Genomic DNA, 56,247 nt, shown 5'->3' on the forward strand with positions numbered 1-56,247 from the left:
AGCCCTTGCGAGGAGGGTGTCGACCACCGTTCGCGTGTCGGCCAGGGCCGTCTGCGATTCCAGCAGGGCCACCGCCGTGTTGCTGCCTTCCAGTACCAGAAAGAGTCGTCGTGCCAGGCCGGCGTGGTGGTCGAGCCCGTCGCGCACCAGAGCGGCTTCCAGTCGTCCCAGCAGGTCGATCTTGGCGGTCGCTGCCAGGGCATGGAGTGAAGGGCTGTGCTCAGCGAACTCCCCCATCGCCTTGGCCATGATGCAGCCGTGCTGGCTGAAGCGTTCCAGCCAGTCACCATGCGCATCGACAAGCGCAAGCGTCGCCTGGCCCGGCGAGGCGGAAGCCACCGCCGCATCCAGGCTGGCGATGAAGCGTTCATGGCGAGCCCCCAACACGGCGGCCACCAGGGCTTCCTTGGAGGCAAAATGGTTGTAAAGCGTCATGCGCACTACCCCGGCTGCCGCCACGATGCGGTCGATCCCGGTGGCGTGGAACCCCTGCTCATGGAAGAGCTGCTCGGCGGTGGCTAGCAGCTGGTCGCGCTTGGACGCTGGCATCGACGGTGGCTCCTGTATAGACCGATCTATCTAGATGTCAGCGCATTTAAATTCAGGGCGCCCGGTAGTGTCAACAGAGAGTGCGAATTCGCCGGCACCTTGCTGTCGGCCGGTCTGAATGGCTGGCCAAGCGCTGCTTTTAGGCGTTTCCAGCGGGGGAGGGCACAGCGCCCGCTATCGGATAGGCTAAGAGGACGTTTCTCGCAACCACCGAGTCAACCGAACACTCATGTCACGAATGATAGAAGATCCCGACCTGGCCTTGCGCTTGCGTGGATGGCTGATCAGCCTTTCCGGAAAGACTGTGCCAATCACCTACCAGCAAGCCGCCGAGGCGCTGGGGCTTACGCCGCCGCGCACCATCCAGCGGGTCGCCCTTGCCCTGGAGGCACTGATGCGCGAGGACGTTGCCGCCGGCCGCCCGATGATTGCCGCCCTGGTGGTCAGCCGCCGTGGTGATCTTCCCCGACAGGGCTTTTTCGAACTGGCGGTGGCGCTGGGGCGCTTTCCGGCGGACCCGACCCTGCACGAGGCGGCCTATCGGCAGGAGCTGACAAGGGTCATGGAACAGCGTTGATGGCCCAGCGCTCATGAAAACATCCTGCGGCCGCCCCGGGCCGCCGCTAGGGTCACTCGTACTTGTGCTTCCAGTCCTTGACCGCGATCTGTTCCTTGAGCAGTTCCAGCATATCCACGATCACCTGCTCGCTGACCTTTTCGGTATGGGGATCGGTTCGCAGCCAGGCGTCGAAGCCGCTCTCGGTCAGGTGCTCCACCAGGGCTGAGAACTCCGGGGACTGCAACCCCTCCAGGGCCTCGTTGACCAGCCGGCAGGCCAGGTCGGAGAGCGAGGCCTCGAGACCCTTGGTCAGCTGGCCGCCCATGGGAAGCCGCGAAAGGCGGCGAATCTCCGGGCTCTCCGAGAGGGTACGGCCGACCAGTCCACGCACATAGCGCAGAGTGTCGTCTCGGTTGTGGTCGTAGGCGTTGCCGGCCATGGCCTCGAGCCGCTGGGTAATCTCGTGGATCAGGGCTTGCTGGCGGGGTCGCAATACCTGTTCCACCATCCGGCCGGAGAGCCCGTCGCTTGAGCGCAGATGTGACTGGACACTGTCGAGCATGCGAATGGAGATACGGTCGGTGAGCTCCTCCATCAGGATGTCGTAATACTTGATGATGACGCCATAGAGGTACCAGCGGCGAACGTCGATCAGGCCCAGCCGCTGTAGCCGCTGCAGCAGCGTGATGACGCGCAGGATGCGCAGCAGGCGAAAGCCGCCGACGGGGATGCAGCCGAGCACGTCGTACCAGTGAACGAAGGGGTAGAAGAACCAGCGGTGATAGCGCCGCTCGGCGATGGCCACCGCCCAGCCCAGCAGGACGTCGAACAGAAACACGGTCACGAACGCCAGGTCGATGGCGATGAAGTTGGCGTGGATGTGCCGGTCATAGGCGTCATGCAGGCCGGGGGCTATGACCTCGAAGGCGGTGTTCAGAGGAGTTAGTAGGAATAGACTATCAAACAGCAGCAGGGTCAGGTTGGCGACCACCAGCGCGATGACCAGGAAATCCCATGTCAGATGAACGCGTTCCAGTGCGAGATTGAGCGATGTCATTTGGTTCTCAGGCATGGCGCCTCCTTGAGTTCACTGCCGAAATGCCAGTGTCCTGCCTTGAACGCTGATGCATTGAGGGTCCCCTGATCTGGCAGTGCGGCCGCTTAGACGTCATCGCCGTTGGGTGCCCCCAGGGACTGGCTGATAGGCCACAGTGAGTGTGTTAATGTCTGTCTTCCTTGAATACCGACAATCATTGATCCAGGAGCCGACATGGGCCACACGCCACACCAACTTGCTGAAGAGTTTCCCGAGCACGCTGAGCGCATCCATGATCTCAAACAGTCCGACGCCCATTTCGCGAAACTGGCCGAGGATTACCATGAGCTCAATCGCGAAATCCATCGAATGGAGACAGAAATCGAGCCGGTTGCCACTCACATCGAGGAAGACGCCCGCAAGAAGCGCGTCGCGCTGAAGGACAAGATCGCGGTCTATCTCACGCGCCCCGCCTCGGCCTGAGTACACTCGACGAGGTTGCCAAGGGCGCTGATACGAACTGCTGAGACGACCCCTCAGATCAAGCGCGTCATGTGCGGTAATCCCCCGAGACGCCCCCCGCCAGCAGCTGTCCGATCTCCTGTTCCTGAACACTGGGCAGCCGCTGGCGGGCAAGCTGAAACACCCCGCGCAGCAGTGTATCGCTGCCGACCGAGAGATTGCTCGTAGCGACAATCAGGCGCAGGTGCCGGCGCGAGATCTTGACCTGATCGCCGGCGGTGTAGCCAGGATGGTGGGCAATCTTGCGCAGTGTCGAGAGCGCCATGCCGATTGACCAGCTGCAGAACCGCCGAATGCCCACTTCGGAAGCCGGAATGCGCAGCGTATATTCCTGCGCCAGCCTCAGATGATGATGAGCGACGGCCACCAGGAAGCGGATGCCGTCGCGATAGCCCGGATGATCCTGCCAGTCATGGGTCTGCACCAGATCGACCCCGCGCGCCTCGAAGACGTCACGCGGGAGCCAGCAGATGCCGCGCTGGCGATCGTCCCAGACATCCTTGAGGATGTTGGTCATCTGTAACCCCTGGCCGAAGGCCACCGACAGGCGCCGTAGCTCTTCTTGCTGCTCGCTGATACGCGGATGCGTGCCGGCGAACAAGCGAGTCAGCATTTCGCCGACGCAGCCGGCCACCGCGTAACAGTAGTCCCGCAGGTAGCCGCTGTCTGGAAGGCCATGGGGGTTTTTCAGGCGTTCGAAATCGGCCATGCCATGGCACATGGTGGTGACGCAGTCGCGGAGCGCCGCCTGCTGATCGACCGGCAGTTCACCGAACGCGCCCAGCACACCGGGTGTCTGGGCGACCAGCTCTTGTTCCAGCGGGTCTTGCACCAGGCCGGTGTCGAGTAACGTCTCGGAGAAATCCCTGGCGGCGGTGGCGTTCTTCAATCCTGCCAGCAGGCGATGATAGTGGGCGTCCTTCTCGTCGGGCGCCATCTCAGTGCTGTCTTCCACCGTGTCAGCGATACGGCACAGCAGGTAGGCATTGGTGATCGCCGGGCGCAGGGTCTCCGGCAACTGCGGAATAGTCAGGGCAAACGTCCGGGAAACACCGGGCAGAAGCCGATCCTGTAGGGCGAGCGAGGCGGGAGTCATACCGATAGTATCGCCGATGTGGGGAGCAGGTGAGGAGGCTCGCCGCTGGATAGATGCACCATCAACTACTTCCTGATGCGCTGTCAGTCGTCGGTCTCATTGCCGATCGTCTGGATGACCTCGAAGCCCTCGAACGCCGGCGGGCCCAGATACAGTCCTTCCCGCCGGCTTTGTCCGGCATTGGCGTGCGCCGCGCGAAATGCCTCGGAGTGCGTCCAGGCATCGAAGTCGTCTCGCGAGCGCCAGACGGTATGGGAGGCGTAGAGCACATGATCCTCCTTCTCGGGGCCGCGAAGCATATGAAACTCGACGAAACCGGGCAGGCCCTGAAGATGCGTTTCCCGCTCCAGCCACATCAGTTCGAACTCTTCTGCTCTTTCGGGATTGACTTGAAAACGGTTCATGGCAATAAACAAGGCGCACTCTCCCTCTGCCAGGCGAATAATCCGGTGGACGATGACATCTTGCCCCCCGAGAGGCAAGGCGACCGAACGTTCTCGTCGAGCAGAGAGGGGGTATACAAACCATCGGGCTGACCGGCGGCATGAGTTGGGAATCGACCCAGACCTGATGCCGCTTGATCGATCAGCATGCGATAACGCAGCTGGCCGGCCTGCACTCGGCCAGGCCCTACAGCATAGCGACGTCTGGCGCCCAAGGGGTGATTCTGCTCTGATCCGACGAAGAGTGATCTACCCGCGGCTGGACAACAGCCGTGGCAGGCGCCTCCGGCAGGGTCATTTCTTGAAGCGAGAACGTGCCTTATCGAGGGATTCGGTCAGTGAGTTCCACGCGCTTTCTGCACCGGTCTTGATATCGTCCCAGGCATCGTCGCTGGAATTGCGAATCTCTTCGAGCTTCTCGCGCATCTCTTCTCGCTTCGCCTCCAGCCGGTCGATCTCTTTCTCCCGCTCGATACGCGCATCGGCCTCGGCTTCATCCGCCTTGGCCTTCAACTTGTCGACCTCGGCTTGCATCTCGTCCAGCTTGGCCTGCAGCTTCTGCTCGTAGGCTTCCTTGTTGCTCATGGGGCCGTTCCTTTCCGTTTTTCGGTTCGTTGAACCTTGAAGACAACCCGCTAGCGAGCCGGCAGGTAGCGCTTCCGTCAGAATGGCATATTCCTCGGGGACCAGTATATCCCATGCGAGGATGTGCGGATGGACGAGCTGATCTCCCCGAGACCGGGACTCGCTGGCCGTTCCGGGGCGATGCATCGTGAGCCTTATTTTTTGGGTGTAAAGCTATAACGTGGAGTTATAAGCGGCCTCCCGTTCTTGACGCATTAGGTGATGGCGTATACGTTTAAGATTCGCTAAAAATAAAAAAATGAACCATTTCCTCGTATGCTTCGACTCAGTAAGTGCGCTCGTTGTAAAAGGCCAGCTAACGCTACCGCCACAGGTATAGTGATAAATGCCTGCTTGGCTATTATATGAATAGCGAGGTACGTCCCATGAAAATAAGAATCAAGTCAAGCCTGCTGATTGCTCTGAGTTTGACCGTCAGTTCTGCAATGGCGATTCCGCCGCCAGATGACACAATCGTTTGCGAATCGAACCCAAGGTATTATTTTCACTTATGGGGAAATCTGAACAATCAAGTTCAGCGCCAATATTATAAGTGCTCTCAACCCTACGACCCACAGGTCTGCTATCAGAGTCAAGTGCAGTCCATTACAGCCATGCAATACAGGAGAGCCTGTCCAATCGCAGCGGTTGAGCAAAGATTTCGCCGGGATTTGTCGGTGCCTAGCCCTGACCCTAGACCTGGCGCGACATTCGAGTATGAGTCTGTTAATCCGAACCTAAGCCGCGAATAATGTAACGTCACTCTATTCTGACGACGAGATATAAATTTGACGAGTCGTCCTGTGGTGTAATGCCAACGCATTGGCAGAACCAATGAGTCATCAGGACGACTCGCTCATATCAGATCGCGGGTTACCGCAGTCTCTCCAACTCTCTCGCCTGCAACACGCGCCCCTTCACCGCACCCAGAAACTGGCCGCTACTTAGGCGGCCCACGCCGACATCGTATAACCCTTGGGCATGGCCCGAGACCCCCAGCCGTTTACTCTGATTCTGCCAGCGCTTAACGCTCCAACAGGCCGTCGGCGAGCGCCTCGCCGAGCCGGTCGACGGCGCTGGCGAGCTTTTCGTCGATAACATGAAGGTATTCGGTCCAATGGCCGACGTGGCGCAGTTCCGTCTTGCCGTCCGAAATGCCGCGCAGCACCACCAGCGGCACCCGGAAGCGCATGCAGGCGCGCAGGCAAGCGTAGCTTTCCATATCCACCATCTCGGCGGCGATGGCGTCATAGGCCGCGCCGGAGACGATATTGGCACCGGTCGACAGCGAAGCCTCACGAATGCCGGGAATGCGCAACGGCAGAGCAACGGTTGCCGGCAGGTCGAGAAAGGGTGTGGCACCCTTTTCACAGCCCAATGGAGTGGCATCCATGTCGCGGTAGGCGACGGAAATCGCCTGATAGATCTCCGTCTGCTCGAGAACCCGGCTGCCGGCCGATCCCAGCGACACCACGAGATCAGGCAGGCGCTCACGCTGGGCGAGGGTAGCAAGAGCCACGGTGAGTTCGACGGCCGCCTCGACGGGCCCAACGCCGGATATCAAAGGGGTGAAACGCTGCTTGAGATGCGGGCCGTATTCGACGTCGACGGCCATCACGAAGAGGATGTTATGGCCGCCCAGAACCGTCAGCTCGGCCTCGCCGAATTCATCGGCCCGGGAGTCGAGAGGTCGGGTTTTCTTCATCGATGTTGCTTTTCTTGCCATCAGTTGCCTCGTCTCCGTGTGGGTTGATGCAGTGGCTACATCCGTAGTGCTTTTCCGCCGATCAGATAAACCACCCGCCCCATCCGCCTCACGCCGAGATAGATAGCGATCGACAGGCCGTAGACGCTAACGGCGAGCAGCAGGAACTTGACGGGCCATGGCCAGGCCAGTTCCGCGATCAGTGCCAGCCCGACCAGGGTGATCGGGAAGTGCAGCACGTAGACCGGGAAGACGGCTGGACCCAGGAAGCGCAGCGCCGGGCGGTCGAACTGGAGATAGCGTGCCGCCAGTCCCAGGAAGGCGAGGCACCACAGCCAGGTGTTGATGCCGCTGATGGCAGTGAACAGCACGTGCCCGGGGTGAAACGCGGGGGCGAAGCCATCACTCGCCCAGCCTCCCTGCGCCATCGCCAGGCCGCCTGCCGGCGAGGCGTCGATCTCCATGGCCAGCATGACCACTTCCGCGGCGAAGCAGACGACACCCGCGGCCATCAGCCAGTAGGCTCGCTTGGCCAGCCAGGCAAGAATGTTGTGATGATGGGCGCCGATCACGTAGCCGGATGCGAAGATCCACAGGTACCAGGCGAACTGATATCCATCCCCGGCGATCGCCGACAGGTAAGGCTTGAGCACCAACGTGATGAGCGTGGCACCGACCGCCATGGTACCCAGCACCCGAGGGACCGATGACGGAGCCGGCTGCCACCGGTCCAGGAGAAAGCGGAAGGGCCAGAGTATCAGCGTGTAGAGCGTCAGGTTGTACAGAAACCAGAGATGGCCGACCTGCCTCGGCTCAGGGTCCAGGAGCCACGCTGCCCAGAAGGTAAGAAACGACCCCGGCGCGTCGCCGGTGGCCGATGCGAGGGTGTAGCCATAGGTCACGTTCAACACGAAGGTGCCAAACAGCGCCGGCACCATCAGGCGTGCCACTCGGCCAGCCAGAGGGCGAATACCAACCACATGCCGTGTGGCAAACCAGGTGCCGATGCCGGAGATCAGGAAGAGCAGCGGCAAGCGCCAGCTCTGGCTGAAATAGACGAAGAGGTTGAGCAGCGGCCCGCCCAAATCGTTGTTGACGACGCCGTAAATGTCGGCGCCGATGTCGATAAAGCCGACGGCGACATGGTGCAGTACCAGCAGCGCAAAGAGCAGAACGCGCAGCCAGTCCAGGTCTACCCTTCGTTCCATGGTGGCTCCGGGAAGAACATGCTCAACACGCCTGCTCGATCTGCGGGCTGCCACTCCTTATCGGCAGCCCTCGTCCGATGTTCTATGGCTTCGAGGGGCGTGCTCGGTCACTTGAAGCGAGAACGCGCCTTCTCGAGGGATTGGCTCAGCGAATCCCAGGCGCGCTCAGCGCCGGCCTTGATATCGTCCCAGGCATCGTCGCTTGAGTCGCGCAGCTCCTTGAGCTTCGCGCGCATCTCCTCGCGCTTCGCCTCGAGCCGGTCGATCTCTTCCTCCCTGTCGATACGCGCATCGGCCTCGGCGCTCTTGGCCCTGGCCTTCAGCTTGTCCACTTCAGCCTGCAGTTCATCCAGCTTGGCCTGCAGCTTCTGCTCGTAGGCTTCCTTGTTGCTCATGGGGCCCCTCCTTTCCGTTTTCCGGTTCATGGAACCTTGAAGATAGCCCGCCGCGGAGCCGACAGGTAGCGTACTTATCAGGATGACATACTCCTCGGGGGCCGACGCAAGCCGCGGCGCGCGCCCCTTGCCAAGCCTGATCCATGTCACAGACGACCTTTCGATACTCACCCTTAGACCAACGCTGTAAGTGATATGCCAACGCCGCCGCGTTCGCGGGCTGCTAACCTGTCAAAAATACGAGAAAACGCACAGGGAACGATCATGGACGATGCCCACGAGCCGAGTATCACGCTCCACCCACATTCTCACCGGGTGCAGGCCGTCATCGACGGCACTCGGCTCGCCAACACCACCCGCGCCATCGAACTCCGCGAACGCGGCTACCCGCCGCGGCAGTACCTCCCCCGCGATGATGTTCGCATGGACCTGCTGACCCCCTCCGAGACCGTGACCCACTGCCCGTTGAAGGGTGATGCTTCGTACTTCTCGTTTGGCGAGCGTAAGGATGTGGCGTGGAGTTATGAACGGCCTTTGGAGGAGTTGAAGGGCATCGCGATGAGGGTGGTGTTTTATGGGGCGGAGTGCGAATGACGGCTATCGACCCAAAGCAGCCATGCCGGTAAAGACAGCAGGCACGTTCATCGGGGATATGCAGCATGCGTGATAATTGGTGTTGAATTCTCGGATACAGTTGTACTGTAATAAATTTTCAAACCAATTAGATTTTTGGAAGGGATATGGGAATGGAATCAAGAATATTTTCGGTAGCAAAACATATTCGTCCATCTGACGGCGAACCAATTCGTTCAGTAGTTCTGGAAACCAAAGACTCAGCAGTTGTTGTTTGGCATGCCCATCCTGGGCAAGAAATAGCCGCTCATATTCACCCCCACGGCCAAGATACTTGGACAGTTATCTCTGGAGAAGCTGAATATTACCAAGGAGGCGGCATAGTCGCTCATCTAAAGGCTGGAGATATTGCCATAGCAAAACCTGGGCAAGTACATGGCGCTTTAAATTCTGGTTCAGAGCCGTTTATATTTGTCTCAGTGGTTGCATCTGGCAACGCGGGTTTTGCGTTGGCCGAAAAATAGTCTTTCTTAAATGTGCGTCCAAGAGAGTTCTAACTCATTGTTCAACCCAGACACGCGCCAACAAGCTTGCCGCATCGCGGCAGATGGTGCGCGCTGGTTAACGCGGCGTTATAGGTCTGGCCAATTTCCGTACTGAGCCTCGTCCAATGTGGTTTGAGCGAAAATTCACACCTTTCAGGAGGGTATGGCTATGGTCGATATAGTTTTGGAATCAACAATCAAATGTCCAAGCTGTGGCCACGAGAAAACAGAAACCATGCCTACCGACTCATGCCAGTATTTTTACGAGTGTGAGTCTTGTCATGTTTTACTGAAGCCAAAGCATGGAGACTGCTGTGTCTTTTGTTCATACGGCACGGTACCGTGCCCGCCAATTCAACAAGGGTCAGGGTGTTGTGCTCCTGGCCTATAACAAATTGCTGCACGCGGAAAAAATTCTCGCTACGCTCCCCATTTTCCGGTGAGAAAAGCGTTATACATCAGGAAAACTCAATGGCTGTTTTTGGCCGAAAGGCGCCATTGCCTCTCCCAGCGACTACCCCTTTCCCAACCCACTTACCCGCATCACTCTTCTCTCCACGGCATCCATTAGCTGTCCTCGCCCTGTTTCGACCAGGGTGAGCCAGTGGCGGGCGCGGGTGATGCCGGTGTAGACCAGTTCGCGGGTGAGAATCGGGTTGGGGGCGTCGGGGAGCAGCAGGGCGGTGTGAGTGAACTCCGAGCCCTGGGACTTGTGCACCGTCATCGCATAGACCGTCTCTACCGCCTGCAGGCGGCTGGGCAGAACCCACTTGATCTGGCCGCTGCCATCAGTGGCGGGGAAGGCGACACGCAGCGCCGGGGCGCGGTTGGCGCCTTCGGCTGACGCTCCAGCTTGCGGCAGCGCCAGGGTGATGCCGATATCGCCGTTCATCAGCCCCAGGCCGTAGTCGTTGCGGGTGACCAGCACCGGGCGGCCGGGATAGCAGAGTCGGCGGCCGTCGCCGGTGTCGATCAATTCTTCCTTCTCCAGCGCAGCGCGGATGCGCTCGTTCAACCCCTCCACGCCCCAGGGGCCGCGGCGCAGAGCGCAGAGCAGCTGGAACTGGCCGTGGGCGGCCAGCACCGCACGGGCCCAGTCGTCCAGGGCCTCGCGGTCGATCTCGCCGTCTGCTCCAGTGGTGGGCGCGGCGGCCTTCATGATCTCGAGATAGTGGCGATAGCCTACCGGCGGCGGAAGGGCGTGGCCGTTCACCACGCGGCCCTCGCCTCCGCTCTTTCCTCGATCAGGGAAGCCCGCGGCGTGGCCCGAAACCACCAGGCGTTCCAGGTTGCGGTCGCCGTCGGTGTCGAGCTTCAGATGGGAGAGGTCGGCGTAGCCGTGGCCAAGAACGCTGCGGATCGCGGCGCGCTTCCCCCTGATCGGGGTGTTGCGGCCTGACGCTTGTTCTTCATGGTTCACCGCGCTGGCCAGCTGGCCGATGCCGCTCTCGGCGTCGAAGCGGTGGCTGACCCGCAGCATGGCGATGGCCTGGTCCAGCGGGGCGCCTGCTGCGTCGAGCATCTCGGGCGGCAGCGCCTGGCCGGTGGCTTCGGCGAGCCAGTCGGCGGTTTCTGGCGTGTAGTGGCCGCCTTCGGCCCGGGCGCACAGGTCGCCCAGCACGGAGCCGGCTTCCACCGAGGCGAGCTGGTCCTTGTCGCCCAGCAGCACCAGGCGGGCCCGGTGCGGTAGGGCGTCGAGCAGGGCGGCCATCATCTCCACGTCGACCATGGAGGCCTCGTCCACCACCAGCACGTCCAGCGGCAGGGGGTTGCGGGCGTTATGGCGGAAGTGGCGGGTATCGGGGCGCGAGCCCAGCAGGCGGTGCAGGGTGGTGACCTCGGTGGGGATGGCTTTTCGAAGGGTGTCGACACCGCCTTCGCCGAAGTGTCGGACCATCACTGAACTGCGCTCCCACAGGGGGACACTGCCTTCCGTTGCCTCGGGGGCATCCAGCAGATGGGTCAGGTCCTCCAGCTGCAGGGAACTGACCTGCCCGGCGATGGATTCGTTGAGGCGTGCGGCGGCCTTGCCGGTGGGGGCGGCCAGGCGGATGCGCAGCGCGCGGCGGCCTTCGCCCAGGGCCAGGGTCTGCAGCAGGGCGAGCAGCTTGACCACGGTGGTGGTCTTGCCGGTGCCGGGGCCGCCGGTGATCACGGCGAAGGGCGAGCGGGCGGCCAGGGCGCAGGCGGCCTTCTGCCAGTCCAGGGTGGTGCTGGCAGGGAAGAGTGCGTCGAGAGCTGAGGCCAGGGTGGCGGTGCTGGCTGTGTGGGTGGACTCCGCCGGGCGCCTGTCGGCGCCATTCGTCGAGGCGTCGAACCGGCAATGAATTGCGCTCCCACAGGTTTCCTTCCCCAGCGTCTCGACAGTTTCCTTTTCCAGCCTGGCGGCGATGTGGTACTGGATGGAGCGCTCGTGGTGCCAGTAGCGGCGCAGGTAGAGCCGGGTGCCGTCGAGCACCAGCGGGGTGTTGCCGGGGCCGTGGCCGATGATCAGCGGGTGGTCGAGGCTGGCCTGCCAGTCGGCGAGGGTGAGCTCGCCGAGCAGCTGGCTGGGCCGGGGCGACGGGTCCTCCAGGCTGTCGCCCTCCGGCGGCAGGGAGAGGGCCAGGTCCGGTTCGGCCAGGGTCTGTGCCAGGTCCAGGCAGACATGGCCGCGGCCGAGCTGGTGGCTGGCCAGCGCCGCGGCCAGCAGCAGCGGGGCGGAGGCATCGGGCACCTCGCGGGCGAGGAAGGCGGCGAAGGCGCGGTCCAGGGCGCGCAACCAGCCGCGGGTTACCCAGCGGTCAAGCAGGGCGAACAGCGCCTGCGGGTTGCGCAGGGCATCGGCGGTGGCGGCATCGGCGGTGGGTGAGTGGTCACTCATGGCTGTGCCTCCACGGCGGTGGCGGTCTCGGGGGCGCGGAACAGGGCGTCCAGCGCCTCGATCAGCTCGCGGGATGGGCGCTCGCGGTGCACGCCGCGGGAGGGGGCGTGCTGGCCGCGCAGGAACACATAGAGCGCCCCGCCCAGGTGGCGGTCGATGTCGTAGTCCGGCAGCCGCGAGCGGAGCAGGCGGTGCAGGGCCAGCAGGTAGAGGCAGTACTGCAGGTCGTAGCGCTTCTCGCGCACCGCCTCGGCCATGGCCGCCTCGGAGTAGGCCTCGTCGTCGCGGCCCAGGTGGTTGGACTTCCAGTCCAGCACGTAGAAGCGCCCCTCGTGCTCCACCACCATGTCGATGAAGCCCTTGAGCATGCCGTTGAGCCGGTCGCTTTCCAGCGCCGGCCGGGCGGCACCGCCCAGTGTGTGAGCGCTCACGAGGGCGTCCAGACGGGCGGTATCGACCCTGTGGGCGGCGAACCAGAACTCCAGCTCCACCTGATAGTGAGCGCTCTCCAACCGCTCCAGGCGCAGTGGCGAAACCGATCCCTCGGGGGCGTTCGGCACCGGCAGCTCGCAGGCCAGCAGCCCGCGCAGCCAGGCCTGCAGCGCCGGGATGCGCTCGCGCCAGCCGCGCAGGTTGGCGCGCCGCGCCAGGGTGTCGTCCAGGCGCTCGGGCTCCGCGGCCAGCCGGGCGAAGCCTTCCCGGCCGGCCCACTCCAGCAGGCCGTGCAGGAAGGTGCCCGCTGCTGGCCCTCTCGGGAACACGTGAAGCGAAGACTGACTTGCCGTCGTGGGCGAATGGGTCGAGTCCTGGGGCTCGTCGCTCATCTCCCGGGCGGTGGCTTCCAGAGCCGTCTCGGGTTCTTCCAGAAGAGTGGGCGCTTCCTCTCCCCCGCCGATGCGCTCGCCGCCAATTCTTTCGCCGCCCATTCTTTCGCCGCCCCGGCGCAGCGCGGAGTAGCTGGAAATCCACCAGTGCTCCCGGGCGCGTCGGGTCGGCGTGAGTGCTTCGCGCAGGGCCTCGCCGTTCGTCTCCACGGGCACCATGAGGTCGCCGGGTTCGGGCGCCGGCGCCACGTGCAGCTCCGTCTCTGGCGCTCCCTGGGCGAGGGGGAAGAGGGCATCTAGCAGGCCGTCTGGCGAGAGCGGCGCGCCGGCGGTGAGCACCTGGCCGATGGCGCTGCGCTCCAGCCCCTTGAGCGGGGCGATGCCCAGCCAGGTGGCATGGCGGGCGCGGGTCAGGGCCACGTAGAGCTTTCGCAGGTCTTCTCCCAGCCGCTCGTCGTCGGCCCGGGTCAGCACCGTCTCGTCGGGCGCCAGGGAGAGGTGGCGCCGGCCCTGGTCGTCGTGCCAGGTGAGCGGCAGGTCGCCGGCCTTTTTCTCGCGGAAGGCGCAGATAAAGGGCAGGAAGACCAGCGGGTACTCGAGCCCCTTGGACTTGTGAATGGTGATGACCTGCACCAGGTCGGCGTCGCTCTCCAGTCGCAGGCGGTGGGTGTCGGCCTGCGGGGGCGGGTGGGTGCGAGCCTCGCTGAGGTGGCGCAGCAGGGCGTGCTCGCCGTCGAGCTCGGCGCTGGCCTGCTGCAACAGCTCGCCCAGGTGCAGCAGGTCGGTCAGGTGCCGCTCGCCGCTGGCGCTCTTCAGCAGCCGGGTGGGGACGGCGAAGTCCGCCAGCAGCCGGTGCAGCATGGGCAGCACGCCCTGGCGCTGCCACTGGCGGTGATAGGCCCGGAACTGCAGCACCCGCTCTTCCCAGGCCAGCTCGTCATGCTGCAGGGCATCGAGGTCGTGATTTACCATGCCCAGGCTGGGCATGGCCAGGGCGGCATGCAGGCGACGCTCGCTGTCGGGCTCGGCGCAGGCGGCCAGCCACACCTCCAGTTCCAGGGCCGCCGGGGTCTCGAAGACACCCTCCTTGTCGGAGAGATAGACGCTGCGGATGCCGCGCTGGAGCAGTGCGCCGCGGATCGCCCTGGCCTCGCCCGCGTTGTTGACCAGCACGGCGAGATCCGAGGGCTTGAGCGCGCGGAAGGGCTTGTCGGTTTCGCTGAAGCCGGTGCGGCCCTGCTGGCCCTCGCAGAGCAGCTCGGCCATTCGGGTGGCGCAGCGCGCGGCCATCTCCTTGAAATAGGCGCCCTTGCTGAGCTCTTCGCTTGGCCCCTCGGCCTGGCCGCTCGCTGAATGCCCGCTTTTTAAATGCCAGAGCGTCATGGCGGGCAGTGGCTCGCCGTCGCGGGTCAGGGAATCCTTTCTGCCCTTTGCCCCCACGGGTAAAAAAGGCACCGGGTTGTCGCCCTGGGGCGAGCGGAAGAGGAAGGCGCCGCGGCCGGCGGGGTGGGATTCGGCGAAGCGGAACACCCGGTTGACCGCCTCCACCATGGCGGTGGACGAGCGGAAGTTGGTGCCCAGGGTAACGTGACGACCGGCGGTGTCGCGCCGCGCCTGCAGGTAGGTGTGGATATCCGCACCGCGGAAGGCGTAGATCGCCTGCTTGGGGTCGCCGATCAGCAGAATGCCGCTGGGGGCGTCGGGATCGGGGGCCTCGGCCAGCCGATAGACATGGTCGAAAAGCCGGTACTGCACCGGGTCGGTATCCTGGAACTCGTCCACCAGGGCCACCGGGAACTGACGGCGCACGTGCGCCGCCAGCGCCTCGCCGGAGGGGCCGGCGAAGGCGCGATCGAGGCGTTCGAGCAGGTCGTCGGGGCCCAGCTCGGCACGGCGCTGCTGCATGCGCTCTCGCCGCTCACTCATCCAGCGCACGGCGTGGGCCAGCAGGTCGGCGTGGGCGTCGGGCAGGGCCTCGAGTTGGCTCGGCAGCTCGGCCAGGGCGTGCAGCGCGGGATGGTCCAGGGGCTCGCCCTGCTTCCAGATCTCGGCGATGCCCTCCGGGGTCAGGCGCTTCCAGGCGGTGTCGGTCAGCGCCGGGGTGGCGAGCTCGGGATCAAAGGCCCAGTCGCGCAGCTTCGCCAGCCAGTCCGCGCGACTCTTGCTGTTGAGCTTGCGCTGGTCGAAGGCCTTGGCGGCGGCGCCGGTCTCCAGCGCTTCCGAGAGCGCATCCACCCAGGCGGGCCAGGGCGCCTTGAGCGAAGCCAGCACGCGGGTGCGTTCGGCCTGCATGGCGGCCAGGGCGCCGGCGGGGGGCAGGGCGTCGGGCAGCAGGTCGGCGTCGCCCTGCAGGCGGCGCACGTCTTCGGCCAGGGCGTCCGGGGTCTCCCAGTAGCGGGTAACTACCGCCAGGGCCTCGGCGTCCAGGGCGTAGTAGAAGCTGCGCCAGTAGTCCCGGGCGACCTCCAGCTCGAGCTCGGACTGGTCGAGGTTCATCTCCAGGGAGAAGAGGCTGCCGCTCTCGAAGGCGTGCTCGCGCAGCATGCGGTGGCACCAGGAGTGGATGGTGGAGACCGCGGCCTCGTCCATCCACTCGGCGGCCAGCTGCAGTCGGCGGGCGCAAGCCGACCAACGCTCCTCCGGGTAGCTGTCGCGCAGGGCCAGCAAGGGGTCAGACCCTTCAGTGGACTTTGGGGTCTGACCCCAATGAGGGCTTAGGAAGGCATCGGCGGCTTCTACCAGCCGGGCGCGGATGCGGTCGCGCAGCTCTCGGGTGGCGGCGTTGGTGAAGGTCACCACCAGGATCTCCGGCGGGGTGAGGGCGCGGGGGAAGCTCTCGGCGTCCGTGTCGTCCCGCGGGCCCAGCACCAGGCGCACATAGAGCAGGGCGATGGTGAAGGTCTTGCCGGTGCCGGCGCTGGCCTCGATCAGCCGGCTGCCTGTAAGCGGCAGGCGGATCGGGTCGAGGATCGGGGGAGTGCCGCTCATCTCTTCTCCTTCGGCTTGCGTACCGCGTGTAATAGCGGGGCGTAGAGCCGTTCGGCCAGCTCGGCGAAGCCACCGCTCTCCGTTGAGCGAAGCATGGCCTCAAGCTCGGACCACTGGCGCAGCAGGTAGGGGTCGCGGCCGCGCTCGCCGTGGTCGTTGTTGAAGCCGCTGCCGTAGAAAACGGTGTTGGCGGCCTTCCAGGCCTTGTCGTCCTCTTCGGTGGCCTCGCCGGCGAGGCAGCGGGCCATGGCCTGGGGCGTGCCGCCCTTCTCCAGCCAGGCGAAGGCGGTGTCCCGGGCCAGCGGCAGCGGCGTGGCCATGCCGCGCTGCCAGGCCGCGGCGATGACGGCGAGGTGGTCGCGGGCCTCGTCGGCGGGCAGCGGGGTGAGGGTGCCGCCACCGGCCCGGGAGAGCAGCCGTGTGGTCATGGGCCCCTCGAGCTGGCCGGCCAGGTGGGCGACCCAGGGGGTGAGCCAGTGCTTCCAGTGGTACTTGCCCTTGTTGATCAGGCTGCTGGTGGTGAGCAGCACTCGGCAGCGCTCCGTGGCGTCATTGACGCGCAGCTCGCCCAGCCAGTCCTCCAACTGGAGGCCATCGCCCAGGGCATCTCGAAGATCGAGCGATACGTCCAGTGGCTCGTCCATGGCGTGGGGCCATTCATCGAGCACCTTTCGGTAATCGGCGAATAAGGAGTCCATGGGCTCGACGAGGCTGTCGCGCATGCGCTCGGCGAAGCCTCCCATGGCCAGGCGCCCCTGGCGCTCGAGGCGCTCCAGGGCGACCAGCATGGCGGGCTCATGGGGCTCGCCGGCCTCCACCGCCTCGCGGCTCGCCTCGATCAGCGCGTGCTGCAGCTGCCAGTGGTCGAGGCCGCCGAGGGCGAAGGGCTCGTGGTCGAGCCGCTCCATGGCTTCCGTTTCGAGAAAGACCTTGAGCCGAGTGTTGGTGAAGGCCTGCACCGGTGCCTTGAGGAAGTTGCCGAGCTGGATCAGGGTCAGCGGGCTGTCCTGCTGGAAGGGAGCCAGCGCCGGTTCCGCGGCCGGCGCTGGCTCTGCGTCGGGGCGGTGCAGCTCTCGCCACTCGTGGGCGAAGGTGGCCAATGAAGAGCCTTTCCGGAAATACTCGATGCTGAAGGGCTGCAGCGGATGCTCGGTGGTCAGGGCGGCAAGCAGCGCCTTGCCTGCGTCCTGCTCGTTGTCGTTATTGACCTCGACATCCGCCAGCGTCCAACCGCGGGCGAGGTGGTCGCGCAGCTGGCCGAGCAGCACAGAGGGCGGCTGCTCGCTGTTGTCGATGATGCTGCGACCCACCCAGCTGATGCTCAGCCGGTCGCGCGCTGAGAGCAGCGCCTCCAGGAAGAGATAGCGGTCGTCCTCGCGGCGCGAGCGGTCGCCGGGGCGGTAGTCCTGGGCCATCAGGTCGATGTCCAGCGGGCGCTGGGTGCGCGGGTAGTCGGCATCGTTCATGCCCAGCAGGCAGACGTGGCGGAAGGGGATGGCGCGCATCGGCATCAGGGTGGCGATGTTCACCGCCCCGGCCAGGAAACGCTGGGAGAGGCTCGCCTCGTCCACCTGGGCGAGCCAGTGCTCGCGCACCACCGAGAGCGGCAGAGGCTCGCTGAGCTCGGCCTCCTCGGCGCTCTCCTGCCAGGCGTCCAGCGCCTGTTCCAGGCGTGTCAGCGCCATCAGGTCCTGGTCGGAATCCGCCAGAAAGCAGGCCTCCAGCAGGCCGCGAAGCCGCTCGCCCCAGGTGGTCACATCACAGGGGTCGGCAAGCGTGCGCCATTGGGCTTTCAGGGTGTCGATCAACGTGACCAGCGGGCCGGCCAGCGCGGCTTCGAGACCGCCGATGTCATCAAAGGGTTCCACCCCCTGCCAGGGCCCGTCGGCGGCGTTGCCCACCGCATAGCCCAGCAGCAGCCGGCGCAGGCCGAAGGCCCAGGTGTTGGCGGTGAGGCCTTCCGGCAGGTCGAGGCTCTGGCGCTGGCGGGCGTCGAGCCCCCAGCGGATACCGGCGCCCTCGATCCAGCGGCGCAGGGTGGGCAGGCCGCTCTCGGGGATGGCGAAGCGCGCGCGGATGGCCGGCACCTCCAGGAGGTCGAGCAGGTCGCTCACCGAGAGGCGCAGCTCCGGCAGGCGCAGCAGCTGTTCGAGGGCGATCAGCAGCGGCAGGCGGTGACGGCTGGCCTGGTCGGAGAGGGTGAAGGGGATATGGCGCGGGTCGTCGGGGTCCAGCCGGCCTAACACCGCCTGCACCGCGGCGGCGTACTGATCGACATCCGGCACCATCACCAGGATGTCGCGGGGCTTGAGAGTAGGATCCTCGCTGAAGGCGGCGAGCAGCTGGTCGTGGAGGATCTCCACCTCGCGCAGGGCGCTGTGGGCGACCTGGAAGCGCAGCGAATGGTCGCGGGCCGGGTCCACGGCGGGCCAGGTCTCGCGGGTCTCTGCCAGCGGGCGCAGCTCGAGGATGTCGTCCTGCAGCTGGCGCAGCAGGCTGGGCTCGGCCTTTTCTGGTGCCTCACCCAGCGGCGAATCGAAGAGGTCGATGCGCAGGGCCTCGCCCTCGAAGAGGCCGCGGTAGGCCTGCTGCTCGTCGAACTCGTCCAGCAGGCGCAGGTAGTCGCGGCCCTGCTTGCCCCAGGCGGCGAGCAGCGGCTGGGCGTGCAGGTGCAGCTCGGTCTCGGCGAGCTCTGCCGGCATGCCGGGGCGGCGCTGCTGGCGGCGTCCCGCCGCTCTCAAAAGGTCCTTGTGCTCGATGATGTCGGCCCAGTAGTGGCGGCAGGGGTTGTGCACGCAGAGCAGCACCTGGCTGACCCGCGCCATTGCGGCGAGCGCCTCCAGGGTCTGAGCGGGCAGCGAGGAGATGCCGAAGACGATGACCCGGCGCGGTAGCCCCGGTGGAGGGCTGGCTGAGTCGAGCCTCTGGCACGCCTCGAGGAAGCGGGCATGCACCGTCGCGCGGCTGGAGGAGATGCCCGCTTCTCCCTGGGTGTGTGAAATGTCATCACGCAGTGCCCGCCACAGCTCGGCCTGCCAGCGCTGCGCCTCGTCCAGGGGGCGCTTCTCGCCCCGGGCGGTGATGATCACGTCGTCGCCCGCCGCCCAGGCGGTCAGCCAGTCGGCCCGGTAGACCTGGTACTGGTCGAAGAGGTCGGCCAGGCGCTCGGCCAGCTGGTGGCGCTTGCGCAGGTCGTCGTCCTGGGCCAGGAAGCGCGCCAGGGGGGCGAAGACGGGGGAGTCCAGCAGGGCGGGCAGCAGGCGCATCAGCCGCCACTGCAGCCGCGGCTTGTCGAAGGGGGAGACCGGCGGTACCTCACTCTCACCGAGCGCGGCCCGGTAGGCCTGCCACAGGAAGCGCGCCGGCAGGGTCACGTCCAAGGCGGCGGCGATGCCGGCACCGCCGTTGACCTCGTCCTCAGCCAGGGCCAGCTTGAGCCACTGGCTGATGCCGTTGCTCTGCACCAGGATCGTCTCGTTCTCCAGCGGCCCCAGCGGGTGGCGGCGCATCCACGCCACCGCCAGGCCGCGCAGGGCCTCCAGGCGGTTGCCGTGGATCACCATAAAGCCGGGTTCGAGTTCAGGGCCCTGGAGAGCGGTGAGGGGCATGGCGCGGTTCCTTCGCTGGGTGCCGGAAACAACAGACCCCTTATGTTGCCACAGCGGGGGGTGAGATGGGCCACCCCCTCGTCATGTCAGCGGGTCGATGGATGTCCGGTGGCTAGGGGCTATGCGAAGGGCTATGCGAAGGGCTTTGCGAGGGGTTTTGCGAAAGGCTTTGCGAGGGGCTGTGCGAGGTGACAGGGGGCGACCACAGTGCCACCAGCAAGGCATGCGGAACGGTGAGGACGGCCAGCCCCCAGAACATGACCCTTACCCCTTCTGACAACCAGGCCATTTCCCGGTCTGGCTGCATCTCCAGCAGAAACCACCAGGCGCCGAGGCTCAGCGCTATCGCCCCGAGCGTTGCGGGTGTCGCGAGTCTCGCCAGTTTCTTGATATCGACATCTACCTGCCTGGCCCGCAGCGAGGTCATCAGCATGATGAAATGCCGGATGCTGTGGATGGCGCAGAAATAGAACGCGAACGCCAGGAGCGGTGGAAGCAGCACCGATACGGCAGCCAGCGTGCTCAACTCCATCAGCACGGCTAGCCGGCCGCGTTTCCGGGTGGTGACGACTGCCACGGCAAACAGCACGATCCATACGGCCATCAGCGCGTATCCGGTCACCTGGACGACCGTCACCAGCGCGCCGGGGTCGTACTGCAGCAACCAGGCAAACATCACCGCCACCTGCTCGGCATGGCCCGCCATGGGACCCACGATTGGCAGGCTGCCGCTCAACCAGGCGGCCAGGCGTGGCGCTCCCGGCGGAAGGAACGGGATATCCGTCGTGGCGAAGTGCGCCACCGACATCAGCAGGAATCCCGCCAGTGCCAGCTCGGGCTGCCACCAGATAAAGGCGACGGCCAGCAGCATGAGGAGACAATAGCTTCCCAGCCACAGTACATTGCCCCGGCCCAGCGTCCGCTTGAGGTCGGCCATGATGATCGGATCGGCTCCCCCGTGGGACATGCCGAAGGCCATCACGGGCAGCAGTGCGATCCAGAACTGCTGGCCCAGGGTCATCTCCGGCAGCCACGCCGCCATCACTGCCAGCAAGATGGCCGCCACGATGATCCCATGGCGATGGCGCTTGCCGCTGTGGACTGCCCAGCCGGGCAGGGAGAATGGCGTGTCGGCTGGCATGGCAACCTCCGGTGAGTCGAACGGTTATCTGACGTCAGCGCCCGGTCGGCAATATCGCCATGGCCAGGGCGGCCTTGAGGAAGGGCGCGGACGGCAAGGCTCGCATCATGGCCAGCATGTCGAGCCAGCCCGGCGTATCACCCAGAAAGCGTCGCTGCTGTGCCGCCTGGGTGGAAGCAAACATCTGCATGAACCACTCTGGGGCTCGCTCGGGTTGCCTGCGCAGCGCATGCAGAAACACCTTGTCCATCCAGTGCAGTACGGGTCCGCGCAAGCGGGGTGCCGACAGCTGCCAACGACCGGTGGCGGCAGCCTGAAGCAGCTGTCCCGATACCGCTCTAGCGCCCCGCTGGCAGGTCTCGAAGGAGTAGCCCGTCGATGGCCGCATCCATCCTCCTCGCACCCCGGCTGCCAGGTAGCGGCTGTCCAGAGTGGGGGGGCGGACCGGCATCATGGGCAGACACCCTGTTTCGTGTCGGATCACCGTCCAGCCTGTCAGACGCTGGTGTAGCCAATGCGCAAGCCGGTTGGGCAGGCCTTCCGGTGTCAGCAGGTCTCTGCACGTCGGTGCCCCGCGGTCGACGTGAAAGCATGTCCATTCCACCAGTAGCCGAGTGGATGAGAGGGGCAGCAGATAGATGAAGTCGATGCTGTCGGTCGAGGGCTGGAAGTCCATCAAGGTGGCCGTCGTGACATCGAAGCCATGGCCCGGGACCTCCAGTTCCAGGCCATGAAAGACCTGCCACATCCCCTGCTGTCGAGACAGCGATGACAGGGAAGGGGGGCGTGTATCGATGACCAACCGGGCTTCCAATGTGCCCAGCGTCGTGTTCACGTCCAGAAAGTCTCGGCCGGGTGAAATCGACCGGACATAAGTGCCACGCTTGACGTCGAATTCGTTGACGTCTTGCAGTTTGCGGGAGGCCGTCGTGCTTAGCGCATCCTCGGAGATCATGGCGTAGCACGCCTCTTGATCCTCGCGCTCCACCACCTGGCCTTTATGGTGCAGGCGCCAACGCGGCCACCGGTGACAGATGGCTTCCCGGAATGGGTGAGGCTGCTGATCCCAGAAGCACCAGGTATGGTCATTGGCGTCTTCCAGGCGAGGCTCGATCAGGGTCACCCGCGGCAGCGTTGCCCCGTCGCCGCTTTCGGCCAGCCAGGTGGCGATGCTGAGGCCCGCCAGTCCGGCCCCGATGATGGCGACATCGGTATCCGGCATCCGCGTCATGGTGGCGCGTCTCTCGAGGAGTAGAAAGGCGCAAGCCGCCTGTGCAGGGGCTCGTGAAGCCGACTGTCGTGGCTCGGGGAGGTTTCCCGCCAGGGCACTTGTGCCAGGGCAAGCAGGCTCTGATGGGCCTTTCCCATCTTCGGCACCGTTACTCGGCTCGCCCAGTATCGATCCTCTTCCATTCTCAGAATGCGGCGACCGATATCGCGATACACGCGACCGGCCACGGCGATGGCGAGGCGCGGACGCGGCGGTAGGTAGGCCAGGCCTTCCCAACCGCTGGCGTAGTAGTGCTCTGCCCGCGCCACCAGTTTTTTCACTGCCATCCATGCGGTGTGCCGGGCGCCGGTGTCACCCCGGCAAATGGCTTCGGCGCTGACTTCCCGAGTCATCCAGGTGCGTGGCAGATAGATTCTGTCGCGCTGGGCATCTTCCAGGACATCGCGCGCGATATTCGTCATCTGCATGGCCATGCCCATGTCGATGGCAAAGGCACGGGCGGCGTCAATCTCTCGCGCCTCGAGGCAGTGACACATCATGACGCCTACGGTGCCAGCCGCACCGTAGGCGTAGCTCAGCAGTTCCGCGTCATCGTCGATCCTGACGAGCGAAAGATCACCCATCATGGTGAGCAGCAGGTCGCGCATTGCCTGGATCGAGACGGAGTCATGGCCGAAGAGATCCCTGATGTGCGCCTGCAGGTCGACAACGTGGCGGGCCTCGTCAACCGATAGCGACGACAGGGCTGTATCGCCGTGACTGCCCGACAGGCTGTCGTGCAGGGCGACCAATCGGCGATGCGCCTGTCGGATTTCCTCGCGGGAGTGAGCGTCGTCGGCCCAGTCGTCAACCTGGCGGCAGATACGGTAAAGGCGGGCGCCCTTGTCCAGCTCCTCACGGGAAAGGAACCTGCCGGCCCAGTAAAAACTCTTGCTGTGTTTTCGCAGCGTTGCCTGCGCGTGGGCGTCTGTCGTCATGATGCCAACGACTTATCGGCTGTCTGCTGCGGCCGGGCTATCGGGTTCTGTTTCACCAGCCGATCCACGACGGCGGCGGAGCTCACCACGCCGGGTACGCCGGCCCCCGGGTGTGTTCCCGCGCCGACAAAGTAGAGATTGCTGAAATGAGGTGACTGATTGTGGAAGCGCAACCCGGCGGATTGCGTCAGCGTGGGGGCAATGGAAAAGCCACTGCCGAACGGACTCGAGAGCTCCTGGTGGAAGTATCGAGGGGAAACCGCATGCGTCTCGCCCAGCTGTTCGAACAGGTCGGGCATCACCCGCTCTGCCAGCATCTTCAATATCTGCTGGGTCAGCTGGGGTTCCAGCGTGTCCCAATTATGCCCTCCCTTGAGGTTGGGGACGGGGGCCAACACGTAGAAGGCATCGCCTTGCTCGGGGGCCATATCGGGGTCGGTCGCTCCGGGCCGGTGGAGATAGAGGCTGAGATCATTGACCAGTTCATGCTTGTCGAAAATGGCATCCAGAATCTCGCGAAAGGTATCCCCGAACACGATCGTATGGTGTTCCAGTTCACTGTAGGTGCGTCGGGTGGTGAAATAGACGACCATCAGCCCCATCGATTGCTTCATACGACGACGCCATGCATTCAGGCTGCGTCCCCAGGGTCCCATGGGTAGCCAGTGCTCATAAACGTGGAGGGGGTCAGCGTTACTCACCACGATGTCTGCCGACCGGTGAGTGCCATCGGCGGTCTCGACACCAGTGACCTGCTTGCCCTCAACCGTAAGTGCACTGACGTGCTGTTGAGTCCTTATCACGCCACCATGGCGCTGGAAGAGTTCGGCCAGTGAGGTGACAAGAGCGCCGGTCCCACCCTTGGGATACCACACGCCGCCACGCCGCTCCAGGGCATGAATGAGTCCGTAGAGTGACGATGTCTTGAAAGGGTGCCCCCCGACCAGCAGCGACGGAACGGAAAAGGCGCGCTGCAGACGCTCATCCTTGAAGAAGCGAGATACGAATCCGTGAAGGCTGATGTCCGCCCGCAGACGAACCAGGTCGGGAAGCACTCGCAACATGTCCATGACCCGCGTGAACGGCTGGTCTGCCAGGTCAACAAAACCACGCTGATACATCGCCTCCGTGGCTGCCAGGAACCTGTGGTACTCGTCACCTTCTCCGGGTGACAGTCGATCGATTTCTGCCACGGTTTCTTCGATGCTGGCGCTGTAATTGAAATGACTGCCGTCGGCGTACTCCATTCGATAGAAAGGCTCCACCGGAAGCAACGTGACATGCTCATCGAAACGCTCGCCAAGCAACCTGAACAGATCCTCAAAGAGGAAAGGCGCCGTGATGACGGTAGGGCCTGCATCAAAAGCGACACCGTCAAGATGGAAGACTCGGGCGCGCCCGCCCAGGTCCTTATGGCGCTCAAGCAGCTCGACCGCCCAACCCTCCGCCAACAAGCGGATGGCCACTGCAAGGCCGCCAAACCCGGACCCTATGACGATGGCCTTTCCTTTTGTCGAATCATATTCCCCCGGCAGATGATGTTCCGCACTGCCTTCGACAAGGGTGGTAGCGTCTGCGGGTCTGTTCATGAAATGGCGCCTTGGTGTAGGTCGCGGGGCAGTCTACGTATTGTCGCCTGATGAACCATCAAGCGCTGGCGCAAACTGTCGATGATGTCGTCGAGCGCGTGGGCAAGAAGCGCTGGAAATTCTGCTTTCAGTCTTTCTGCTCTTGCCAGAGCAGCATCAGCATGGTTAAGAGCCCGTTGCATGGTATCTCGCAAGGCGAAACCGGTGCGCTCCTTCCGCCGTGACCAGTGCCAGGCCCAGGCATGATAGCGGTGGTGTGTTCTCGTGTCGTAGTGGTGTAACGAGTCGGCGTTCATATCGACATCGTCCAGATCGTCGATGATCTGGTAAGAAAGCCCCACGGCATTGGCAAACCGCAGTAAGAGCGCATGCTGAGCAGCAGAGAGCTTTCCGCCCGTGGCGCCAGCCTCGAGAGGCAGAGCGATCAGGGGCGATGTCTTGGCTAACGTCGCCTCCAGGTAATCATTGAGATTTACGCGTTCTTCTGAACAAGGGTCGGCGACTTCAATGCTTTGTCCGGCCACAACCTGGCTGACCCGATCCGTCAGAAGCGTCACCAGCGACATGCAATGATCGGCGCAGTCGCTTCTCAGCGCGACGCGGAATGCCGCTGTGAGCAGTAGGTCGCCGCTACATAGGGCCACGGCAGGGTTGTCTCTTTGCCAGACGCAGGGTTGCCCCCGGCGACTTGTGTCTGCATCGCATATGTCATCGTGGACCAGAGAGGCGTTATGAACCAGCTCCGTTGCTGCCGCTGCCGCCGTTCGATGGGCGAGACTTGCGCCATAAGCGATTCCGCTCATCAACGCGAAGCGTGCACGTAAATAGCTGCCACCGGTGTCGAGATGATAGAGACTTGCGGCGACCGCTGGCCATGCGTCGGGAGCACCCAGGCTTTCTCGCATCAAACCCTTGACCAGAATCAGCTCTTCATCGACTTGTTGCCTTGTTGCTTCCAAGTGTTCCAGCGGCTCTGAATCGTGGCCTGGCGACGATCCAGACGTCTCATTGTCATGAGAAAGGTGGAAATTGGCAGCGTAACGGTTTGATATCGCAGGAGCCATGCCAACGTCCTTTCTACCAGTGTAAGGATATAGGGGCTCGCAACCTGTTGTGGTCACTGAGCCCCGAACATCCAGCTTGAGCATCGAGCCAATCACTAAACCTGCAAGGTTATGGCTGTCTATACCACGTCAAGCTGCGTTACATCACCGGCAGATTCAGGACTGGTCACTGACCGGCTTCGTCTCGCCTTCCAGCTTCGACTTGCGCACAGCAATCATGAAGATGAAGACCCCAAAGACGGCTTTTGCCACGATATCAGCCACGGTGTAGCCAACCTCAAGGGCAGTAATGGCGGCACCGCCCGTCAGACCTACCAGCGGGAACAGGTAGACGATCGGGTAGAAGAGCCATGAGCCGATGACCAGGTAGACGGAGATGTTAATCAGCTTCTTCACGCTTTCCGGCTGTGAATCAATGGACCCCTTGAGTCCCACCACCAGCTGGTGAACGATGAAGACGAACGGAATCATCGAGAGAACCCAGAAAACGAACCGCAGGCCGCCCGTTTCGGAGACCTCGCCCGGATAGCCCAGGATGATCATCAATGCTGCCGCGCCGCCGAGAATGGTCGATTTCTTGATGGTTTCCTGCTGCGAAAGACGCATGACAAGAATCAGCTCAATGAGTAGCAGCGGTACGGTCAGCAGCCAGTCAACGTAGCGATAGGCCTGGTTGAAAGGTTGGCCCGTTGAGAGAACTTCGCCCGAGGTGATATCAGCGGCAGCTCCCCAGGACGTCATGATCTGGAAGTAATGATAAGCAGCCACTGCTGTTACCAGGCCAGTTATCGTGACGGCAAGGCGATATGCAGGGGCAATTTCGGATTTCATTAGCCAGAAAAACAGCGTTGCAGCTGCCATCACGGCAAAGCCGAACGAGTAGGCGTTCTGGACAAATGAGTACTGCCCTATTGATAGAGCTTCGATTTCCATGAACATCTCCAGCAGCGTGAGTCGTTGTTTATCGAGCAGACGGAAAAGTTATCCAAATATAATATTTGAGTAACGAAGTTAATCTAGTATAGGTATTGTACAAAAACAAGGGAATTTTTGAGGGTGGCCTGCCTGGCGCATCACGGCTTTTGGTCACAGAATCTCTCCATAAGATGCCGAAAAAATGCGCTTTTTTCTTCGATCATGCCAGGATCAGCCTCATCAGGGTTTTGACTGTTTTTCGCCGCGTCATCGTGTCGCAGCGATTCGTTGATAGATGCTTTTCTACTGGTCCTGGTCGTCAAACCGCCAATGAGACGCGTTTTCCGCGCAGCGACAATCGTTTTCTTACCTGTTCGTATTACTATAGTATAAGAAAATGGCGCGCCGGCAAGGCTGACCAGTCTGTTGCTCATATTCGGAAATAAACATCTTTTCATGGTGCTACGGGGCGGGATGAGATGGGCTACCATCAGGGGCACGATCCCGACGGAGTCCTATCCATGAGCGACTATTTACTGGAAGAACACGGGCTGAGCCCGGGGAAGATCTACCGCCTGCTATCGGGGAGCATCTGCCCGCGGCCCATTGCCTGGGTCTCGACCCTGGACAGTCGAGGAAATGCCAATCTGGCGCCTTTCTCGTTCTTCAACGTGGTGAGCGTCAATCCGCCGGTGCTGGGCTTCTCACCGCTTCTCGACGGCGACGGCAACGCCAAGGACACCATCCGCAATCTGGGCGAGGTGCCCGAATGCGTGGTGCACATCAGCGGCGAGGGGCTGGTATCGGAGATGAATGCCACCAGCGCGGGGCTGGCCCACGGCGAGGACGAGTTCCTGCATGTGGGGCTGGAGAAGGTCGCCATGGCCGGGGTCTCGGTGCCTCGGGTAGCCGGCGCCCCGGTAGCCTTCGGCTGCCGGCTGCGCGAGATCATCCGCTTCGGTGACCAGCCGCGGGCCGGCAACCTGGTGCTGGCCGAGGTGGTGTCGATTTATATCGATGACGCCCTGTGGGACGGCCGTCATGTGAGTCTCGATGAGCTCAAACCCATCGGGCGCATGGCCGGCAATGACTATGCCCGCTGCACCGACCTCTTCGAGGTGGAGCGCCCGGCCTCGGGCAGCGCCATGAGCGCACAGCAGCGCGGCGGCCGATAAGGGCCGCCGGGCTCAGCCGGACTGCTCCTCCTGCCAGGCGGCGATCACCTCGCGGGCCACCCTCATCCCGTCGATGGCCGCCGGGAAACCGCAGTAGGGCACGCACTGCAGCAGCACCTCGCGGATCTCCTCCTCGCTGCAGCCGTTGTTCAGCGCGCCGCGCAGGTGCACCTTGAGCTCGTGGGGGCGGTTCAGCGCCACCAGCATGCCGATGTTGATCAGGCTGCGGGTAGGACGCGCCAGGCCCGGGCGGTTCCAGATGTCGTTCCAGCAGTTGCGGGTCACCAGCTCCTGCATCGGCCAGCTGAAGTCGTCTACCTGGGAGAGGGCGGCGTCCACGTAGGTGTCGCCGAGCACCTCGCGCCGGGTGGCGAGTCCCCTGGGGTCGAGATCATCCTGTCGGTCGCTCATGGTCGGGGCTCCTTGTCTGGGGGCGGCCACTCTTGTTGGCGGCTACTGGGCCAGGTTCTTGACGGGCTCGCCGGCGGCGAAGGCCAGCAGATTGGCGAAGGCGTCGCCGAAGTAGAGCTCGTAGCTGTCCTTCTCCACGTAGCCCAGGTGGGGCGTGCCGAGGAAGTTGGACAGCTCCAGCAGCGGGTGCTGGACCACCGGCTCCGACTCGAAGACGTCCGCCGCGGCCATGCCCGGGCGTCCGGCGCGCAGGGCGGCCTCCAGGGCGCCGGGGGCGATCAGCGGCGCCCGGCTGGTGTTGACCAGCAGGGCGGAGGGCTTCATGCGGGCCAGGTCGTCGGCGGTGACGATGCCCTGGGTGCCCTCGTTGAGCCGCAGGTGCAGGCTCAGCACGTCGCTGCGCTCGAAGAACTCTGCCTGGCTTCCGGCCACCTCGAGGCCCGCCTCGGCGGCGCGGCTCCGGGTACCCTCGCGGCCCCAAACCAGCAGGTTCATCTCGAAGGCCTGGCCGTAGCGGGCCATCAGCTGGCCGATCTTGCCGTAGCCGAAGATGCCCAGGGTGCGGCCCTTGAGGCCGGTACCCAGGGTGCGCTGCCAGCGCCCCGCCCTGAGGTTGGCGACCTCCTCGGGGATGTGGCGCATGGCGGCCATCACCAGGGCCCAGGTGAGCTCGGCGGCGGCATGGGGCGAGCCGGTGCCGGCCATTACCGTGACGCCACGCTCGCGGCAGGCGTCCATGTTCACATGGGCCGCGCCGCCGCCGGTCTGGCTGATCGCCCGGAGGTTGGGCAGTCGCTCGAGCAGCTCGGCGGTGATCGGCGTACGTTCGCGGATCAGCACCAGGGCCTCGGCGTCCTGGAAGCGCTCCACCAGGGTGTCCAGGTCGGTGACGGTGTCGTTGAACACCGTGACGTCGTGGCCCTCCAGTTGGGCGAAGGTGTCCAGGTGACGCACGCAGTTCTGGTAGTCGTCGGGAATCACGATCCTCATCGTGCGGGCTCCTTGTCAGGGGTGGGGCGCGCCGGTGTCCCCGCGGCCTGGCGGTGTTTCAGGGACTGCCAGTCGAATAGGGCACCGATCAGGGCGATGATGCCGAGCACCCCCGAGCCCATCGCCATGGCGATCTCCAGCACCGTGCCGTTGCCGAGCAGCGGGTGGTAGATGAACTCCGCCTCGGCGGTGCCGGTCTCGGCGACCCGGACGAACAACCTGAGCGAGGTGGGATCGAGTCTCATGGAGGCGCTCTCGGGTCAGGGGTCTAGTAGCTGGTTGGCCAGGTCGTGAAAGTCATCGGCCACCAGGTCGAAGACCGGGTCCACCGTGAGGTCGGGGATCGCATCGGGGCCATGCTCCAGCGGTCGCTTGACGAAGGCGGTGCGCAGCCCCTCGCGGTGAGCCGCCTGAAGGTCGTCCTGGTGGGCCGCCACCATCATCACCTGATGGGGGGCCAGGTCGAGCAGATCGCAGGCCTTGTGGTAGACCTCCGGGTCGCGCTTGTAATGCCCCGCCAGCTCCGCCGAGATCACGCAGTCCCAGGGCAGCAGCGCATGCTTGGCCATGTTGACCAGCAGCGAGACGTTGCCGTTGGAGAGAGTGGCGAGAATGAAGTGCGACTTCAGGCGCTGGAGCCCCGGCACGCTGTCCGGCCAGGGGTCGAGGCGGTGCCAGGCATGATTGAGATGCTGCCGGTCCTCCTCGCTCAGGGCCTCGCCGATGCCGAATTCATCAAGCAGTCGGTCCAGGGTTATGCGGTGCAGGTCGTCGAGCCGCGTCCAGGGCAGCTCTCCCCGGCGCACCCGGTTCATGGCCGGCGCATAGCCACCGCGCCAGGCGTCGGCGAAGGCGGCCCAGTCGACGCTGAGGCCGCGGGTCTGGCCCAGGGTCTCGCCCTCGCGGATCACGCTGCTGCGCCAGTCGACCACGGTGCCGAAGACGTCGAAGGTCAGCGCTCTCACCTCGGCCAGGCCGTCCTGTGTTTGGCTCATCTGGCCTCTCCTTCCGAGCGATCGGGTATAAAGTTGTATGCAATGATTCTCGATTTTCGCCAAATGTAGGCCTATATTGGGCACTTATGCAATGAATCGTACACAATATTGCCTTCTACCTTGGTTGAAGAGAGTCCGCCATGACCGCCGCCGATCGCGTCTACCAGATCATCAAGAAACGCATCCTCGATGGGCAGTACCCGGCTGGCAGCTACGTGCGGGAGGCCATCATTGGCCAGGAGCTCGCGCTTAGCCGCACGCCAATCCGCGAGGCACTGCGTCGTCTCGTCTCGGATGGCTGGGTAGAAGCGATTCCCCACCATGGGGCGAGGGTCGTGGCCTGGACCCAACGCGACGTCGAAGAGGTGTTCGAGCTGCGGGTGCTGCTTGAGCCTCAGGTAGTGAGGCGGGCCGCGCCGCGAATCAACGCCGAGCAACTGGCTGCCCTCGACGACCTGGCGGAGCAGATGGAGGTGCTCTGCGAGAGCGGTGATGACGCTTCTGTGGACGAGATTGCCGAGTTGAACAACCGCTTTCACGCCGAGCTGGTGGCAGCGGCCGATAGCCCCCGGCTGCAGCGGCTGCTTGAGACCATCGTGCAGATTCCCGTGTCGCGGCGAAGCTTCCACCGCTACACGCGAAGTGAGCTGCACGGCAGCATGCAGCACCATAGCGAGCTTATCCGGGCCCTGTCGCTGGGCGATGGCGAATGGGCCGCCTCGGTGATGCGCACGCATATCCTGGCGGCCAGGGCTGCCCAGTTGCGCCCGGCAGCCTGCGACGAGGAGGTCGGCGAACCGGCGTTGCGTCGTCGACTGCACCGCGCCTGACGCTCCCTGTCGCGAGTCCCCTGCTAACGAGTCCCTACAACAACAGTCTCAGGACCACTCCATGATCTCTCGTGATTCCCGAACGCCCCTCAACCTGGCCCAGCAACTGATCCGCGATCATCTGGTGGCCGGGGAAATGACCCCCGGCAGCGAGATCGCTCTGCGCATGGACCAGGCCCTGCTGCAGGATGTTCTGGGCACTCTGGTGATGCTCGAACTCGAGGCCATGGGCCTCGACCGGGTGCACACCGAGCCCAGCGTTCAGTACATCGATCACGGCCTGGTACAGGCCGACCATCTCAATGCCGAGACTTATCTGTTCCTCAAGAGCGCCTGTGAGCGTTTCGGGATCTGGTACTCCGGGCCCGGCAACGGCATCAGCCACCCGGTGCACATGGAGCACTTTGGTCTCCCTGGCCAGTCTATTGTCGGCTGCGACAGTCACACGACCTCCGCCGGCTCGCTGGGCATGCTGGCGATCGGCGCCGGCGGCATCGAGGTGGCCATGGCCATGGCCGGTGAGCCGCTCTACCTCACCATGCCGGAGGTCTGGGGCATCCGCCTGGAGGGCCGCCTGCCCGACTGGGTCTCGGCCAAGGATGCGGTACTCGAGCTGCTGCGCCGTCACGGCGTGGCCGGCGGCAAGGACACCATCATCGAGTACCACGGCCCGGGGCTCGAGCATCTCTCCGCCATGGACCGCCATGTGCTGGCCAACATGGGCACCGAGATGGGGGCCACCGCCACGGTTTTTCCCAGCGACGACGAGCCCCGCCGCTTCCTGGCGGCTCGCGGCCGCGAGGCCGACTGGAAGCCGCTTTCCGCAGAGCCGGGCTGTACCTACGGCCGGGAGGAGACCCTGGACCTGTCGAGCCTCGAGCCGCTGATCGCGCTGCCCTCGAGCCCCGACAGGGTGGTGCCGGTTCGCGAGGTGGCCGGCGAGCCGCTGCACCAGGCCTACGTGGGTTCCTCGGGCAACCCGGGCTACCGGGACTTCGCGGTGGTGGCGGAAATGGTGCGCGGGCGCAGCGTCGCCGAAGGGGTCTCGCTGGACATCAACCCTTCGTCGCGCCAGGTGCTGGCCACCCTGATCCGCGATGGCTACCTCGCCGACCTGGTGAGCAGCGGGGCGCGGCTCCACCAGACTGGCTGCAATGGCTGCATCGGCATGGGCCAGGCGCCGGCGGCGGGTCTGAACAGCCTGCGTACCGTGCCGCGCAACTTCCCGTACCGCTCCGGCACCCGCGAGGACAGCGTCTTCCTGTGCAGCCCCGAGACCGCCGCCGCCTCGGCGCTTATGGGAGTGATCACCGATCCCCGGACCCTCGACATGGTCTGTCCACGCATCACCGAGCCCGAGAAAATGGTGGTCAACCGCGATCTCTTCACGGCGCCGCTGCCGCCGGCCGAGGCGCGCCTGAAGCCGCTGCAGAAGACCGACAACACCCCGGCGCTGCCGGAGCTCTTCGCGCTCCCCGATATCCTGGAGGTGCCAGTGTTGCTGGTCACTGGCGACAATGTCTCCACCGACGACATCATGCCGGCCGGGCAGCGGGTGATGCCCTACTGGAGCAGCGTCTACGCTTCGGCACCCTTCACCTTCGAATCGATCGATCCCGATTATGCCCGCCGCGCCGAAGCGAGCCGCAAACTGGGCGGGCACGCCATCGTCGGCGGTCACAACTACGGTCAGGGGTCGAGCCGAGAGAATGCCGCCCTGGTGCCTCGCTATCTTGGCCTGCAGGCAGTGCTGGCCAGGAGCTTCGCGCGCATCCACTGGCAGAATCTGGTGTGCTTCGGCGCCCTGCCGCTCACCTTCGTCAACCCGATGGACGCCGGCCGTCTGGAGCAGGGCGACAGCCTGGTGATCCGCGACCTGCACGCCCAGCTGGCTGCCGGGCCAGACCTCTCTGCCGAGGTGGTGGGTAAGGGCCATTTCTACCTGCATCACGGCATGAGCCACCGCCAGCGGGAGCTGCTGGCGGTGGGCGGGGTGATCAACCTGCTGCGGGCGCGCCGGGCCGAGGCGACGGCGGCCCGCTGAGTCACCGGGTCAGCGAGCCAGGGCCGCCTCGACCAGTTCGAGGCGGTCCTGGCCCCAGAAGGGCTCGCCGTCGACGCTGTACCAGGGGGCACCGAAGCAGCCTTCCACCAGCGCGACCCGACACGTCTCGTCGAGGCGGGCCTGTGCTTCCGGTCCCTCGGACTCGGCAAGCAGGGCCCGGCCATCCAGCCCCACGGCGTCGGCGATCTCGCGCAGGGTGCTGGCCTCGGCGATGTCTCGCTCCTCGACCCAGCAGGCCCGCATCAGCGAAAGCGATAGCTCGGCGATATCGTGCCCGTGGGCCTTGGCCGCCAGCGCCAGCCGCGCCGCGGGGCGGTCGTCGGTGGGGAAGTGCTTCGGCTCCACGTTGAGCGGCAGGCCCAGCCGCTGAGGCCAGCGCCTGAGCTCTGCCAGCCGATAGGCCTGGCGGGCCGGGGCGCGCTTGGCGAGTGGCAGACCCCCGGTGCGCGGGAAGATCGCCCCGAGGGTGATCGGCACATAGTCGACCGTGGCACCGTGGCGGGCGGCGATCTCGCCGAGCCGCGCATGGCCCAGGTAACTCCAGGGGGAGACATGGGTATAGTAGTAGGTGATCTGGCGGGCCATTGGCTCTGTTCCTTGTCGCGTCAGCGGTAGGTGTCCTGAAACTGCTTGCGGAGCTCGTTCTTCTGCACCTTGCCCATGGTGTTGCGGGGCAGAGTGCTGACGAAGAACACCTTCTTGGGCTGCTTGTACTTCGCCAGCCGGCCATTCAGGTGGGCGAGCACCCCGGCCTCGTCGATCCTCGAGCCGGCCTGCCGCACCACCACGGCGGTGACCCCCTCGCCGAAGTCGGGATGGGGCAGGCCAATCACCGCCGACTCGTCGACCTCCTCCAGCTCGTCGATCAGCTGCTCGACCTCCTTGGGGTAGACGTTGTAGCCCCCCGAGATCACCAGGTCCTTGTCGCGACCGACGATGTGCACATAGCCCTGGTCGTCGACCATGGCCAGGTCGCCGGTGATGAAGAAGCCGTCCTCCAGCAGCTCCTCTCGGGTCTTCTCGGGCATGCGCCAGTAGCCGATGAAGACGTTGGGGCCGCGAATCTCCAGCATGCCGATCTCGCCCCGTGGCACGGGCTTACGGGTCTCGCGGTCCATGACGCGGAACTCCACGCCGGGCAGCGGCATGCCCACAGTCCCGGCGCGGCGCTCGCCATCGTAGGGATTGGAGAGGTTCATGTTGGTCTCGGTCATGCCATAGCGCTCGAGGATGGCATGGCCGGTCTTCTGCTCGAACTCCCGGTGGGTCTCGGCGGTGAGCGGGGCCGAGCCGGAGACGAACAGGCGGATGTTGGCGGTCACCTCCGGCGTCAGGCGTTCGTCGGCCACCAGGCGGGTGTAGAAGGTGGGCACGCCCATCAGCACGCTGCCGCGTGGCATCTCCTCGAAGATCACATCGGCGTCGAACTTCGGCAGAAAGAGCATGCTCGAGCCGGTCATCAGGGTGACGTTGCAGGCCACGAAGAGGCCGTGGGTGTGGAAGATCGGCAGGGCATGGATCAGCCGGTCCTCGGGGGTGAAGTGCCAGGCCTGGCGCAGGGTCTCGGCGTTGGAGCCGAGGTTGCGGTGGGTCAGCATGGCGCCCTTGGAGCGCCCGGTGGTGCCGGAGGTATAGAGGATCGCCGCCAGGTCCCGCTCGCCCAGGGGCACGATATCTTCCCGGGGCGTTGCGGCGGCGGCCTTCTCCATCAGGCTGCCGTCGGCGGCGGTGCCCAGGGTCTCCACCGCCGGGCAGCCGGTCTCTGTCGCGATCCGCTGTGCTTCATCCAGTACGGCGGCACGGCAGACGAACAGCGCCGGCTCGGCATCGGCGAGGAAATAGCGAATCTCCTCGCCGGTGTAGCCGGTGTTGAGAGGAAGGTATACCGCACCGATGCGCAGGCAGGCGAGATAGAGCAGGATGGCCTCGGGGCTCTTGTCGACCTGTACGGCGACTCGATCCCCCTGCTGTACGCCGATCCCGGTCAGCGCACCGGCCAGTTGAGCGCTGGCGGCCAGGGCGTCGGCGTAGGTGTAGCGCTGACCCTCGCGGGTGGTGATGAAGTCGGCGTCGTCGCGTTCGCGCATGCGCTCGGCGAAGGTTGCGAAGAGGTTGTGGTTCATTTGCTGCTCTCTCCCTTGGCCATCTTCCGAGCCTTGCGGGCGAGGTCTCGGACGTCGCTCGAGGAGGCCACGGTGGCGTTGGCGGTATAGTTTTCATGATTGCGCTCGATATCGTCGAGCACATAGAGGTAGTTGACCATCAGGCCGGCGGCCTGCTTGAGCCCCTTGGCCGAGACGTCACCCAGCCAGTTGACCCGGTGCAGCTCGGCGCCGTTGCCCAGGTGGAAACGAGCCACTGGATTGAGCGGCTTGCCGCGAGCGTTCTTCTCGTGGACCAGGTAGCGGGCGGCCAGCGGCTTGACCACTGCCTCGAGCTTCGCCGCCCGTTCGGGTTCCCGCTGCCACTCGGCCGCGTCGAGTTCGCCGAGGGTCTCGCGCAGCGCCCTGGGCAGGCTCTCGTCGTGGCGGCGCTCTTCGAGCCACTGTCGAAAGCCCGGCACCGGCGACAGGGTCACGAAATACTTGAGTTGCGGCAACTCGTGCTTGAGCTCCTGGACCACCTGCTTGATCAGGAAGTTGCCGAAGGAGATGCCGCGCAGACCGGTCTGGCAGTTGCTGATGCCGAAGAAGGCGGCGCTGTCGGCATCCTCGGGATCCTCCACGCCGCCGTCCTCGCCGCCCAGGATCGGCTGGATGCGGTTTGGCAGGCCCTTGCACAGCGCCACCTCCACGAAGATCAGCGGTTCGTCGCCGATCGCCGGATGAAAGAAGGCGAAGCAGCGGCGGTTGCGGGCGTCCAGGCGGCGGCGCAGGTCGTCCCAGTCCTGGATCTCGTGGACCGCCTCGTAGCGGATGATCTTCTCCAGGATCGAGGCCGGGGTGTTCCAGTCGATGCGCTTGAGCACCAGAAAGCCGCGGTTGAACCAGGAGCCGAACAGGTGCGCGAAGTCCCGGTCGATGCCGGTGAAATCGGGCCGTTCACGCAGCAGGGCGAGCAGGTCCTCGCGCATTTCCACCAGCGCATGGGTGCCGTCGCTGGCCAGGTTGAGCCGCCGGAACAGCTCCTGGCGGCGCGGCTCGCAGGCCAGAAACAGCGCCTGCAGGCTATCGTTGTCCCGTGCTTCCCGATAGGCGGCATAGGCGCCGTCGATGGCCTCGGGCTCGGCGGCGAAATCCGCCGCCAGGCGTTCGAAGAATGCGACCCTTTCTTGTGGCGAGAGCCCCTGGTAGAGCGCCAGGGCGCGGCTCGCCAGAGCGATGCTCGAGGCCTCGCCGTCGCTGGCCAGCAGCGCCGCGCAGGCATCGACCACCTCGCCATGGTGGGGGGGTGGGGCACCGGCGCGGCGCCGGCGGCGCAGCGCGTCCCGCCGTGTGATGGTGGTGAACAGCTCCTGCAGAAAGCTCATGTTCATGATCTCGTCTCCATTAGCCCATGATCAGGTTGGGTAGCCACAGGGCGATGCCCGGGAAGAGGCACAGCAGGAGAATTCCCAGGACCATGCAGAGCGCGTAGGGCAGGCTGCCCATGAGGATATCGCGCAGGGAGATATCCGGTGCGATCCCCTTGATGATGAACAGGTTGAGCCCTACCGGTGGCGTAATGAGGCCGATCTCCAGGTTGATGGTGAGGATCACCGCGAACCAGTAGGGGTCGAAATTGGCCGCCAGGATGATCGGCAGCAGGATCGGTGCGGTCATCACGATCACAGCCACCGGCGGCAGGAAGAAACCGGCTACCAGCAGGAAGACGTTGATGATGCCCATCAGCACCCAGCGGTTGACCTCCAGGTCGGCGATGGCACCGGCCACGGTCTGGGTAATGAACATGGAGGAGAGGGCGTAGGCGAACACCTCGGCGCAGGCGATGACCAGCATGATCATGACGCTCTCACGCAGCGAATCGCGCATGATCAGCTTGATCGGGTCTACCCGCCACATGCGGTAGATGAGAATCGCCAGGGCCAGGCATAGGAAGGCGCCGACGCCCGCGGCCTCGGAAGGGGTCGCCACGCCGCCGTAGAGAGCGAACAGGATGCCCGCCACCACGGCCAGAAAGGGCAGCACCCGCACCAGCGCCTTGAGATTGGCGTCGACGTTTTCCTTGACCGTCTGCTTCATGCGCTCTGCCCGCTGCGCCATGGGGTTGTTATAGCCCCCGGCCAGGCGGCAGGCGATCATTGTCCAGGCCATGAACAGTCCGGCCAGCATCAGGCCAGGCATCACGCCGGCGATGAACAGACGGCCGATGGAAGTCTCGGTGGAAATGCCATAGATGATCATGGTCACCGAGGGCGGAATCAGGATGCCCAGGGTGCCGCCGGCAGCGATGCAGCCGGCCGCGACGCCATCCGGGTAGCCTCGGGTGCGCATCTCGGGGATGCCCATCTTGCCGATGGCGGCACAGGTGGCGGGAGACGAACCGGAGAGAGCCGAGAAGATGGTGCAGGCGCCGATGTTGGAGACGGCCAGGCCCCCGGGCAGACGCCCCATCCACAGGTCCAGGGAGCGGTAGAGGTCGCGCCCGGTGGGCGACGACGCCACGGCGGCGCCCATCAGGATGAACATCGGGATGGCCACGAAGCCGAATTCGGCGATCCTGTCGAAGAAGGTCTCGCCGAAATAGGTCAGCTCCGGCAGGCCGCGGTCATAAAGCAGCGCAACCAGCGAGACGCCGCCCAGGGCGAAGGCGATCGGGGTGCCAATCGCCATCAGCACGATCAGCGCGATGGCAACGATGATTCCCAGGGTGATCGGATCCATGCTCAGTTCTCCCCGCGCAGGATTTCGGCGACGTACTGCAGGCTGAGCAGCGTTGCCCCGACGGCCATCGGCATCAGGCCCGGCCAGAGAGGAGGATTCCATACCGTTCCGGTGGTCCAGCCGCCCTCCCAGGCTTCCCAGACGTAGATCCAGGCGGCGTAGGCAAGGGCGCTGCAGAAGGCCAGCCCGACAAGAGCGGCGACCAGCCGCATGGCTTTGCGGGCCAGGCCACCCAGGGCGTCAGGCAGGATGGTGATGGCGACGTGGCCGCCGGTCATCAGCACATAGGGGCTGCCCAGCAGCATGGCGCCGGTGACGGAGAAAACGGTGAACTCGGTCTGCCAACTGGTGCTCATGCCCAGCAGGTAGCGGGTGAAGACCATCTGGCAAATGACGACGACACCTGCGATGAACAGCAGGGCCGCCAGGTAGGCCGTGGCTCGGGATGCCCGATCCATCAGGCGTATGTAGCCGCCGATCGGGCCGCGGCGAGCGGCGATCTGGTGTGAGGAGGAGGTTGCCATGGTTCCCTCGGGAGTGAGGTGGAGGCGGCCACCCTGCGGGGTGGCCGGTCAGTCGGTGGTCACTCGATGGCTTACTCGACGGCCAGGGCGGCGTCGATGATGGCCTGTCCGTTGGGAACGTTCTCGGCGAAGTTCTTGTAGGAGGTTTCCCGAGCGATATCGAGCCAGGCGTTGTAGTCGTCCTCGCTCATGCGCACTACCTCGACGCCGTTCTCCTCGTAGGCCTCGACCATCTGGCGGTCGATGTTCGCCGCCTCGGCGGCGAAGAACGCCTCGGCCTCCTGGCCGGCCTCGGTCAGCGCGGCCTGCTGCTCTTCGGTAAGACCCTGCCACACCTGCTCGGAGATCAGGATCGGCTCATACATGAACCACAGGGCAAAGTCGCCCGGCTCGGTCAGGCAGTCCACTTGCTCGTAGAGGCGGAAGGAAACGAACGACATCGAGGAGGTGTTGGCGGCGTCCAGAACGCCAGTTTGCATGGCGGTGTAGATCTCCGACGACGGCATGGAGGCGATGGAGGCACCGGCGGCTTCCAGCATCTGCTCGAAGGCGGGCCCGGCGGCACGGAAGTTCTGGCCCTCGACGGTGTCGGGAGACGTGATGCAGCGCTCGCTTGAGGCAAAGCCGCCCGACAGCCAGGCATCGGACAGCACGCGGGCGCCGCCGTCGAGAATCACCGCCTTGATCATCTCCATGTACTCGGAGTCGTTGAGACGGGCGGCGTGCTCATGGTTGCGCACCAGGCCTGGCATCAGGGTGGCGGAAAACTCCGGGTGACGGCCGCTGGCGTAGTCGAGAGGCAGGGAGGTGATATCCAGGCGGCCACGGGTCAGGGCGCCCCACTGCTCGCGGGCCTTGAACAGCGACTGGCCGGGATAGACCTCGATCGTGAGGCCAACGTCGGCTTCTTCCACGTGCCGGGCCATCATCTGGACCATTTCATCCCGGACGTCACCCTGGCCCCCGGGGAACTGGTGGGAGGCTCGCAGGACGGTGTCGGCCGAGACGGAGCTGGCAGCGATGGCGATGCCCAGAGCGGCAACGGCGGGTAGAGTATGGCGGTTCATTGGGCGTCTCCAGCATTGTTGTTGTGTGCTTGGTATTTTTTGTGATGTTTATCAGCGACGCTGATGTATATATCAATAGTCTTGACATATGCTACTGTCAAGGCGGTGACACGTATTTCGGGCTTAAATACGTTTATTATGAAGCCCCGGCGGCTTGATCAAGGGAGGTGTCGCATGACGGGTGCCAAGCGCTCCAGCGCACAACGACTCAGGGACGCACTGGAGGATGACATCATCAACGGGCGCCGAGCGCCGGGAGAGCGCCTCGACCCCGAGGCGCTGGGGCAGGAGTTCAGTGTCTCGCGCACACCGGTGCGGGAGGCGATCCAGCAGCTGGTGGCGAGCGGACTGGTGACGGTCTCGCCCAAGAAAGGCACTTTCGTGGCCCGGGTGGGGATCGAGGCGCTGATCGAGATGTTCGAGGTGATGGCCGAACTGGAAGGAATGTGCGGTCGCCTCGCCGCGCGGCGCATCAGCGAGGTGGAGCTCGCTGCCCTGAAGGAGGCCCATGCCCGTTGCGATGCCGCCGCCCGGGCGGGTGACCCCGACGAGTACTACTACGAGAACGAGGGGTTTCATGCCTGTATCTACGCGGCTAGCCATAACGGCTTTCTGGCCAGCGAGGCCCGCCAGCTCAAGCAGCGGCTGAAGCCTTACCGGCGCTTGCAGCTGCAGGTTCGCCACCGGATGAACACTTCGCTGGACGAGCACCAGGCCATCGTCGATGCCATCGCCGGCGGGGAGGCCGAGCGAGCCGAAGCGCTGCTGCGTGAGCACGTGCTGATCCAGGGCGAACGCTTCAGCGATTTTGTGGCCAGTGTGCGTCGTTTCGAGAACCCGCTCAGCGGCACGGGGTGAGTAGCCCGGGCGCGAATGGATGCCATCAACGCCTCGCCTGCGGTAATCTCGTTAGCCTGACAACCACAGGAACGGGTCGCCCTGGGCGCCCGCCCACGCTGGACTGACACGAGGCTCTCATGAATCGACTCAAGACGCTGACCCTGGCCGTGGCCGCTACCGCACTGGCCGCTTCAACACTGACCGCCCAGGCACGGGACTTCCGCCTGGGGTTGATCACCCCGCCGCAGCATATGTGGAGCACCGAGGCCGAGGCCTTCGCCGATAGCCTCCACGAGCGCTCCGATGGCGAGCACAGCGTCAGCGTGTTCCCGGCCCAGCAGTTGGGCAATGAAGCGCAGATGGTGCAGCAACTGCAGACAGGGGCGCTCGATATGGCCTTTCTGACCATCGCCGAGATCTCCAACCGCATCCCTGACTTCGGCGCTCTCTACGCCCCCTACCTGGTAGATGGCGTGGACCACGCCGCGCGTCTTCTGCGCTCAGACACCGCCGCCGAACTGCTCGAGCTGATGCCCGCCGAAGTGGGCCTGGTGGGGGTCGGCTACGGCATGGTAGGCATGCGCCAGGTACTCAGCCGCGATCCGATCGAGAGCATGGACGACATGCGCGGCCAGCGTCTGCGCATCACCCCCTTCGAGCCGATCCGCGACTTCTATACGGCCACCGGTGCGGCGCCGGCACCCATGCCGCTGCTCGAGGTCTATGACGCCCTGGCCAACGGCCAGGTCGATGCCATCGACATGGACTTCGATTCGATCCTGATCCTCAAGTTCTATGAGCAGGCCAACAACCTGTTGATTTCCAATCATATGATGTTCCCGATGGTGGGCGTGGTCTCAGGCCGGGTGTGGCGCGAGCTCTCCGCCGAGGACCGCGAGCTGATCGAGACCACCATGGCCGAGCACCTGGAGAACGTGCTGACTGGCTTCCAGGAGATGGACGCCGCCCAGGAGGAGGAGATCCGCGGTCTGGACCTCAATATCGTCGAGGCCGACGCCGAGTTTTTCAGCGAGGCCATCGTCGAATGGGAGGCCACCTGGGCCGAGAAAGCCCCCATGCTCGAGGCGCTTCGCGAGGAAGCCGAGCGCCTGCGCCAGTAAGCGGAAGAAGAGCCGATGCTGTCACGCCTCTCCGACTGCCTGGCCCGCTTGGAAGAGATCGCCGCCGCCGCCCTCGCGGCGGCGGTCACCTTGCTGATCCTGGTCAACGTGGCCTTTCGCGCCGCGGGCAGCCCGCTCTACTGGATCAGCGAGCTCGCCATCTACGCCATGATCTGGATGACCTTCCTGATCGCCGGGGCGGTGCTCAAGCGTCGCCGGGGCATCGCCGTCACCCTGGTGGCCGATGCCCTGCCGGGCTTCGGCCGCCGGCTGCTGATGGCGCTGGTGGATCTCGCCGTGTTGGTCTTCGCGGTGCTGCTGCTATGGCTTTGCTGGCGCTGGTACCAGCCGCTGGAACTGGCCCGGCTGGGGTTTGACTTCGGGGCCTTCCAGAGGGAAACCTTCAACTTCATCTATGCCGAGAACACCTCGACGCTGGGCATCAAGAAGTTCTGGGTGTGGCTGATCCTGCCGTGGTTCGCGCTGTCGCTGACCTTTCACGGGCTGGTCAACCTGGGCTCCGCCCTGCGTGGTCTGGGTGACCCGGTCGAGGCTCACGGGGCTCCACAAAATGAGCCGCCAGGGGCCAGCCAATGACCGTCGCGGTCTTTGTGCTGCTGCTGCTCGGCGCCGTGCCCATCGCCCTGGTGCTGGCGCTGACCGCCATGGCCTATATCCAGGTCTCGGGCAACAGCGTGCTCTTCGAGTCCTATCCCCAGCAGCTGTTCGCGGCGATAGAAAGCTACGGGCTGCTGGCGATCCCGCTGTTCATGCTGGCCGGCGAGCTGATGAACGAGGGCGGCGTGACCCGTCGGCTGATCGACCTGGCGCGGCTGCTGGTAGGCGGCTTCCGCGGGGGGCTGGCCTATATCAACCTGGTGGCCAACATGATGATGGCGGCGATCATCGGCTCGGCCGCCTCGCAGATCGCCATCATGTCGCGTGCCATGGTGCCGGCCATGGAGAAAGAGGGTTACAGCCGCTCCTATGGCGCGGCCATCACCGCCGCGGGTGGGCTGCTCTCGCCGATCATTCCACCCTCGATGCTGTTCGTGCTGTTCGGTGTGATGGCCCAGGTGCCCATCGCCGAGATGTTCATCGCCGGCATTCTGCCCGGGCTTCTGCTGGGCTTCAGCTTCTTCTTGACCATCGCCGTGGTGGGGCTGGTTCAGCAGTATCCCAAGGGACGTTGGCCTAGCCGCACCGAGGCGATGCGGGCGCTGGCCATGGGGCTGCCGGCGCTGTCCATTCCGCTGATTATCATCGGCGGCATTCTGCTGGGCCTGGCCACGCCCACGGAATCCGCGGCGCTGGCTTCATTGGCCGCGCTGCTGCTTGGGCGCTTTCTTTACGGCGACCTGAGATTCGCCATGCTGCCCACGGTGCTCAAGCGCACCGCGGTGAATGCCGGGCTGGTGATCATGCTGATTGCCGCCGCCGGGGTCTTTGGCTGGGTGATCGTCTACGAGCGGCTGCCGCAGATGGCCGCGGCCTGGATCGCTGCGCTCACCACCGACCCCTTCCTGTTCCTGCTGCTGCTGATCGGCGTGCTGCTGCTGGTGGGGATGATCATCGATGGCATCGCCGCTCTGATTCTGGTGGTGCCGATCCTGCTACCCATTGCGACCCAGCAGTTCGGTATCAGCCCCTATCAGTTCGGCGTGGTGGTCTGTCTGACCCTGGTGCTGGGGCTGCTCACCCCGCCGGTGGGGGCGGGGCTCTATATCGCCTCCTCGATGACCGGTGCCCCGCCGATGCGTATCTTCCGTTCACTGTTGCCCTTCCTATTGGCGAGCCTGGTCACCCTGGTACTGCTGGCCTGGCAGCCGTGGCTGACCACTGCGCTGATCGGGCGCTGATTAGCGCGGTTTAAACCAGGTCACGGTGTTCCTCTTTCGCCTTGCGACGATCGCGCATCACGGCGCGGATGATCACTATCAGCACGACAAGAGTGAGAGCGGGCCAGATCAGTACATAGAAGCCATAGAGTGCCGTCATGTTCGGTCTCCTTGTGTTATTTGCGGCGGTGCCGGCGGGCCGGCACCGCGCGGGTGGCAGGTGGCGAGGTCGCGTGTCAGCGCGGAGACGTCAGGCTGGCGGAGGCGTGATAGGCCTCGCCGCCCGGGGCCTTGGGCGTCTCCACGTGGGTGTCGTAGTCGCCCACTCGCTCTCGGATGGTGTCGAAATCGAACGCCGGCTGGCGGCTCATCAGGCTCATCGCCACGCAGACCAGCGTGCTGGCGCCATAGGCGGTCAGCGAGGCCAGCAGCACGGTGTAGTCGCGCAGGAAGCCGGTGGCAAAGACCAGCATCGCCACCAGCGCCAGGGCGGCGGCGATGAAGCCGGCGGTGCGGCCCAGGAAGCCAAATACCATCAGGCCGATGATCACGCCGCCACCGATGCTGGCCAGCAGCTCGAAGAACAGGCCGCTGGTGCCGCTCAGGGGCAGCAACTCGAAGCGCGCCAGGCAGAACAGCACCATGGCGACCAGCACCGAGGTAGTGAAGGCCTGGTTGGTGACCCGGTCCCAGAAGCAGCTGGCGATCACCGGGAAGACGATGGCCCCCCACAGCGCGCCGACGAATACCAGCATCACCAGGATATCCAGCGAGAAGCTGGCGAAGACGATGCCCACCACGGTGGCCACGATCATGGTCAGGCGACCCACCAGCAGCATGCGCTTCGGGTCGGCCTTGCCGCGGGCGATGTTCTTGCCATAGACGTCGGCCATCATGATCGCCGACAGCGCCGAAAGGTCGGAGTCGGCGGTGGAGGAGAGCGCGCCGATCACCAGGACGAAGAATAGCGCGATGAACAGCGGCGGCAGGTAGCCGGAGACCATCTGCGGGATCAGGTTGTTCATGTCGCCATCGATCGGCTGCACGCCCAGGGTCAATGCCATCAGGCCGATCATGCCCAGGCCGATGACGATGGCGCCATAGCCCACGGTGGCGGTGAGGAAGGTCGGCTTGATGTGCGCTTCGTTCACCGCGAACAGGCGCTGGGAGATGGTCTGGTTACCGATGGCGTAGGCCAGCACGGCAACGAAGAAGGGCGCGCCCTGATTGAGAATGGCGTCCATGGAGAAGAGGTTGGCCTGCTCGGCGGTCAGGTTGTCGAGCCCGGCTACCAGTTCGCTGGGACCGCCCATGGCGAAGAACACCGCGGGAATGATCACGATGGCAATGGCCATGAGCGCCACCAGCTGGGCGAAGTCGGTCATCACCGAGGCGCGGAAGCCGGACCACAGGGTGTAGAGCAGCACCCCGCCCCCGGCGATGATCACCCCGGCCTGGAAGGAGAGCGGCGAAAGCACCGAGACCAGCGCACCGGCGGCGGTGAAGTTGACCATCAGACTGATCACGCTGCCCAGCACGTTGGAGAGCGCCAGGATCAGCTGGCTGGAAGAGCCGTGGCGGGCGTGGATCAGCTCGCCCAGGGTGTGGGCGTCGGGCGCCAGCTTCCTGAAGCGCCGGCCGAAGGGGTAGATGAACAGGATCATCAGTGCCCCCCACAACCCGTAGTGGATGGGGCCCGAGACGCCGTAGGTGTAGCCGGAGGTGGCCGCGGCGTAGAAGGAGGCCGCCCAGATCCAGGTGGCGGTCATGCTGGCCGCCCCCATGCCGAAGCCGACGCGGTGGTTGGAGACCATGAAGGCGTCGGCATCTTCGTTCTTCTTGCGGATGCCGAGTGTCATCAGGTAGGTGCCGCCGTAGAAGGCGACCAGCAGCAGAATGACGGTCAGGGACGAGAACTGGTATAGCGATTCGCTGTTCAAGGGGTGTCACTCGATAGGTGGATAGGACGCGTCGCTACATGTCGGCCAGGCGACATGCGTGACGCAGTGACGGAGATCATGGGTGCCATGGGCCGGATCGAGACGCAGTACCCCCCGAGTACTCGAGCAGAGCCCTGCGAGCACTGAAACGGGAAAGCGTCCAGGTTATTGGCCGTGCACGGCACAGAATGCTGCGGCAGCGGCATTACTCCCGTGCGGGGAGGCTGGGTGGCGGGCGGCGAGGCATGCACCGTCCTTCATCGGCGTAGTGACGAGACAAGTGGCGAGACATGGATGTCTTCTCTAGCGGTGGCGTCCACGACGAGCCGTCGAGAGTGCCGGTGATCCAGTCTGCGGTACGGCAAGACCGGGCTGGTCAGGGCTCTGCCCAGGGCCAGTCGGTGATCTGTTGTAGGAGTTATGCCCGATCAAGGGAAACACGACCCTACTCGCCTGAGCGGCTCATGTCCAATTTGTTCCGATTTAGAAGTTAAATGTCTTCATTTTCTTCGAATTTCTGGTTTTGTTGTCAGGCGGCCAGGCGCCTGGTCGATCTGATTCGCGAGTAGCTCTCGCCGGTAGAGAGATGAGGCAGTCGTCAAGCAGGGTGAGCCCTCAAGAGGTACAATGAATTCACTTCCGAGACGGCGAGGTCGAGACCATGCAGGCCGGGCAGAATGACGAGGATCATGAGCGTCATCGAGCGATTCTGAATGCGCTGGCGCCATTTGATGAGATCGGGCAGGTGGTGCTTTTTGGCTCGATTGCAAAGGGTATGGGCCGGCCCGACAGCGACCTCGATATTGCCGTGGAAAGCAGGCGGCCGCTGACCAGCGCGCAGAAGATCGACATGATCGAGGCGCTGGCCTTGGCGTCCTCACGACCGGTGGATCTGGTCGACCTCAGAACCGCTGGCCAGCCGTTGCTGACTCAGATCGTGGTGTCCGGCGTTCGCTTGAAGGGCAGCGATTCGGCCTGGGCTGGGCTGGTCTATCGCAACATCATCGACAACGAGGACTTCGTGCCTCTGCAGCAGAGGATCCTTAGGGCGAGGCAGGCCGCATGGATCAACCCTTGATCAACCAGAAACTGGAGTCGCTAAGGCGTTGTGTTGCGCGCTTGGAGAGCCGCAGTCCGGAGAGTGTCGAGGAGCTGGAGACGGATCTGGATGTTCAGGATATCCTGGCCCTCAACCTCACTCGTGCCGTCCAACTCTGTGTCGATATCGCCTCTCACTGGATTGCCGAGCATCACGAACTGATGTCTCCCATCACCATGGGCCAGAGTTTCGAGGTGCTGGCGGAACGTGGTGTGATTAGCCGTGAGTTGGCCGATGACATGCGTAAGTCGGTGGGCTTCCGGAATATCGTAGTGCACAACTATGAAACGGTGAATTGGGAGGTGGTGTTCACCATCTGCCATGACCACCTCGACCAGTTCAGACAATTTGCCGGCGTTTTTATGGACCCGGCGCTGCGCTGAGCGATTGCAGACACATCGGTGATGACTCGAAAGGGATAAGCCTGAGCGTTATACTCGGGTATGCGTTCATTCTGCGCTATCCCGCCGACCGGAGCCGCCATGTTTCCCGCGTTCACCCTGCGCTACGCCCGCCTTCCCGAACACTTCTTTGTGCGTTTCGACCCCGTGCCGGTGCCTGCGCCGCGCCTGGTGGCCTTCAATCGGCCCCTGGCCGAGGAGCTGGGCTTCGATCTCATGCGGTTAGATGAGGCGCGGTTAGCCGAGTGGTTCTCCGGCAACGCCGTGCCACAAGGCGCCGAGCCCGTTGCCCAGGCCTATGCCGGCCATCAGTTCGGCCACTTCAACCCGCGGCTGGGCGACGGTCGGGCGGTGCTGCTGGGCGAGGTGACCGACCGCGAGGGTCGGCTGCGCGACATCCAGCTCAAGGGGGCGGGGATGACGCCCTTCTCCCGGGGCGCTGACGGCCGAGCACCGCTGGGCCCCGTGCTGCGTGAATACCTGGTGAGCGAGGCGATGCATCGGCTCGGGGTGCCCACCACACGGGCCCTGGCCGCAGTGACCAGCGGCGAGCGGGTGTTCCGGCGGGTGCCGGAGCCCGGCGCCGTGCTGACCCGCGTCGCCGCCAGCCACCTGCGGGTGGGCACCTTCCAGTACTTCGCCGCCCGCGACGACCGGGAGGCGGTCAGGACACTGGCCGATATGGCCATCGAACGCCACTATTCTGCACTGACCCCGGAACTGACCCCGGAACTGGCGAAGGGAGAGCGTTACCTGGCGCTGCTGGAGGCGGTCTCCCAGCGTCAGGCGGCCCTGGTGGCGAAGTGGATGGGCCTGGGCTTCATCCACGGGGTGATGAACACTGACAACTGCACCATCTCGGGGGAGACCATCGACTACGGCCCCTGCGCCTTCATGGAGGCCTACTCGCCGACCATGGTATTCAGCTCCATCGACGAACAGGGGCGCTATGCCTACCAGAACCAGCCCTGGCTCGCCCAGTGGAATCTGGCACGCCTGGCCGAGACCCTGATTCCGCTGCTCCACGACGACCAGGAGCGTGCCGTGGAGCTAGCCACCGAGGTGATCAAGCGCTACGAGTCGCTGTATGAAGCACAGTGGCTGAAGACGATGCGCGAGAAGCTGGCGCTGAAGCGTGAAGAGGAGGGCGACCGCGAACTGGCCGAGGCCTTCCTCGAGATTCTCGCGGCCGGCCGTGCCGACTTCACCCTGGGCTTTCGCCGTCTATCCGAGGCCGTGGAGGCGGATGCCTCCGGATTGGCCGAGCTCTTCGAGAACGACAGGGCGCTGCAGGAGTGGCTGCCGCGCTGGCGAGAACGGCTGGCCCGGGAGGACGTTCCCGGAGAGGCGATCAGCGCGCGGATGAGAGCGGTCAATCCGCTCTACATTCCCCGCAACCACCAGGTGGAGCGGGTGATCGCCGCGGCCGCCGAGCACGACGACTTCACTCCCTTCGAGGCCCTGCGCCAGGTGCTGGCAGAGCCCTTCACCGAGCAGCCCGGCCACGAGGCTTACGCCCAGCCCGCGCCGCCCACCGAGCGTGTGTTCCGGACTTTCTGCGGGACCTGACGTCGGCAACATCGCGATTCGACGAACCGGCGTGGTGTCGATCTCACAAAAAGACGCCCGGGGGTTTTCCCCGGGCGTCTCTGTCTTGTCTACCGCCTGGCCGGGCGCGAGTCCCGGCCGTACTATCGGTGCTACGCGATGTCGAAGCGGTCGGCGTCCATCACCTTGCTCCAGGCCTTGACGAAGTCCTTCACAAACTTCTCCTGGTTATCGTCCTGGGCGTAAACCTCGGCGTAGGAGCGCAGGATGGAGTTGGAACCAAACACCAGATCGACGCGGGTTGCGGTGAACTTGGTGTTGCCGGTCTTGCGGTCCACGATGTTGTAGGCGTTCTTGCCCGTGGCCTCCCAGCGGTTGGCCATGTCGGTCAGATTGACGAAGAAATCGTTGGTCAGCTGGCCAACGCGATCCGTGAACACACCGTGGCCGGTGCCACCGTAGTTGGTGCCCAGCACTCGCATGCCGCCAAGCAGGACAGTCATTTCCGGCGCGGTCAGGCCCATCAGCTGGGCGCGGTCCAGAAGCATCTCCTCCGGCTTGACCGCGTATTCTTTCTTCTGCCAGTTGCGGAAGCCATCGGCCAACGGCTCCAGGGGCTCGAAGGACTCGGCATCCGTCATGTCGTCGGTGGCATCGCCACGACCCTTGTGGAAGGGAACGTGAACGTCAAAGCCTGCGGCCTTAGCGGCCTGCTCGATGCCCAGGTTGCCGCCGAGCACGATCACGTCGGCGATGCTGGCACCGGTGTCAGTGGAAATCTGCTCGTAGGCCTTGAGCACTTTCATCAGGCGGTCCGGCTCGTTGCCTTCCCAGTCCTTTTGCGGGGCCAGGCGGATACGGGCACCGTTGGCGCCGCCGCGCATGTCGGAGCCTCGGTAGGTGCGGGCGCTGTCCCAGGCGGTAGCGACCAGCTCGTGGATGCTCAGGCCGGCGTCGGCGATCTTCTCCTTGACCACCTCTTCGATGTAGTTGGTCTCGCCCTGGGGAACCGGGTCCTGCCAGATCAGGTCTTCGGCCGGTACGCCTGGACCGATGTAGCGTGACTTGGGACCCATGTCACGGTGGGTCAGCTTGAACCAGGCACGGGCGAAGCAGTCCTTGAAATAGTCGGGGTCTGCCATGAATTTTTCGCAGATCGCCCGGTATGTCGGGTCCACTTTCATGGCCATGTCCGCATCGGTCATGATCGGGTTGCGGCGAACGGACGGATCGGTGGTGTCGACCGGCTTGTGCTCTTCCTTGATGTCGATCGGCTCCCACTGCCAGGCGCCGGCGGGGCTCTTCTTGAGCTCCCACTCATAGCCGAACAGCAGGTCGAAGTAGCCCATGTCGAACTGGGTCGGGTTGGTGGTCCAGGCACCTTCGAGACCGGAAGTGACCGCGTTGGTCGCCTTGCCGTCCAGGTTCGGGTTGTGCCAGCCGAGACCCTGTTCATGAACGTCGGCACCTTCCGGCTCCGGCCCAAGCGCTTCGGCGTCGCCGTTACCGTGGGTCTTGCCCACGGTGTGACCGCCAGCGGTGAGGGCGGCGGTTTCTTCATCGTTCATCGCCATGCGCGCAAAGGTCACGCGGACCTGTTCGGCGGTCTTCTGGGGATCCGGCACGCCGTTCACGCCTTCCGGATTGACATAGATCAGACCCATCTGCACCGCTGCCAGCGGGTTTTCCATGGTGTCGGGTTTGTCGACATCCTCATAGCGCTCATCGGACGGCGCCAGCCACTCCTTTTCTGCCCCCCAGTAGATGTCTGTCTCCGGGTGCCAGATGTCTTCGCGACCATAGGAGAAGCCAAAGGTCTTGAAGCCGAAAGATTCATAAGCCACGTTGCCGGCCAGAATAAACAGGTCGGCCCAACTGATCTTGTTGCCGTACTTCTTCTTGAGCGGCCACAGCAGACGGCGTGCCTTGTCCAGATTGCCGTTGTCCGGGAAAGAATTCAGCGGTGCGAAGCGCTGGTTGCCGGTGCCGGCGCCCCCGCGGCCATCAGCGAGACGATAGGTACCCGCTGCGTGCCACGCCAGGCGAATCATCAGGCCGCCGTAGTGGCCCCAATCCGCGGGCCACCACTCCTGGCCGTTGGTCATCAGCTCGTGCATGTCCTTTTCAAGCGCGTCGTAGTCGAGCTGCTTGACCTGCTCGCGATAGTCGAAGTCCTCACCCATGGGGTTGGTCTTGCGATCATGCTGGTGGAGGATGTCCAGCTTCAGAGACTCCGGCCACCAGGAGGTGACGTCCGCCTTTTGCTGCGTGTTGCCGCCGTGCATTACCGGACATTTGCCGGTGTTCTGCTGATCACCCATATCGCTCTCCAATCATGTCTGCTTTTTTGTACCTACCACCGTTATAGACGATGGCGGTTTGCCGGGACAATGGACCCCTTCAAACCCCTGACCACCAGATGGCCTAGGCCGTGATCCAACGTCCTTATCCTTCCAAACTACTCTTGATGGATCTATTAGCACAATGCGAGTTTGCCGACTGTGTCGATAGCGAATCTTTATCGCCTCGAGCCTCGCGAACGGGCACTACCCGCCTGACAAGCTGATGCTCCAGCCAGAGTTGAGAGGAAGCCGTTGCACCTGTAGTAAAATGAGGATTTGTGACATTTGTAATGACTCGCCTTCGGGAATCCAAGAGGACATCCCGGTAGGTCATGCCTACGTCGAGCTGGAGGTGGCTTGCTCAAACGGTTGATACCCGGCGTCCTCAGGAGGCGACTTGATACTATGCAGGGACGACTGCTGGTAGGGCTGGTGGCGACCTGGCTGGTCATCATCGGGCTGCTGCTGGGCGTTGCCTGGGGGATCGGTCAGACGCTGGTGCGAGACGCTAACGTGACTCATCTGGGCTATCAGGCGGAAATGCTGAGCCGAGCTCTCCAGGACCGCATTGACCAGCGCTTCAATGCGCTGTCGCGTTTCACCGATCAGCTCGCCGAAGGAACGGACGCGGAAATCGCAGGCCGTTTGAAGGGCAATCGCAGTCTTCTGGCCGATTTCGAGGGAGTCGTGATCATCGGTGCCGATGGCGTGGTGATCGCGGACCTGCCCGAGGTGGCAGGCCGCATTGGCCTTGAGACCTCGTCCCGGGAGTTTTTCCCGATGATGCGGCACTCTCCCTGGCCCCTCGTCAGTCGCCCCTTCATGGGTCGGGCCAGCCTGCAGCCACTGGTAATGATGCTGGTACCTCGCTTCACCGTGGACGGCGAGTTCGACGGCATGGTGGGCGGACTTCTGAATCTGGCCCATGGCCAGTTCTTCCGCAGCATTGCCTCTCAGACCTTTCAGCATCAGGGCCACGTGGCGATCTTCACGGCCGAGGGCGAGCCGATATTCGTACCAGATTCCCTGACAGGGCATGTCAAGACGCTGCAGCGCCTGAACCCGGAGGACTTTCAGCTGGCGCTGGACGGCTGGCAGGGCGAAACCCGCCACGAACTGGATGGCGAGAGCATGCTGGTGGCCTATCGACAGGTGTGGCAGGCCGACTGGGTGGTGGCCTTGATGATGCCCCGTCGCTCGGTGATAGCTCCCCTGCACGCCTTCCTGGAGCGGCTGTGGTGGACCTGGCTGGTGGCGGCCCTGCTGATGCTGCTGGTCACCCGCTGGTGGGTCCGCCGCCAACTCACGCCGCTGCATCGTCTGGAGCAGCAGATTGCTGAAATCGGCTCTGGCGCCCGCCAGCAACTGGCCCTCTCGACCAGCCTGCGTGAACTGATCCAGGTATCTGATGCCTTCAACCACCTGGAGTATGAGCGTAGCGAGGCACTGTACCGGTTGCGTGAGCGCGAGGCTTTTCTGAACGCCATCCTGGGGTCGACGCCGACCGGCATGTTCGTTGCCGATCTCAAAGGGGATGTCACCTACCTGAACGACGCACTGTTGGCGATGCTGGGGCTTGGCTCGGTGGCCTCGACCGATGACCTTTGGCAGCATATCCACGAGGATGATCTGGAAGATGCACGCGACCTGTGGCGACATGCACTTCGCCAGGGTTCCGACTTCCTGCGGCAACTGCGCATGCGGGACAGCGACGGCGAGGTGCTCTGGGTCGAGGTGCATGCCAGCCTGGTGCGGGGAAGCGACAAGCCGCTAGGGATTGTGGGCACGGTAAAGGACATTACCGAACGGCGGCATCAGGAAGCGCTGCGGCGCTGGGAGGCCGAGCACGACCCCTTGACGGGCCTGCTTAATCGGCGCGGTTTCGAGCGGCGCCTGGAAGAGGCCCTGGCCGACTTCACCAAGACCGGCACGCCTTCGGCACTTATCCTGTTCGATCTGGACCATTTCAAGCCCGTCAACGACGAGGGCGGGCATGCCCTCGGCGACGAACTATTGCGACGCGTGTCCCAGGTGGTGGCCTGGGAGACCCGTGGGAGTGATCACCTGGGGCGGCAGGGCGGTGACGAGTTCGGGCTGCTGCTGCCGAGCTGTACTCAGGAGCATGCCGAGAGAATTGCTGAGTCATTGCGCGATGCCATCGCCCGGGTCAGCGTTAGCCAGGCCGAAAAGGAATATTTCGTGACCGCCAGCATCGGGCTGACCCAGTTTCTGGATGGCGATGACTCGATCGCCACGGTGCTGGCCCGTGCCGATGCGGCCAGCTATGCGGCCAAGCACGGGGGGCGCAATGCGGTGGTGGTGCATCGTGATTGGGTCGAGCGCGAAGCCGACAGCAGCGTTTTCTGACGCATCGCCGTTGGCTGTCGCTCAGCTGTCGTGAGCGGGTAGCGTCAGTTCCCTGATCTCGCCCATGAGGAAGGCGCGATTGATCTCCAGCGCTTCGCGCAGGAAGTTCCACAGCAGCCTCACCCTCGCCAGCCGGCGCTGCTCCTGGCGGGCGGTGATCCAGAACTGACGGTCGATCGCCACCTCGTCTTCGAGGACGTTCACCAGAGTCCCGGAGGTGCTGGCCATGAAGCAGGGCAGCACGGCCAGGCCCGCTCCGTGCAGGCAGGCGGCGTGCTGGGTGGTCACGCTGGTGCTGCGAATGGCGAAGTGAGGCCCGGGATGGCCCACCACCGCGGGGTCGAGCAGGGGCTCCAGATAGCTGAGCTGCTCGCTGAAGATCAGGTCGTCCACGTAGCCCACCAGGCGATGCTGACCCAGCTCGGCGACCCGACCCGGTCGGCCGAAACGGGTCAGGTAGCCCTCGCTGCCATAGAGCCGCAGCCGATAGTCACACAGCCGTGAGATCACTAGACCCGGGCTTACGGGGCGCTCCACGGTGATGGCCAGGTCCGCCTCGTGGCGACTCAGGTTGACCACCCGGGGCAGGGCGAGCAGGTCGAGGGTGACGCCGGGGTGGCGTTCACAAAAGGCCGAAAGCAGGGGGGCGATCACCCAGGTGCCGAAACCTTCGGTTACCCCGAGGCGGATCTGTCCGCTAATCTGGTGATTCTTGTCGGTGAGGCTCTCGCCGGCCTCGGAGGCGTGGCGAGCCATCTCCTCGGCGTGGGCGAGCAGCTGCTGGCCGGCCTCCGTCAGGTGGTAGCCGTGGGTGCTGCGCTCGAAGAGCTGGGTGTTGAGTTTCTGTTCGAAGCGCCGGGTGCGCCGCGACAGGGTGGAGTGATCGAGCCCCAGCCGACGGGCGGCATCGGTGAGCCGCTGGCTGCGTGCCACCTCGAGAAAGATCTGGATGTCCTGCCAATCGAGCATGGGGTCTCCGGGGGGTGGCGGATCACGAATGAGCTGCTTGTGCGTCAGTGCACAAGCAATGTGCCCGAGTGCCAGTTGTCACACCATCCGACCTCTGGATAGACTCCAGCCTATCTACTTCCGTGTTTATATACACACAAAGTCTAATGTCGGGGGAATCCGCGGCAAGGTTCATCCGAAGAGCCCACCCCTGTCAGCAACCGCACTGCGACGCGAAAGCGACGCTAGCGATAGCGAAATTATCGATAGCGAAATTATAAAGAGGAGCACGTCCATGTCAGTCCGCGAAATCCCCATGTATATCGATGGTCAGCCCGTCCATTCCCAGAGCCAGGAGTGGCGCGACGTGGTCAACCCGGCCACCCAGGAAGTCGTCGCCCGGGTGCCCTTCTGCACCCCCGAGGAGGTCGAGCGCGCCGTGGCCAGCGCCAAGGAGGCCTTCAAGACCTGGCGCAAGGTCCCGCTGGGCAAACGCATGCGTATCATGCTCAAGCTCCAGGCGCTGATCCGCGACAACACCGCCGAGCTGGCCGCACTGATCACCGAGGAGCACGGCAAGACCCTGCCCGACGCCGAGGGTGAGGTGGGCCGCGGTCTGGAAGTGGTGGAGCATGCCTGCTCGATCACCTCCCTGCAGCTGGGCGAGCTGGCCGAAAACGCCGCCAGCGAAGTGGACGTCTACACCATGCACCAGCCCCTGGGCGTGGGTGCCGGCATCACCGCCTTCAACTTCCCGATCATGCTGCCCTGCTTCATGTTCCCGCTGGCCATTGCCACCGGTAACACCTTCGTGCTCAAGCCCTCGGAGCAGGACCCCAGCTCCTCCATGCGCCTGGTCGAGTTGGCCCACGAGGCCGGCGTGCCGGCCGGGGTGCTCAACGTGGTCCACGGCGGCCCGGATGTGGCCAACCAGATCGCCGACCATGCCGATATCAAGGCGCTCTCCTTCATCGGTTCCACCCACGTGGGCACGCTGCTCTACAACCGCGCCGGCGCCGCCGGCAAGCGCATGCAGTCGATGATGGGTGCCAAGAACCACTGTGTGGTGATGCCCGACGCCAACCGCAGCCAGGCCATCAACAACCTGCTGGGTTCCGCCTTCGGTGCCGCCGGCCAGCGCTGCATGGCCAACTCCGTGGTGGTGCTGGTGGGCGAGGCCCGCGAATGGCTGGACGATATCGTCGAGGGCGCTCGCAACATGAAGGTTGGTCCCGGCACTCAGCGTGATGCCGACCTGGGGCCGCTGGTTTCCCCGCAGGCCAAGGAGCGCGTCGAGCGCCTGATCAGCGCCGGTGAAAAGGAGGGCGCGAAGCTGATGGTCGACGGCCGCGGCTGCCAGGTGGAAGGCTACCCGGAGGGCAACTTCGTCGGCCCGACCCTGTTCGCCGACGTGACGGCGGAGATGACCATCTACCGCGAGGAGATATTTGGCCCGGTGCTGTGTGTGGTGAGCGTCGAGACCCTCGACGACGCCATCGCGTTCATCAATGCCAACCCCAACGGCAATGGCACCTCGATCTTCACCAACTCCGGCTGGGTGGCGCGCCGCTTCGAGACCGATATCGACGTCGGCCAGATCGGCATCAACGTACCGATCCCGGTGCCGGTCGCCTACTTCAGCTTCACCGGCTCCCGGGCTTCCAAGCTTGGCGATCTGGGGCCCAACGGCAAGCAGGCCATCGCCTTCTGGACCCAGACAAAGACCGTCACCGCGCGCTGGTTCGAGCCGGAGAACGTCTCCAGCGGCATCAACAGCACCATCTCGCTGGGCTGATTCTTCCAGCGCTTTGACCCGGCGGCCCCGTCTCGAGAGAGGCGGGGCCGACTGCGTTGATGGCCCCGGTCGCGCGGTAAAACGAAGCTGCTACAGTGTCCGGATCGTACGGATACGATACCGGAGCTCTCGTGACCCGCCGTTCCTTCCTTCTGCCGTCGGCCCTGGCCGTCTGGCTACTGTTTGCCTGTCTGCTGGTGTCACCGGCCCAGGCCGCCATCGATGTGACGCAGTCGCCCGGTCAACTCGATCTGGGCCCGCACGTGCAGTTGCTGGAGGACGCGGAGCGCGAGCTCGACATCGCCGATCTGCTTGCCCGGGATGAGACGCTGCCCTGGTGGCCCTCGGGCCAGGAGACGATCAACTTCAGTTTCTCCGACTCGGCCTGGTGGCTGCAGGTGGAGCTCTCCAACACCGGTGAGGGCCAGGTGCGTCGGCTGCTGGAGCTCGGCATGCCGCTGCATGACTATCTGGACGCCTGGGTGGTCGACGAAGCGGGGGAGGTGGTCGAGGCGTGGCAGACCGGCGATCGGCGGGCCTTCGACTCCCGCCCCGTGGCGCACCGCACCTTCGTGCTGCCCATCCCGCTGCCGCCCGGCGAGACGCGCCGCCTGGTGCTGCGGCTGGACACCCACGACGGCCTTTACGACGCCACGCCGCTCTACCTGATGAG

Annotated in this window: 49 protein-coding genes (2 of these 49 only partly in view); 18 read left to right on the plus strand and 31 right to left on the minus strand. The window is 64.4% G+C overall.

The annotated features are described in order from the left end of the window. Positions 1-549: the 5' portion of a TetR/AcrR family transcriptional regulator gene (locus ACFODV_RS10160; RefSeq protein ID WP_379758532.1), read on the minus strand. 18 nt of this gene lie to the left of the window's left edge; only the first 549 of its 567 coding nucleotides appear in the window; the start codon lies at positions 547-549; the stop codon falls past the left edge of the window. A gap of 229 nt (positions 550-778) precedes the next feature. Here ACFODV_RS10160 and ACFODV_RS10165 point away from each other — a divergent pair, with 229 nt between their 5' ends. After that, positions 779-1,126 (plus strand): hypothetical protein, encoded by a 348-nt coding sequence (locus ACFODV_RS10165; protein ID WP_379758535.1) that lies wholly within the window; start codon positions 779-781, stop codon positions 1,124-1,126. 52 nt (positions 1,127-1,178) lie between these two features. Here ACFODV_RS10165 and ACFODV_RS10170 read toward each other — a convergent pair whose 3' ends face one another. Then, positions 1,179-2,180: an ion transporter gene (locus ACFODV_RS10170; RefSeq protein WP_379758538.1), complete on the minus strand. Its 1,002-nt coding sequence runs from the start codon at positions 2,178-2,180 to the stop codon at positions 1,179-1,181. 198 nt (positions 2,181-2,378) lie between these two features. Here ACFODV_RS10170 and ACFODV_RS10175 point away from each other — a divergent pair, with 198 nt between their 5' ends. Continuing rightward, positions 2,379-2,627: a YdcH family protein gene (locus tag ACFODV_RS10175; protein ID WP_379758542.1), complete on the plus strand. Its 249-nt coding sequence runs from the start codon at positions 2,379-2,381 to the stop codon at positions 2,625-2,627. A gap of 67 nt (positions 2,628-2,694) precedes the next feature. Here ACFODV_RS10175 and ACFODV_RS10180 read toward each other — a convergent pair whose 3' ends face one another. From ACFODV_RS10180 to ACFODV_RS10205, 6 genes are all read right to left on the minus strand, one after another. After that, entirely contained in the window at positions 2,695-3,762 is a 1,068-nt protein-coding gene (locus ACFODV_RS10180; protein ID WP_379758545.1) for a phytoene/squalene synthase family protein, read from the minus strand. Between the two features lie 83 nt (positions 3,763-3,845). Further along, positions 3,846-4,178, minus strand: coding sequence for an antibiotic biosynthesis monooxygenase family protein (locus tag ACFODV_RS10185; RefSeq protein ID WP_379758548.1), 333 nt, complete (start codon positions 4,176-4,178; stop codon positions 3,846-3,848). Between the two features lie 321 nt (positions 4,179-4,499). Further along, the gene (locus tag ACFODV_RS10190; RefSeq protein WP_379758551.1) at positions 4,500-4,790 is read right to left on the minus strand and encodes a coiled coil domain-containing protein; all 291 of its coding nucleotides are present in this window, start codon (positions 4,788-4,790) and stop codon (positions 4,500-4,502) included. A 1,063-nt stretch (positions 4,791-5,853) separates the two neighbouring features. Further along, positions 5,854-6,534 (minus strand): 5'-methylthioadenosine/S-adenosylhomocysteine nucleosidase, encoded by a 681-nt coding sequence (locus tag ACFODV_RS10195; RefSeq protein WP_379758554.1) that lies wholly within the window; start codon positions 6,532-6,534, stop codon positions 5,854-5,856. 56 nt (positions 6,535-6,590) lie between these two features. Next, positions 6,591-7,742, minus strand: coding sequence for an acyltransferase family protein (locus tag ACFODV_RS10200; RefSeq protein ID WP_379758557.1), 1,152 nt, complete (start codon positions 7,740-7,742; stop codon positions 6,591-6,593). A 107-nt stretch (positions 7,743-7,849) separates the two neighbouring features. Beyond that, positions 7,850-8,137, minus strand: coding sequence for a coiled coil domain-containing protein (locus ACFODV_RS10205; protein ID WP_379758560.1), 288 nt, complete (start codon positions 8,135-8,137; stop codon positions 7,850-7,852). Between the two features lie 264 nt (positions 8,138-8,401). On the opposite strand from ACFODV_RS10205, the gene ACFODV_RS10210 reads away from it, so the two are divergent. The 3 genes from ACFODV_RS10210 to ACFODV_RS10220 all read left to right on the plus strand — a co-directional run bounded on the left by ACFODV_RS10210 (position 8,402) and on the right by ACFODV_RS10220 (position 9,646). Further along, a complete protein-coding gene (locus ACFODV_RS10210) occupies positions 8,402-8,731 on the plus strand; it encodes a DUF427 domain-containing protein (protein WP_379758563.1) in 330 nt (109 codons plus the stop codon). Positions 8,732-8,883: 152 nt separating this feature from the next. Further along, positions 8,884-9,234: a cupin domain-containing protein gene (locus ACFODV_RS10215; protein ID WP_449271894.1), complete on the plus strand. Its 351-nt coding sequence runs from the start codon at positions 8,884-8,886 to the stop codon at positions 9,232-9,234. A gap of 190 nt (positions 9,235-9,424) precedes the next feature. After that, a complete protein-coding gene (locus ACFODV_RS10220; RefSeq protein ID WP_379758569.1) occupies positions 9,425-9,646 on the plus strand; it encodes a GDCCVxC domain-containing (seleno)protein in 222 nt (73 codons plus the stop codon). Between the two features lie 123 nt (positions 9,647-9,769). On the opposite strand, the gene ACFODV_RS10225 is transcribed toward ACFODV_RS10220, so the two are convergent. From ACFODV_RS10225 to ACFODV_RS10265, 9 genes are all read right to left on the minus strand, one after another. Then, positions 9,770-12,118 (minus strand): AAA family ATPase, encoded by a 2,349-nt coding sequence (locus tag ACFODV_RS10225; protein WP_379758572.1) that lies wholly within the window; start codon positions 12,116-12,118, stop codon positions 9,770-9,772. After that, a complete protein-coding gene (recB, locus tag ACFODV_RS10230; protein WP_379758575.1) occupies positions 12,115-15,930 on the minus strand; it encodes an exodeoxyribonuclease V subunit beta in 3,816 nt (1,271 codons plus the stop codon). The genes ACFODV_RS10225 and recB overlap by 4 nt, the downstream gene beginning before the upstream one ends. After that, positions 15,927-19,538 carry an exodeoxyribonuclease V subunit gamma gene (gene recC, locus ACFODV_RS10235; protein WP_379758578.1) on the minus strand — a complete coding sequence of 1,204 codons (3,612 nt, stop codon included), beginning with the start codon at positions 19,536-19,538 and terminating at the stop codon, positions 15,927-15,929. The genes recB and recC overlap by 4 nt, the downstream gene beginning before the upstream one ends. Before the next feature lie 112 nt (positions 19,539-19,650). After that, positions 19,651-20,679, minus strand: a complete 1,029-nt coding sequence (locus ACFODV_RS10240) for a Brp/Blh family beta-carotene 15,15'-dioxygenase (RefSeq protein ID WP_379758581.1) — start codon at positions 20,677-20,679, stop codon at positions 19,651-19,653. Between the two features lie 34 nt (positions 20,680-20,713). After that, the gene (locus ACFODV_RS10245; protein ID WP_379758584.1) at positions 20,714-21,910 is read right to left on the minus strand and encodes a lycopene cyclase family protein; all 1,197 of its coding nucleotides are present in this window, start codon (positions 21,908-21,910) and stop codon (positions 20,714-20,716) included. Beyond that, on the minus strand, positions 21,907-22,887 hold the full coding sequence (locus ACFODV_RS10250; RefSeq protein ID WP_379758587.1) for a phytoene/squalene synthase family protein: 981 nt from the start codon (positions 22,885-22,887) through the stop codon (positions 21,907-21,909). The genes ACFODV_RS10245 and ACFODV_RS10250 overlap by 4 nt, the downstream gene beginning before the upstream one ends. Further along, a complete protein-coding gene (gene crtI, locus ACFODV_RS10255; protein WP_379758590.1) occupies positions 22,884-24,476 on the minus strand; it encodes a phytoene desaturase family protein in 1,593 nt (530 codons plus the stop codon). Before crtI ends, ACFODV_RS10250 begins: the two co-directional genes overlap by 4 nt. Then, positions 24,473-25,540, minus strand: coding sequence for a polyprenyl synthetase family protein (locus ACFODV_RS10260; protein WP_379758593.1), 1,068 nt, complete (start codon positions 25,538-25,540; stop codon positions 24,473-24,475). Before ACFODV_RS10260 ends, crtI begins: the two co-directional genes overlap by 4 nt. A gap of 156 nt (positions 25,541-25,696) precedes the next feature. Next, the gene (locus ACFODV_RS10265) at positions 25,697-26,473 is read right to left on the minus strand and encodes a bacteriorhodopsin-like (protein ID WP_379758596.1); all 777 of its coding nucleotides are present in this window, start codon (positions 26,471-26,473) and stop codon (positions 25,697-25,699) included. Positions 26,474-26,976: 503 nt separating this feature from the next. Here ACFODV_RS10265 and ACFODV_RS10270 point away from each other — a divergent pair. Next, the gene (locus tag ACFODV_RS10270) at positions 26,977-27,630 is read left to right on the plus strand and encodes a flavin reductase family protein (protein ID WP_379758599.1); all 654 of its coding nucleotides are present in this window, start codon (positions 26,977-26,979) and stop codon (positions 27,628-27,630) included. 12 nt (positions 27,631-27,642) lie between these two features. On the opposite strand, the gene ACFODV_RS10275 is transcribed toward ACFODV_RS10270, so the two are convergent. Genes ACFODV_RS10275 through ACFODV_RS10290 form a run of 4 tightly spaced genes read right to left on the minus strand, consistent with a single transcriptional unit; the run spans position 27,643 to position 30,026 of the window. Continuing rightward, positions 27,643-28,041, minus strand: a complete 399-nt coding sequence (locus tag ACFODV_RS10275; RefSeq protein ID WP_379758602.1) for a carboxymuconolactone decarboxylase family protein — start codon at positions 28,039-28,041, stop codon at positions 27,643-27,645. Between the two features lie 42 nt (positions 28,042-28,083). Continuing rightward, positions 28,084-29,031 carry a D-2-hydroxyacid dehydrogenase family protein gene (locus ACFODV_RS10280; RefSeq protein ID WP_379758605.1) on the minus strand — a complete coding sequence of 316 codons (948 nt, stop codon included), beginning with the start codon at positions 29,029-29,031 and terminating at the stop codon, positions 28,084-28,086. Beyond that, complete coding sequence (locus ACFODV_RS10285; RefSeq protein ID WP_379758607.1) at positions 29,028-29,276, minus strand: hypothetical protein; 249 nt, start codon at positions 29,274-29,276, stop codon at positions 29,028-29,030. Before ACFODV_RS10285 ends, ACFODV_RS10280 begins: the two co-directional genes overlap by 4 nt. Positions 29,277-29,291: 15 nt before the next feature. Then, positions 29,292-30,026, minus strand: a complete 735-nt coding sequence (locus ACFODV_RS10290; RefSeq protein WP_379758610.1) for a haloacid dehalogenase type II — start codon at positions 30,024-30,026, stop codon at positions 29,292-29,294. Positions 30,027-30,166: 140 nt separating this feature from the next. Between ACFODV_RS10290 and ACFODV_RS10295 the strand changes: the two genes are divergently transcribed. Beyond that, the gene (locus tag ACFODV_RS10295; protein ID WP_379758613.1) at positions 30,167-30,856 is read left to right on the plus strand and encodes a GntR family transcriptional regulator; all 690 of its coding nucleotides are present in this window, start codon (positions 30,167-30,169) and stop codon (positions 30,854-30,856) included. Between the two features lie 61 nt (positions 30,857-30,917). Continuing rightward, positions 30,918-32,900, plus strand: a complete 1,983-nt coding sequence (locus ACFODV_RS10300; RefSeq protein WP_379758616.1) for an aconitate hydratase — start codon at positions 30,918-30,920, stop codon at positions 32,898-32,900. A gap of 9 nt (positions 32,901-32,909) precedes the next feature. On the opposite strand, the gene ACFODV_RS10305 is transcribed toward ACFODV_RS10300, so the two are convergent. The 6 genes from ACFODV_RS10305 to dctP form a co-directional block, all read right to left on the minus strand. Next, a complete protein-coding gene (locus ACFODV_RS10305; RefSeq protein WP_379758618.1) occupies positions 32,910-33,506 on the minus strand; it encodes a 2-hydroxychromene-2-carboxylate isomerase in 597 nt (198 codons plus the stop codon). Positions 33,507-33,526: 20 nt separating this feature from the next. Further along, positions 33,527-35,044 carry a malonate--CoA ligase gene (locus ACFODV_RS10310; RefSeq protein WP_379758621.1) on the minus strand — a complete coding sequence of 506 codons (1,518 nt, stop codon included), beginning with the start codon at positions 35,042-35,044 and terminating at the stop codon, positions 33,527-33,529. Then, on the minus strand, positions 35,041-36,396 hold the full coding sequence (locus tag ACFODV_RS10315) for a malonyl-CoA decarboxylase (RefSeq protein WP_379758624.1): 1,356 nt from the start codon (positions 36,394-36,396) through the stop codon (positions 35,041-35,043). Before ACFODV_RS10315 ends, ACFODV_RS10310 begins: the two co-directional genes overlap by 4 nt. A 13-nt stretch (positions 36,397-36,409) precedes the next feature. Further along, entirely contained in the window at positions 36,410-37,744 is a 1,335-nt protein-coding gene (locus ACFODV_RS10320; protein WP_379758627.1) for a TRAP transporter large permease, read from the minus strand. 2 nt (positions 37,745-37,746) lie between these two features. Continuing rightward, positions 37,747-38,268 (minus strand): TRAP transporter small permease subunit, encoded by a 522-nt coding sequence (locus tag ACFODV_RS10325; RefSeq protein WP_379758630.1) that lies wholly within the window; start codon positions 38,266-38,268, stop codon positions 37,747-37,749. A 71-nt stretch (positions 38,269-38,339) separates the two neighbouring features. Further along, entirely contained in the window at positions 38,340-39,335 is a 996-nt protein-coding gene (dctP, locus tag ACFODV_RS10330; protein WP_379758632.1) for a TRAP transporter substrate-binding protein DctP, read from the minus strand. Between the two features lie 174 nt (positions 39,336-39,509). Between dctP and ACFODV_RS10335 the strand changes: the two genes are divergently transcribed. The 4 genes from ACFODV_RS10335 (at position 39,510) to ACFODV_RS10350 (ending at position 43,155) form a co-directional block, all read left to right on the plus strand. Next, complete coding sequence (locus ACFODV_RS10335) at positions 39,510-40,193, plus strand: GntR family transcriptional regulator (protein WP_290798122.1); 684 nt, start codon at positions 39,510-39,512, stop codon at positions 40,191-40,193. A 119-nt stretch (positions 40,194-40,312) separates the two neighbouring features. Next, positions 40,313-41,296 carry a TRAP transporter substrate-binding protein gene (locus ACFODV_RS10340; protein ID WP_379758635.1) on the plus strand — a complete coding sequence of 328 codons (984 nt, stop codon included), beginning with the start codon at positions 40,313-40,315 and terminating at the stop codon, positions 41,294-41,296. Between the two features lie 15 nt (positions 41,297-41,311). Then, positions 41,312-41,893 carry a TRAP transporter small permease gene (locus ACFODV_RS10345; protein ID WP_379758638.1) on the plus strand — a complete coding sequence of 194 codons (582 nt, stop codon included), beginning with the start codon at positions 41,312-41,314 and terminating at the stop codon, positions 41,891-41,893. Then, positions 41,890-43,155: a TRAP transporter large permease gene (locus tag ACFODV_RS10350; RefSeq protein WP_379758641.1), complete on the plus strand. Its 1,266-nt coding sequence runs from the start codon at positions 41,890-41,892 to the stop codon at positions 43,153-43,155. Before ACFODV_RS10345 ends, ACFODV_RS10350 begins: the two co-directional genes overlap by 4 nt. Positions 43,156-43,165: 10 nt before the next feature. On the opposite strand, the gene ACFODV_RS10355 is transcribed toward ACFODV_RS10350, so the two are convergent. Further along, positions 43,166-43,294, minus strand: a complete 129-nt coding sequence (locus ACFODV_RS10355; RefSeq protein ID WP_379758648.1) for a putative transporter small subunit — start codon at positions 43,292-43,294, stop codon at positions 43,166-43,168. A gap of 76 nt (positions 43,295-43,370) precedes the next feature. After that, complete coding sequence (locus tag ACFODV_RS10360) at positions 43,371-45,074, minus strand: sodium:solute symporter family protein (RefSeq protein ID WP_379758651.1); 1,704 nt, start codon at positions 45,072-45,074, stop codon at positions 43,371-43,373. A 661-nt stretch (positions 45,075-45,735) separates the two neighbouring features. Here ACFODV_RS10360 and mntA point away from each other — a divergent pair. The 3 genes from mntA (at position 45,736) to ACFODV_RS10375 (ending at position 48,143) form a co-directional block, all read left to right on the plus strand. Then, positions 45,736-46,152, plus strand: coding sequence for a type VII toxin-antitoxin system MntA family adenylyltransferase antitoxin (gene mntA / locus ACFODV_RS10365; protein WP_379758654.1), 417 nt, complete (start codon positions 45,736-45,738; stop codon positions 46,150-46,152). After that, complete coding sequence (gene hepT, locus ACFODV_RS10370) at positions 46,137-46,556, plus strand: type VII toxin-antitoxin system HepT family RNase toxin (RefSeq protein ID WP_379758657.1); 420 nt, start codon at positions 46,137-46,139, stop codon at positions 46,554-46,556. The genes mntA and hepT overlap by 16 nt, the downstream gene beginning before the upstream one ends. Before the next feature lie 99 nt (positions 46,557-46,655). Beyond that, positions 46,656-48,143 carry a protein adenylyltransferase SelO gene (locus tag ACFODV_RS10375; protein WP_379758660.1) on the plus strand — a complete coding sequence of 496 codons (1,488 nt, stop codon included), beginning with the start codon at positions 46,656-46,658 and terminating at the stop codon, positions 48,141-48,143. Between the two features lie 131 nt (positions 48,144-48,274). On the opposite strand, the gene katG is transcribed toward ACFODV_RS10375, so the two are convergent. After that, positions 48,275-50,443 carry a catalase/peroxidase HPI gene (gene katG / locus ACFODV_RS10380; protein ID WP_379758663.1) on the minus strand — a complete coding sequence of 723 codons (2,169 nt, stop codon included), beginning with the start codon at positions 50,441-50,443 and terminating at the stop codon, positions 48,275-48,277. A 426-nt stretch (positions 50,444-50,869) separates the two neighbouring features. On the opposite strand from katG, the gene ACFODV_RS10385 reads away from it, so the two are divergent. Next, positions 50,870-52,831: a sensor domain-containing diguanylate cyclase gene (locus tag ACFODV_RS10385; protein WP_379758666.1), complete on the plus strand. Its 1,962-nt coding sequence runs from the start codon at positions 50,870-50,872 to the stop codon at positions 52,829-52,831. A 21-nt stretch (positions 52,832-52,852) separates the two neighbouring features. On the opposite strand, the gene ACFODV_RS10390 is transcribed toward ACFODV_RS10385, so the two are convergent. Then, positions 52,853-53,800: a LysR family transcriptional regulator gene (locus ACFODV_RS10390; protein WP_379758669.1), complete on the minus strand. Its 948-nt coding sequence runs from the start codon at positions 53,798-53,800 to the stop codon at positions 52,853-52,855. Positions 53,801-54,074: 274 nt separating this feature from the next. On the opposite strand from ACFODV_RS10390, the gene ACFODV_RS10395 reads away from it, so the two are divergent. After that, positions 54,075-55,574: a CoA-acylating methylmalonate-semialdehyde dehydrogenase gene (locus ACFODV_RS10395; protein ID WP_379758671.1), complete on the plus strand. Its 1,500-nt coding sequence runs from the start codon at positions 54,075-54,077 to the stop codon at positions 55,572-55,574. Between the two features lie 131 nt (positions 55,575-55,705). Next, positions 55,706-56,247: the 5' portion of a sensor domain-containing diguanylate cyclase gene (locus ACFODV_RS10400; RefSeq protein ID WP_379758674.1), read on the plus strand. Its footprint extends 1,306 nt past the window's final position; 542 of the gene's 1,848 nt are visible here — the first part of the coding sequence; it begins with the start codon at positions 55,706-55,708; the stop codon falls past the right edge of the window.

Origin of the sequence: Halomonas tibetensis (assembly GCF_042643535.1) — a bacterium.
Lineage (GTDB): Bacteria > Pseudomonadota > Gammaproteobacteria > Pseudomonadales > Halomonadaceae > Halomonas > Halomonas tibetensis.

Coding starts and splice junctions, on each gene's coding strand:
- ACFODV_RS10240 (WP_379758581.1), bottom strand. CDS start 20,679: ATGCCAGCCGACACGCCATTCTCCCTGCCCGGCTGGGCAGTCCACAGC.
- ACFODV_RS10395 (WP_379758671.1), top strand. CDS start 54,075: ATGTCAGTCCGCGAAATCCCCATGTATATCGATGGTCAGCCCGTCCAT.
- ACFODV_RS10295 (WP_379758613.1), top strand. CDS start 30,167: ATGACCGCCGCCGATCGCGTCTACCAGATCATCAAGAAACGCATCCTC.
- ACFODV_RS10170 (WP_379758538.1), bottom strand. CDS start 2,180: ATGCCTGAGAACCAAATGACATCGCTCAATCTCGCACTGGAACGCGTT.
- dctP (WP_379758632.1), bottom strand. CDS start 39,335: ATGAACCGCCATACTCTACCCGCCGTTGCCGCTCTGGGCATCGCCATC.
- recB (WP_379758575.1), bottom strand. CDS start 15,930: ATGAGCGGCACTCCCCCGATCCTCGACCCGATCCGCCTGCCGCTTACA.
- ACFODV_RS10275 (WP_379758602.1), bottom strand. CDS start 28,041: ATGAGCGACCGACAGGATGATCTCGACCCCAGGGGACTCGCCACCCGG.
- ACFODV_RS10245 (WP_379758584.1), bottom strand. CDS start 21,910: ATGACGCGGATGCCGGATACCGATGTCGCCATCATCGGGGCCGGACTG.
- ACFODV_RS10190 (WP_379758551.1), bottom strand. CDS start 4,790: ATGAGCAACAAGGAAGCCTACGAGCAGAAGCTGCAGGCCAAGCTGGAC.
- ACFODV_RS10165 (WP_379758535.1), top strand. CDS start 779: ATGTCACGAATGATAGAAGATCCCGACCTGGCCTTGCGCTTGCGTGGA.
- mntA (WP_379758654.1), top strand. CDS start 45,736: ATGCAGGCCGGGCAGAATGACGAGGATCATGAGCGTCATCGAGCGATT.
- ACFODV_RS10355 (WP_379758648.1), bottom strand. CDS start 43,294: ATGACGGCACTCTATGGCTTCTATGTACTGATCTGGCCCGCTCTCACT.
- ACFODV_RS10180 (WP_379758545.1), bottom strand. CDS start 3,762: ATGACTCCCGCCTCGCTCGCCCTACAGGATCGGCTTCTGCCCGGTGTT.
- ACFODV_RS10250 (WP_379758587.1), bottom strand. CDS start 22,887: ATGACGACAGACGCCCACGCGCAGGCAACGCTGCGAAAACACAGCAAG.
- hepT (WP_379758657.1), top strand. CDS start 46,137: ATGGATCAACCCTTGATCAACCAGAAACTGGAGTCGCTAAGGCGTTGT.
- ACFODV_RS10270 (WP_379758599.1), top strand. CDS start 26,977: ATGAGCGACTATTTACTGGAAGAACACGGGCTGAGCCCGGGGAAGATC.
- crtI (WP_379758590.1), bottom strand. CDS start 24,476: ATGAACAGACCCGCAGACGCTACCACCCTTGTCGAAGGCAGTGCGGAA.
- ACFODV_RS10375 (WP_379758660.1), top strand. CDS start 46,656: ATGTTTCCCGCGTTCACCCTGCGCTACGCCCGCCTTCCCGAACACTTC.
- ACFODV_RS10325 (WP_379758630.1), bottom strand. CDS start 38,268: ATGGCAACCTCCTCCTCACACCAGATCGCCGCTCGCCGCGGCCCGATC.
- ACFODV_RS10195 (WP_379758554.1), bottom strand. CDS start 6,534: ATGAAGAAAACCCGACCTCTCGACTCCCGGGCCGATGAATTCGGCGAG.
- ACFODV_RS10280 (WP_379758605.1), bottom strand. CDS start 29,031: ATGAGGATCGTGATTCCCGACGACTACCAGAACTGCGTGCGTCACCTG.
- ACFODV_RS10260 (WP_379758593.1), bottom strand. CDS start 25,540: ATGGCTCCTGCGATATCAAACCGTTACGCTGCCAATTTCCACCTTTCT.
- ACFODV_RS10315 (WP_379758624.1), bottom strand. CDS start 36,396: ATGAACATGAGCTTTCTGCAGGAGCTGTTCACCACCATCACACGGCGG.
- ACFODV_RS10200 (WP_379758557.1), bottom strand. CDS start 7,742: ATGGAACGAAGGGTAGACCTGGACTGGCTGCGCGTTCTGCTCTTTGCG.
- ACFODV_RS10215 (WP_449271894.1), top strand. CDS start 8,884: ATGGAATCAAGAATATTTTCGGTAGCAAAACATATTCGTCCATCTGAC.
- ACFODV_RS10285 (WP_379758607.1), bottom strand. CDS start 29,276: ATGAGACTCGATCCCACCTCGCTCAGGTTGTTCGTCCGGGTCGCCGAG.
- ACFODV_RS10290 (WP_379758610.1), bottom strand. CDS start 30,026: ATGAGCCAAACACAGGACGGCCTGGCCGAGGTGAGAGCGCTGACCTTC.
- recC (WP_379758578.1), bottom strand. CDS start 19,538: ATGCCCCTCACCGCTCTCCAGGGCCCTGAACTCGAACCCGGCTTTATG.
- ACFODV_RS10205 (WP_379758560.1), bottom strand. CDS start 8,137: ATGAGCAACAAGGAAGCCTACGAGCAGAAGCTGCAGGCCAAGCTGGAT.
- ACFODV_RS10350 (WP_379758641.1), top strand. CDS start 41,890: ATGACCGTCGCGGTCTTTGTGCTGCTGCTGCTCGGCGCCGTGCCCATC.
- katG (WP_379758663.1), bottom strand. CDS start 50,443: ATGGGTGATCAGCAGAACACCGGCAAATGTCCGGTAATGCACGGCGGC.
- ACFODV_RS10385 (WP_379758666.1), top strand. CDS start 50,870: ATGCAGGGACGACTGCTGGTAGGGCTGGTGGCGACCTGGCTGGTCATC.
- ACFODV_RS10300 (WP_379758616.1), top strand. CDS start 30,918: ATGATCTCTCGTGATTCCCGAACGCCCCTCAACCTGGCCCAGCAACTG.
- ACFODV_RS10265 (WP_379758596.1), bottom strand. CDS start 26,473: ATGGAAATCGAAGCTCTATCAATAGGGCAGTACTCATTTGTCCAGAAC.
- ACFODV_RS10390 (WP_379758669.1), bottom strand. CDS start 53,800: ATGCTCGATTGGCAGGACATCCAGATCTTTCTCGAGGTGGCACGCAGC.
- ACFODV_RS10225 (WP_379758572.1), bottom strand. CDS start 12,118: ATGAGTGACCACTCACCCACCGCCGATGCCGCCACCGCCGATGCCCTG.
- ACFODV_RS10305 (WP_379758618.1), bottom strand. CDS start 33,506: ATGGCCCGCCAGATCACCTACTACTATACCCATGTCTCCCCCTGGAGT.
- ACFODV_RS10310 (WP_379758621.1), bottom strand. CDS start 35,044: ATGAACCACAACCTCTTCGCAACCTTCGCCGAGCGCATGCGCGAACGC.
- ACFODV_RS10175 (WP_379758542.1), top strand. CDS start 2,379: ATGGGCCACACGCCACACCAACTTGCTGAAGAGTTTCCCGAGCACGCT.
- ACFODV_RS10210 (WP_379758563.1), top strand. CDS start 8,402: ATGGACGATGCCCACGAGCCGAGTATCACGCTCCACCCACATTCTCAC.
- ACFODV_RS10320 (WP_379758627.1), bottom strand. CDS start 37,744: ATGGATCCGATCACCCTGGGAATCATCGTTGCCATCGCGCTGATCGTG.
- ACFODV_RS10345 (WP_379758638.1), top strand. CDS start 41,312: ATGCTGTCACGCCTCTCCGACTGCCTGGCCCGCTTGGAAGAGATCGCC.
- ACFODV_RS10335 (WP_290798122.1), top strand. CDS start 39,510: ATGACGGGTGCCAAGCGCTCCAGCGCACAACGACTCAGGGACGCACTG.
- ACFODV_RS10220 (WP_379758569.1), top strand. CDS start 9,425: ATGGTCGATATAGTTTTGGAATCAACAATCAAATGTCCAAGCTGTGGC.
- ACFODV_RS10340 (WP_379758635.1), top strand. CDS start 40,313: ATGAATCGACTCAAGACGCTGACCCTGGCCGTGGCCGCTACCGCACTG.